Source organism: Microbacterium sp. EB106-03-03-XG65, assembly GCF_058791955.1.
This window is the reverse complement of record NZ_JBYTEB010000002.1, coordinates 781,651-839,321: the sequence shown is the minus strand read 5'-3', so window position 1 is coordinate 839,321 and position 57,671 is coordinate 781,651. Positions and strand designations below refer to the sequence as shown.

Below are 57,671 nucleotides of genomic sequence, written 5' to 3'. Positions count from 1 at the left end.
TGCGGTCGGCTTCGCCGTCCTCGCTCAACGACCGGGTGCGGTCGGCTTCGCCGTCCTCGCTCAACGACCGGGTGACTCTCGGTCGTTGAGCGAGGAGCGAAGCACCGAGACGAAACGCGGTGACGATCGTCAGACGCTGAGGTCGGCGCGAGGCTCCATCACGATGCCCTGTGCCTCGAAGACGCGGCGGCGCTCTTCGATGCGGCGGTGGAGCTCGACCTGCGCGTCGTCGACCAGCTGCGGGTCGAGGTCGACGGTCGCCGGGTGCGGGTCGCCGTGATTGGCCTCGATGTAGGCGTCGAGCTCGGGCCCAGAGGTCCACGAGGTGATCAGCGCGTAGCGCGGGGTCGTGCCGCGGTGCCACACCGCATGCCAGAAGCGCTGGGTGTCGACGATGATGCGGGACCCCTCGCGCAGCGGCAGGCGGATCTCGGTCGCGGGGTCGAAGCGGTCGGAGCGCAGGAGCAGCAGTGAGTCCGTGTCATCCGACAGGTTGTAGTAGCCGCGCACGACCCAACCGGTGCCGTCTTCGTTGAGACGGTTGTTGTCGTCCTGATGCAGGTTGTAGACGGCATCCGCGTATTCGTTGGGCTGCAGCTCGATGACGCGGCAACGGCCGACACCCGCGCCCGGTTCGAGCGCGCGGCGCTGCAGGGTCGGGGCGATCGCGACCTGCGAGGCGACCCACACGCCGTCTTTGTCGCTGCGGGGCGGGGTCTGGTTCCAGAATCCGTTGCACTCGATCTCGCCGGCGTAACTCGCCAGAGGGGCGAATCGTGTGACGCCTGACGAGCGCCAGCCGATGTAGGTGAGGTCGAGCCATTCCGCGGGGTCGGATGACTGATCGTGGTCGTCGAGGACGACGTATCCGGTCTCTGCCAGCGCCTCCGATGTGATGAAGCCCATTGCATCCCCTCCCGTGCGGTGTCCCTTAGGCCATCCTAACCAGCGCGTTCGGATGCCGCCGGGGCGGGAGCCGGGGAAAAGAGTCGGATGTCCGGATGCTGCTCGATTCGCGCCGTGGCGCGGGTTGTCGTAAGCTAGTCCGCGGTGACGTGTCCGAGCGGCCGAAGGTGCAACTCTCGAAAAGTTGTGTAGGGTAACCCCCTACCGTGGGTTCAAATCCCACCGTCACCGCCATGGAAACCCCCGAGAAATCGGGGGTTTTTCCATGTCTGGGGTGGGGCGTGGTGCGTTTTTGGTGCAGATCTGGAGGCACGCTGCTTCCGGGTTCACCTTGCCGAGGCCTCGGCTCGATTCGACCTGAAACAATCCCTACATCCATCGCTGGAGCGACGGACCTTCCCCTGGTGGCAGGGGGCCCAGGATTTCGGCACGCCCGCCGGGGCGAGTGGCAGCGCAGCAGGTGAAGTCCTCGCGCACCGTCGTGTGGTCGAGCGGCCAATCAACTTTGCTCGACCATGATGGAAGGGCGCTCCCTCCTGAATGAGCGAACGGTGGCAGCGCCGCCGTTCCAGCACCCTTGGCAGATGGGCTTTCCAACCTTGTGCTGTCTGCTCGCTCGCCCGCTCGGAGCTCACCGTCGCAGCCGATCAAAAACGATACATTCTGACGAGACGCACCCTTTTCTTTGGCCGGGCACCTGTTCAGGTTGATTGGACCTGCCGGGTCGGCGATACGCCGCGTGCGTCTGGCGAGAGGAGGCTTTTGATGAACGACGTCGCCGAGCAGCTAAAGACTGCGTTAGCCGCTGTGCGGACATCGACAGAAGTCCCACTAATCGGATGGGCGTGGGTGGAGCCGAGCTATCGTGCATCCTCCGAACGAGCGTTCTTGGGCGAGAATGCTTCTCTTACTATCGCCGACGAAGGTATGCCCGCGATGGAGAGCGCGATGAGAGCGCTTCTTAGGGATCAGAGAGTGACACGGCACTGGCGAGACGAGGACCTTTGGACCACGGTCTTGTCCCTTCTGGCGGCAGCATCAGCCGGTCGTGTGCCTGATCTCGCTGAGGCCATCGAGCGCATCGTTAAGCCTCGGCCGGTTCGCATCGCTGCCGCGCTGGCAAATGTGGCTTGGGAAACAGGACCTGTCGTGTTCGGAAGCCTCACGTTGGCACGGGTTCAGGACGAAGCCGATGCGCGCGAACTAGCGGCCTCGCTGGAGCTAGCCAAGCTCGCAGAACCGGGTTTCATTTCTCACTCACAACAGCTTCTTCGAGAGTTTGGCTCGTTTGTCTTGGCGACATCCACCACCCCTCGGCAGGGCGAACTCGCGATAGAGGACTTCGAAAGGGTCCTTGAGGATCTGATCGGGCTTACATTGATGCTCTCGAATGACCTCAAAGCGTACGGGATATTCTCGCTGCGGGGGGCGACGAACAGGCCTGGGATTCGCGGCACCACTCTGGACCGGTCCGCTATCAGCAGGCTGCTGGCGGACAACGGAGCCGGTGAACTCGGCGACAGGGTGCTCACGATCACCGGCTGGAGCTCTGGTAATTACTTTCGCTGGCACAGCGCGGATCCATTGCCTCTGGACCGCATCCTCGACGCTGACCGGCGTTCGCTTATTGGCGACCTACTGCTTGCTCCGGACGTGATCGCACAGAGGCTGCGGGTGGCTGCCCGCTGGTACGCCCGCGCGTTCTGGGCGGAGGCGCAAGATGACGCGGCTCTCGCAGTCAGCGTCGCCTTGGATTCAATGCTGACCGGCAAAGACGCAGTGCCCGGAGCAGTCAGCAAAGGCCGATTTGCGCTGCTCGAACGCGACACAGCCGCTCGAGCTGCCCGGTTTGATCGCTACGAAGAGGTCTATCGTGTGCGATCAGCGATCGCACACGGAGGTGACGCGACTCGTAGGCTCGCTCAGATAGGTGGCGCGCGCTCGATTCTCGAAGATGCCCAGTGGGTCGCGATGAGGTTGCTGGAACTACGCGAGATCTCAGCGCCGGCCGATGACAAGCAGTTCCGCGAACTATGGTCCGCCGTGCAATGGGGAACTGTGAATTGGGCACACCGGACCTAGCGCTCCCCTCCAAGCCGCAGCGGTGCCTATCTCCGTTGGCGGCGCAACGGACGCCGATAGTCGGGATAATTGGTCTTATCGTGGCCAATGGGCCAGACGTTGAAGTGAGATGGGGCTGAGTAGGTTTCTGGCGTTCGAGCAGTGCTCGAGCGGGATCGCGAGGGCGCTCGCGTCTGCAAAGTAGATGGGTCTGCGAGGATCGGAGAATGCCTCAAGCTGTCGATGTCACCAACGCTGATCACTACGTATGGGGCGAGGTCTCCGACGGGTGGCGACTATTCGACAGTCCAGGGCTGTCGGTGATCGAGGAGCGAGTACCGGCCGGAGCCGGCGAAGAGTGGCACGTGCACGGGTACCACTGATTGGTCTCGCCCCCGATGAAGCCGTAGAAGTACTCGAAGCCGTTGCCGGGACTCGGCCATCCATCGAATGGGCCGATCGCGCTCGCCTGCCACACGGGCACCTCGTGGCACTTGCCGAACTGAGCCGTGTTGTAGCCGTTGAGCCTCAGCGTCTCAGCCAGCGGAGCGCAGCTGTTGGGACGCAGCGAACTGTAGCCGGGTGCGGAGGTGGCGATCTCGGTGATCCCTCCCATGCCGACCGTGTGGTGGTTGCGTCCGCTGAGAAGTGCCGCCCTCGTGGGTGAGCAGAGCGCCGTGGTGTGGAAGCGGGTGTACTTCAGTCCTGCGGCCGCGACGCGCTCGAAGTTCGGGGTCTGCACGGGTCCGCCGAAGGAGCTGGAAGCGCCGAATCCGGTGTCGTCGATGAGCACGATCAGGACGTTCGGGGAGCCTTCAGGGGGGCGCACCGGGGTGATCGGCGGGAACGTGGTGTCGGGGTCGGTCGCGTCGTAGGTGACCGTGCCCGTGTAGGCGAGGTCCGGGATCGGAAGAACAGAACGCTGCACGTCGGACATCGCCACTCCCTGAGGTACGGCGAGCCGGTCTCGCCCTGTGCGGTCGAGCGTATGCGCCACGCGCGAGGCGGAAACGGGCGGGTCACCCTTCGAAGGTGAAGGGCGGGAACGCCCCGTCCCGCTAGGCCGCATCCTGTATCTGGCAGGCGGCGCCGGTGGCGTTGAACGGCGGCGCGCTGACGCGATGACCCGGGGCCCACTGTCTCAGGACCGTAGGTGAAGCAAGAGCACCACGTCTGATCTGGACCGTCTCGATCGACGCCGACCGCATAACCAATCTCTCTCCGGTGAGGGCTTGATAGGCAAGTGGTCACTTGCCTATACTCGCGGCATGGGCGATGTCTTCAAGGCTCTCGCCGACGAGACGCGTCGGATGATCCTCGACGACCTCGCCGAGCGCGACGAACAGACGCTGTTCGAGCTGTGCGTGCGTCTCGCCGAGCGGGGTGTGACACCGACACGGCAGGCGGTGTCGCAGCACCTGGCCGTCCTCGAAGAGGCGGGCCTCGTGCACAGCGAGCGTCGCGGCAAGTTCAAGTTCCACACCATCGACACCCGGCCGCTCGCGCAGATCGCGGAACGCTGGCCCCTTGAGTCAGGAGAATCATGAAGATCCAGACCGTCAGTGTGTTCGTCGACGATCAGCAGCGGGCACTCGAGTTCTACACCGAGAAGCTTGGATTTGCAGTCGCCGCCGACGTTCCGATGGGGGAGTTCCGCTGGTTGACGGTCGTCGACCCGGCGTCGCCCGACGGCACGCAGCTCTCGCTCGAGCCGAAGGGGCACCCCGCAGTGGCGCCGTTCACGGACGCGCTGCTCGAGGACGGCATCCCGTTCTTCGTGCTCGGCGTCGACGACGTGCAGGCCGAGTACGAGCGTCTGCAGGGGCTCGGTGTCGAGTTCACGCAGCCTCCGATCGACCATGGGCCGGTGACCACGGCCGTGTTCAATGACACGGTCGGGAATCTGCTGCAGATCGCGGCGTTCGCCTGACGCAGCACTGCATCCGCGTCGATCTTGTGGGCCGGCCCGCTGGCCCCCACCCAGTGGCGGCCGTTTGGGGTGTTCTCCTGGTACCTCCTTCGACAGGGACTCCCTCGGAGCGCGCCGAGTGTGTTCACTGGAGGTGTTCGGGACTCGGATCAGCGGAGGAGCAGAGGATGCCTGAGGACACCGCGAGCAGTGGAGAAGGAGCAGCGAGCCGCATGACATCGTGGCCCGCCGACCTCATCGAGGCGATCGCGTCGACCGATGATCTCCATATCGCCCCGCACCACGCCGACGGAGAGACCACGGGGACGCCGACGTGGATCTGGTCGGTCGTGGTCGACGGGCGCCTGTTCGTGCGCGCGTGGAACGGCACGGACGGCAAGTGGTATCGGTCCGCTGTCGCCCAGCGGACGGGACGGATCACCGCCGCAGGCGAGGAGCACGACGTGGCCTTCGCGCCGGTCGTCGATCCGGGCCTGAACACCAGGATCGACGGCGCTTACGAGGCGAAGTACGCCGGCAGCACGTACCTGCCGCCGATGATCGGGCCCGGCCCGAAAGCCGCCACCGTCGAAGTGACACCGCGCGCATCCTGAACATCCCGCACATCGCGAAGAGGAGACACCATGTCAGACGCTCGAGACTTCAGCCAGATCTTCCCACTCGGCCCGGCGAACGATGCCTACGCGCAGTACTTCTCGGGGCGGAGCTTCAACGCGCCGGTCGTCGATGGCGGCGTCCCGGTGAACAACATCTCGTTCGAACCGGGCTGCCGCAACAACTGGCACATCCACCACGGCGCGGCCGGCGGCGGCGACCAGGTGTTGCTGTGCACGGCAGGCTCCGGCTGGTACCAGGCCGAGGGGGAGGCTCCGATCAGCATGGTCCCGGGAACCGCGGTCCGCGTCCCGGCGGGCACGAAGCACTGGCACGGCGCGAAGGCCGATTCCTGGTTCTCGCACCTGGCCTTCATCACCCCCGGCGAGAACGTCAGCAACGAATGGCTCGAGCCTGTCAGCGACGAGGCCTACGACGAGCTGCCTACGAATGCGCGCGACGAGCGTCACCGCTGAAGCGCAAGCAGCCGGTGCGTCGGACGATCTGGATCTGCTGGATCGCGCGGAGCGGACGCCCGCTCATTCGACTGTTCCCTCTGGGGCCGCGGCGGGAGGCTGAGCGGCCACCAGCTTCATGAAAGTGGTGAGCAGGCCGAGGGCGTCGCGAGAAGGATCCAGCAGCGCCTGAATGCGCAGACCGTCGACCATGGCCAGAACGAGCGTCACCTTCTCGTCGGCTGTGAGCAGTTCGCTGTCGCTCGTGGGGAGAGGGCCGTCGGTGAAGCGCGACCGCATGCGTTCGCGGCGACCGAGGAAGAACTCGTGCGCGGGGTGGTCGGGGTTGGTCGCGGCCACGGCGAGGGCCAGCCAGTTGCGCTGGAACTCGGAGTTCGAGAACTCGTCGGCGAGCACCGCGCTCAGGATCTGCTCACCCGGGATGTTCGCCGTCATGATCCGCGCGGCGAGGTCCTCTTCGTGTTCCTCCCGCTGCGCGAGTGCAGCGGGGAGCAGTTCCTCCTTCCCGGCGAAGTGGCGCAGAAGTGCAGCGTGCGTCATGCCGGCGCGGGAGGCGATGTCGCGCAGCGACGCGCGCTCGTAGCCGTGCTCGGCGAAACTCGCGAGCGCCGCCTCGACGATCTGAGCGCGCCGCGCGGGGGTGGTCGCGCTCTGCCCTCGACGGCGGGGGGCGCGCGCGGCGGTCAACGGTGACGTCATGCTCTCACCCTCTCACTTTTGCCTTCTGTAACCAAAGTGGTTACTATCGCTCAGGATCGCAATCGGTTGCCAAACGGATTTCGACCATCGCACGGCCGCCCAGTGGAGGGTGCCGGGATCACTGAACGATGAAGGAGTCCAGGTGACCAAGAGTGAATTCGACCGCAGCGACACGATCGACTCGATCGCCGCGGCCCAGCCCGTCGCCGGGAACACGCCGGACGACACTCCTCTCGAGGGAGTCGCGATCGGCTCCGAGCCGACCGCGAAGGTAAGCGGCGGGTACATCTTCTGGCTGATGCTGGCCAACTTCGGCGCCTCCATCGCGATGATGGTGCCGTTGGCCTACGGCCTCGCTCTGCGCATCACCGAGCTCGCCCCGGGACATGAAGAGGTGCTGGGCTACGTCACGGGAACCGCCCAGCTGATCTTCCTCGTGCTCAGCCCCATGATCGGCATCTGGAGCGACCGCACCCGTTCTCGCTTCGGCCGTCGCACGCCGTTCCTCTTCCTGGGGGCGGCCCTGGGACTCGTCGGCGCCGTCATCATCGGCTTCGCCCCGAACCTGCTGCTCGTCGGCGCGGGCTGGGTCGTCGCGATGACCGGCTGGTCGACGGCTGGCGCAGCCATCCAGACGCTGCAGGCCGACAAGCTGCCCGAGGAACAGCGCGGCAAGGTGTCGGCCCTCACCGGTCTCATGACCCAGATCGCTCCCGTGCTCGGTATCGGCATCGCCTACGCCGTGTCGAACAGCACGTTCCTCGTGTTCTTCGTGCCCGCCGTGATCGGCGCCGTGTTCCTCGTGCTTCTGCCGACCTTCAAGAAGGAGGGCAGCTCGAAGGACTTGGTCGTCGACTCCTCGGTGACGCTCAAGAAGGTCATCTCCGGCTACGGCTTCAACGCCCGCAAGTACCCGGACTTCGCCTGGAACTGGGTCGGCCGCATGGTCTTCTTCATCGGTCTCTACTTCAACACCACTTTCGGCACGTTCTTCTACGCGCAGCGTCTCGACCTGCCCGTGCGTGAGGTCGCCGGCGTGGTCGCCACAGTCGGCATGCTCGGAGTCGTGGCCGCGGCCGGTGGCGCGCTGCTCGGCGGATTCCTCTCCGACAAGCTCAAGAGACGTCGTCTGTTCGTGCTCATCGCGGCATTCATCTTCATCGGCGGCGCGTTCGCCGAAGCCTTCGCCTGGTCGCTGCCGCAGCTCATCATCGGGGCTGTGCTCATGCAGCTCGCGATCGCGGTCTTCGCCACGGTCGACCAGGCCATCGTCTATGCGATCATCCCCGACCGTGCCGAGTCGGGTCGGTACATGGCCGTGGTCGCGTTCGCCCAGAAGATCCCGAGCGCGATCGCCCCGCTGATCGCACCGCTCATCATCACGATCGGTGCGGTCGGCGCGGAGAAGAACTACACGCTGCTGTACTTGATCGGCGCGGCGTTCGCGCTCGTCGGCGGCCTCATCATCATGTTCAAGGTCAAGGGAGTGCGTTGAGATGACCGGTGCATCGAACTCGGCATCCGTGCCCTCGGCGCCCTACGACCTGCGGATCGACAGCGGCGGAGACGCCTTCATCGTCTCCGAGGCCGCCCCTCGACTGTCGTTCACGGTTCCGGTCTCTGTCACGGAGTCGACCGGGTTCGAGGTCGAGGCGACGGTCGACGGCGAGCCGCAGGCGCGCGTGCGCCTGGCGGCCGGCTCGCATCTGTTCGTCGAGTGGCCGTGGGCCCCGCTGTCCAGCGGCCGGCGTGTGCGGTGGCGGGTTCGAGCGCTGGGCGATGACGCCTCCTCCGAGTGGTCGGAATGGGCATCGTTCGAGAGCGGCCTGCTCGATGCCGACTGGTCGGCGGAGTGGATCAGCCCGGTCGAGCACGGTGACCCCGGATACGGTGCGCGGGGCGCGCACACGTTGCAGCGCCGGTTCGACGCGGTGGATGTCGTCTCGGCCCGGCTCTACTCGACGGCCCTCGGAGTGTACGAGGCGCGTCTCAACGGGCACCGCGTCGGCACGGCGGAACTGTCGCCGGGATCGACGTCGTACGACCGCACGCTCTATGCGCAGGCCGCTGACGTCACGCACCTGCTGACCGATGGTGCGAACTCGCTCGAGATCGAGCTCTCCGACGGCTGGTATCGCGGACAGGTGGGGGCGTTCCGTCTGCCCGCCGGCTGGGGGACCACCCTCGGCGCGCGTGCCGAGCTGCACCTCGAGCTGTCGGACGGGCGTCGCGACGTCATCCGCACCGACGGCGACTGGACGAGCACCGAGTCCGCCGTGACCCGTGCCGATCTCATGGACGGTCAGACCACCGACTTCCGACTCGCCCCCCGTGCGCCGGAGCCCGTCATCGTCGGAGCAGTGGAAGGCCCCCCGATCTCGTGGTCTCCCGCGCCGCCGATCCGGGTCGTCGAGACGCGTGATGTCGAGCACGCCTCGCGCACCGCCGACGACACCTGGGTGCTCGACTTCGGTCAGAACGCCTCGGGGTGGCTGCGCCTGACCGACCTCGGTCCCGCCGGAACCCGGACCGTGATCGACTACGGCGAGTACGTGACCCCCGACGGCGATCTCAGCACCGCGCATCTCGACTCGACCAAACCGGGCGAGCCCGACGTCGTGTTCGTGCAGCATGACGAGGTGGTCTCGGCCGGGGGTGATGAGACCTTCGAGCCGCGACACACCGTGCACGGTTTCCAGTACGCGCGAGTGACCCGTGTGGGCGCGCCCTTCGACCCTGCGACCGCACAGATGCGTGTGGTGCAGACCGACCTGCGCCGCACGGCATCCTTCGAGTCGAGCGATGCCGATCTCAACCGCCTGCACGAGATCGCCGACTGGAGCTTCCGTGGCAACGCGGTCGATGTGCCGACCGACTGCCCGACGCGCGAGCGCCTGGCCTGGACGGGCGACTATCAGGTGTTCGCTCCGACCGCCGCGCGCCTCTACGACGTGCTCGGGTTCACGCGCAAATGGCTGCAGTCGGTGCGCGACGACCAGCTCGACGACGGTCGGGTCGCGAACTTCTCGCCGGACGGCCGTCGCATCAAGCACAAGCTCGACGATCAGTTCGCGATGATGACCGGCTCATCGGGATGGGGCGACGCGATCACGTTCGTGCCGTGGGAGATGTACGCCGCATACGGGGACGCCCGCGTTCTCGACGAGAACTGGGACGCGATGGTGCGCTGGGTCGAGTGGGTTCTCGGCGCCGCACGTGCGAACCGGCATCACTCCCGCGTCGAGCGTTCGGCGGACCCGCAGCCGCACGAGGAGTATCTGTGGGACGGCACGTTCCACTGGGGCGAGTGGACCGAGCCCGTTCCGAAGGCAGAGGACGGATCCCGCCTGGATCCGATCAAGACGAATCCCATGGCCTGGTTCATGGCCGACAAGGGAGAGGTGGGAACCGCCTACCTCTACCGTTCCACACGGATCCTCGCTGACGCCGCCTCCGTGCTGAATCGACCGGAGGAGGCCGCGAAGTACGCGGCGATCGCCGATCGTGTGCTCGACGCCTGGCGTACGGAGTTCGTCACGGATGAGGGCAGGACGGCTCAGGACACGCAGGCCGCCTACGTGCGCGCTCTCTCGTTCGGCCTGATGCCCGAGCCACTGCGCCCTGCGGCCGCTCGCCGGCTCGTCGAGCTCATCCGGGGTGCGGGCACACACCTCGGCACCGGATTCCTCTCGACGGGGGATCTGCTTCCGGTGCTCGCCGAGACGGGGCACACCGATGTCGCCTACGAGCTGCTCTTCCAGCGAAGTGCTCCGTCCTGGCTTCACATGATCGACAAGGGTGCGACCACGGTCTGGGAGGACTGGGAGGGGATCGACGAGGCCGGCGCGGCTCATGAGTCGCTGAATCACTACAGCAAGGGCGCGGTGATCCGCTTCCTGCATACGCACACGCTCGGACTGCGTCAGGATGCAGACTCGGTCGCCTGGAAGTCGTTCACGATCGCTCCTGTGCCCGGCGGCGGGCTCGAGTGGGCGAAGGGGCATCTCGACACCCCGCAGGGGCGGATCCGTGTCGAGTGGCGGATCGACGGTGACCGGATGCACCTCGAGGCGGATATCCCGGCGGGAAGCCGCGCCTCGGTGGTGTTCCCGGATGGGACGACGCACGACGTCGGGCCGGGATCGTTCACCGCTGTCGGCGGGCTGAGCGTCGCGAACTGAGCGATGGCGGGCGGGCGCCGGGCCTCGGCTCAGCGCTCGTCCGCAACCGCTGCCTGCAGTTCTCGGTTGATGGCGCGCAGGCCGGTCGCGAGCGCCTCGAGCTCGTCGATCGTGAGCCCGTCGAGGATGTCGGCGCCCATCTCGGGGCGTGCCGCCATGATCTTCCCGATCACATCGCGCCCGAGCGGCGTCGGCATGAGGCGTCGCACGCGCTGGTCCACGGCATCCGTGAGACGCTCGACGAGGCCCTGCTCGACGAGCCTTTCGACGAGCTTCGACATCGTCGCCAGAGACACGTCGAACGACGAGGCGAGATCGCTGGTGGTGCTCTGGTCGGACACGACGACCTGGGTGAGAACCTTGAGCTGCTGGATGGTCAGCTGCGTGCTCAGCAGAGAGCCGATCATGCGGGGGAGCGAGCGCACCGAGACCGCCAAGGTCAGCGCGTCGATGTTCTCCAGCGCCTCCGCACGTCTCCGGTCTTCGCTCACCTCAGTACCGTAACCCTCATATTGGATTCCCAGGAACAATTACTTAGCTTCAAGCTAACCTTTTTCCAAGGAACCGATCCGGGGTCGTATCGGGTGCAGGATCACGTCGTCCCCAGTTCGCGTCGATCTGCGCCCGTGCCCCCGGCGACAGGAGGACGGAACCATGACGGTCCACGCACATGACACCGAAGGGCAGCTCGAGCATCTGCAGGCGCTGAGGAAGAAGTATGCGCAGGAGCGAGAGCGGCGCGTGCGCCCCGACGGAGCGGGTCAGTACCGATCCGCTCTCGGCGAGTACGGCTACTACGCCAAAGACCCTTACACGCCGCGGGTCGATCGCGAGCCGCTGCGAGACCGGGTGGACGCGCTGGTGATCGGCGCCGGCTTCGGCGGGCTGCTCACCGGCGCGGGCCTGCGTGATGCAGGAGTCGACTCGGTGCGCCTCATGGACGAGGCGGGCGACGTGGGCGGCACCTGGTACTGGAATCGATACCCCGGCATCCACTGCGACATCGAGTCGTACGTGTACATGCCGCTCCTCGAGGAGACCGGGTACATCCCGAGCACGCGCTATGCGCCGGGCGAGGAGATCCGCCAGCACGCGGTGCGCATCGCGGAGCACTACGACCTCTATCGCGACTTCGTCGGGCACACTCGAGCGACAGGTCTCACATGGGACGAGGAGGCGACCGAGTGGGTCATCGAGACCGACCGTGGCGATGTGTTCCGGGCCCGGTACGTGATCACGTCGTCGGGTACTCTGACCCAGCCCAAGCTTCCCGGCATCCCCGGCATCGAGCGCTTCACCGGTCATACGTTCCACACCAGCCGTTGGGACTACGCCTACACCGGCGGTTCGGCCGACGGCGGCATGACGAAGCTCGCCGACAGACGTGTCGCGGTGGTCGGAACCGGGGCCACGGGGCTGCAGGTCATCCCGCACCTGGCCGAGCATGCGCAGGAGCTGCTGGTCTTCCAGCGCACGCCGTCGACCGTCGACGTGCGTGACAACCGCCCGACCGACCCGGAATGGGCGGCGAGCCTCGCGCCGGGATGGCAGCGCGAGAGGATGGACAACTTCCTCGAGGTGCTGGCGGGCGAGCCGGTCGAGTCGCTGGTGCAGGACGGCTGGACCTCGACGCACCGGCTGCAGCGCAGCATCCTGTCGGGCAGCGTCGACGCATCGGTCTCGGAAGAGGATCGGCTGCTGCAGGAGGAGCTAGACGATGCGGCCAAGATGGATGCTCTCCGCGGTCGAGTGGAGGACATCGTGGAGAACCCCGCGACGGCGGCGGCGCTGAAGCCCTGGTATCGCTACATGTGCAAGCGACCAGGGTTCAGCGACGTCTATCTGCAGTCGTTCAATCGCCCGAACGTGACCCTCGTCGACACCGCCGACGCCCACGGCATCACGGCGCTCACCGAGACGTCGATCGTGGTCGGTGACACGGAGTACGAGGTCGACTGCATCATCTTCGCCACGGGGTTCGACGTGGGGGTCTCGGGGGTGGTCTCGGGAACCCTTCCTGTCGTGGGTCGTGGCGGGCGTGCACTGCTCGAGGCGTGGGGATACGGCCCGCGCACGCTGCACGGCTTCACGACGCATGGCTTCCCGAATCTGTTCCAGCTCGGCCCGATGCAGAACGCCAACTCCGTCAACTTCGTGCACATCCTGCAGGAACAGGCGGCGCACATCACCGCCGTCATCGCGCGGGCGCAGCAGGTCGGCGCTCGCCGCATCGAGCCGACCGCCGAGGCGGAGGACGCCTGGTGCCGCACGGTCGTGGAAACGGCCAGGGATGTCTCCGACTTCCAGGCTCAGTGCACGCCGGGGTACTACAACGGCGAGGGGTCGCGGTCGATCGGAGGGCTGACGTTCTCGCCGGGGCCGGTCGTCTTCCACCGACTCCTGCGCGAGTGGCGGCAGGGTGACATGGCGGATCTGCTGGTCGTGTCCGACGCCGACGAGCGCGTGCGCGAGTCGGCCGAGATCGGAGTCTCAGCGTGAGGGCGGGTCTGGCGACCGCCGCGAGCGTCGTCGGGGTGGCGGCTCTGCTGGTCGGATGCGCGCCCGCTGCTCCCGATGCGGCGCAGACGGATGCTGGCTCGGATGCGACGTCGGATGGACCTGCTGCGGAACAGGTCTCGGAGGAGCTGCTGCAGGTGACCGAGCCGCACGAGCTCACCGGAGGGACGCTGCTCGAAGGGCCGACCTTCCACGACGAAGGATCGCTGTTCCTGGTCGATGTCATGGCGCCGGCCGGCGAGGCCAAGGTGCTGCAGGTCGATGTGGAGGCGCGCACCGTGGATCAGGTCTTCACTGACGAGACGAGCGCCTTCACGTCGGCGCAGTTCCACCCGAGCGACGGGCGGCTCTATCTCACGGACTTCCTCGGCGGTGGCATCACCAGCATCACGGCGGAGGGGGAGGATCCGCGTTCGCACTTCTCGGGCGACGTCGACGGGGTGGCGATGCTGCCGGACGACATCGCGTTCCATCCCGACGGCACGATGTTCGTGACCGACACCCGCGGGATGGACGGGCCGGGGTGGGAGACGCCGGGACGCGTGGTGAGGATCGACGCGGACGGTAATGCGAGTGTTCTCGCCGCCGACCTGCCCTCGCCGAACGGGATCGTGTTCGACGAAGAGGATGCGGGGCTGTGGGTGGCCCAGTACAACGCGAACCGCATCGACTACTTCGCACTCGATGAGGACCGTACGCGTGTCGTGTCGGCGTACCCCGCGATCCACGTGGACGGCGGGATCGGGCGCATCGACTCGACCGCGGTCGACGCCGAGGGCAACATCTACCAGGCGTTCCACGAGAAGGCGGAGATCGTGGTGTTCGCGAAGACCGGAGAGCGCATCGGCACGATCCGTGTGCCGGGCGAAGGGCTCGAGTCGGCCACGAACATCGCGATCGCTCCGGGCACCACCGACGGGTACCTGGTGGTCAGCGGTCCAGCGGGCGGATTCGTGCACACGTTCGAGGCGTACGGCGAGGGCATCCGCCAGTCGAACGGCGGGTGACGCGCGTCGTCGAGGTCGCGGCCGGGAGGGAGCCGGCCGCGACCACTCTTGAGGGCTCGGGCTCGGGTCGACTATCATCGTGAAAATACAAGTTGACTCAGAATTGGAGCACCGATGCCCACGTTCCCGAAAGACTTCCTCTGGGGTGCGGCCAGTGCGCCGCACCAGGTCGAAGGCAATAACGTCAACAGTGACTTCTGGATGCAGGAGCCGTACATGACCGGAGCGGATCGAAGCGGCGATGCGCTCGACAGCTACAACCGCTATCCCGAGGACATCGCCCTGGTCGCGGACTCGGGCCTCGACACCTACCGGTTCGGGATCGAATGGGCCCGCATCGAACCGGCGCCCGGGCAGTTCTCGACGGTGCAGCTCGCGCACTACCGGCGGATGATCGACACCGCACTGGCTGCCGGAGTGCGTCCCTTCGTCACTCTGCATCACTTCACCTCGCCGCGCTGGTTCGCCGAGGAGGGCGGATGGCGCTCGCCGCAGGCCATCGACAGGTTCCGCGCCTACGTGGAGGTCGCGGCGACGATCCTCGACGGCGTGGAATGGGTCTGCACGATCAACGAGCCCAACATGCTCGCGATCATGGTCGGTGAGGCCGAGGCCGCTCTGGACCCGGACTCCGATGTCGCGTGGCTCAGCCCGACGCTCGAGGCGGACACCCCGCGGCCGGTCAAGCCCGCGCCGTCCAAGGAGATCGGACGACGCCTCATCGAGGCGCACCATGCGGCGCGGGAGATCCTGCGCGAGCGCACCGCCGCGAAGATCGGGTGGTCGGTGGCGAGCCGGGCGTTCGAGACGCGCCCCGGCGCGGAGGAGGTGCGGCGCCGCCTCGAATACGTCTGGGAGGACCTCTACCTCGAGGCTGCGGCAGACGACGACTACATCGGAGTCCAGGCCTACTCCGCCCAGTGGGTCGGTCTCGACGGCATCGAGCCGCACCCCGTGCATCCCGACAACACGCTGGTGCGCACGGCCTACCGTCCGGATGCCCTCGGGATCGCGGTGCGCCACACTGCCGACGTGCTGCCGCGCGTGCCCGTGGTCATCACGGAGAACGGCATCGCGACGTCGGATGACGCCCGCAGGATCGCGTACACGGATGCCGCTCTGCGCTCGCTCGCCGAGGCGATGCGAGACGGGGTCGACGTTCGCGGCTACATCCACTGGAGCCTGCTCGACAACTACGAGTGGGGCCACTGGGATCCGACGTTCGGTCTCGTCGCGGTCGATCGGAAGACCTTCGAGCGGCAGCCCAAGCCCAGCCTGGCCTGGCTCGGCGACCTCGCCCGCCGAAGTCGTACAGGAGGCGACGGCGAGTGAGACCGAGGGGCCCGCTCGACGGGCGGGCCCCTCAGTCCAGGGCGTCGGCCCCGAGCACTGCGCCGATGTGCGCCTCGATCCGGGCCCTGATGTCGAACGCGGGGCCCTGCATCCACTGCAGCTGCAGCCCTTCCCAGGCTGCCAGGAGGAGGTGTGCGGCAGCGTCTGCGTCGACTGTCGTGGCGACTCGACCTGCCTCCTGCAGGCGGCGGATGTCGGTCGCCACGACCGCGGTCGAGCGTGCCCACCGGGCCTGGAAGAACTCGTTGGCCGGGTGTGCCGGATCGGCGGCGGCTCCGGCGAGCTCGTTGTAGAGCCGCGCGTAGTTCGTGCGCTGCACTCCGGCTTCGGCGCGCGCGCCCATCTCGGCGATGGCGCCGGCCTCGGAGCCTCGCGCGCGGATGTTCTCCTCGTCGTGCTGTGCGAGCGCCGCGATGAACAGCGCCTCCTTGGTGGGGAAGTGGTAGAACACCGTCGCTTCGCTGGTCTCGGCGAGTTCCGCGATGTCCGACACCGACACGTTGCGGTGGCCGTGCCGGCGCACGAGATCGAGTGCGGCCCTGCTGAGTGCCTGGCGTCGTTGGTCCGACTTCGCGTACGGACCTCTCTTCTGGGCCATCAGCGTCCTTCCGATTGCTCTTGAGCGTGGCGCTCAGGCAATGTTATGCTCATCCGGCCAAAGTAATAGTCGACTCAGAATTGAGTCGAGGGAAAGGTGAAGATGCCTGCGTCGACCGTCGATCGCCGTCGCCTCGTGCGACGGCACAATCCTGTGCTGACGGCCGCGCATCCGACCGCAGCCCTGACCGTCGGCAACGGCGACATCGCGATGACCGTCGACATCACGGGCCTGCAGACCTTCCCCGCTCTCCACGAGCTCGTGCCCGACCCGCACCGGGTCGCCGTCACGGGCGTCGACGGCCTCCCCGAGCAGCGCGTGCGCGTCTTCGACGCCGACGACTTCCAGATCCCGCTGCGCACGCAGTCCACCTGGGCGTGGTACCGCACCCGCACCGACCGCGCATTCGACCGTGACGAGGTGGTCACACGGTATGACACCGCCAGAGGATCGGTGCCGTACCTCGATCGCATGGGTCTGCAGCGCGCGGGCGACCCGATCGGCGACGAGTTCGCCGCCGGAGCCTGGTTCCACTACAACCCGCGGCGTGCACATCTCGGCCGGCTCGCGCTCACGCCTCCGGCAGGTGAGGCCGAGCTCGTCGATGTCGCCGCCGTGCAGAGCCCGCGCACCGAGCTCGATCTGTGGACGGGCCGTGTCGAGGCGCGCTTCACACTCGACGGCGAGACGGTCACCGTGACGACCGTCGCGCACCCCGACCGTGACGCCTTCGCCGTGAGGGTCGAGTCCGGCCTGCTTCTGCGCGGCTGGGGCGTCACATGGGTCTTCGACGCCCAGCCGGACGACCTCGCCGCGTTCGAGCTGCCGCTCGCCGTGTCGACCGACTGGACCCGACACAGCGTCGCCCGATGGTCGGCTCGTCGGCAGCTGGAGGGGGCCTCGTACGACGTGGAGATCGCGACGAGCGGCGTGCTCGACGCTCGCGGAGCGGATGCCGTCGCTGCCACGACGGTCGCCGACGAAGGCGCGCTCGAGGTCGTGGTGATCCCGCGTCCGAGCGGCGCTATCGATGGTGCGATGCAGCTCTCGTTCCGGGATGTCGTGGGCGCAGCGGAGGCCTGGTGGGAGGAGTTCTGGTCGCACGGAACCGCTGTCTCGTTCGAGGGCAGCGACGACGAGCGCGCGGAGGAGCTCGAGCGCCGCATCGTGCTCTCGCAGTACCTCGCTGCGGTGAACAGTGCGGGATCGACCCCGCCCGCCGAGACGGGACTCACCTACAACACCTGGACCGGCAAGTTCCACCTCGAGATGCACTGGTGGCACGCCGCGCACTTCGCGCTCTGGGGACGCGGCGATCTTCTCGAGCGCAGTCTGGGCTGGTACCACTCGGCGCTTCCCGCAGCGCGGGCGACCGCGCAGTGGCAGGGCTATCGCGGCGCACGCTGGCAGAAGCAGACCGACCCGAGCGGCGTGGAGTCGCCGAGCAACATCGGCGTGTTCCTCGTCTGGCAGCAACCCCACATCATCCACATGCTGGAGCTTCTGCGCAGGGAGGGCAGAGACGACGCGTTCCTGCGCGAGCACTATCCGCTCGTCGAGGCCACCGCGGAGTTCATGGCGGACTTCGTCGAGGAGTGCGATGGCGCGTTCGTGCTGCCGCCGCCGATCATCCCGGCGCAGGAGAGCTACCTTGCGGATCGCCGGTCGAACACGAATCCGACTTTCGAACTCGCGTACTGGTCGTGGGCGCTCGAGGTCGCGAACGACTGGCGATCGCTGCTCGGACTCGGTCAGGAGCGGCGATGGGAGCGAGTCGCCCGCAACATGGCACCGCTCCCGCGTCTCGCCGATGGGACGTATGCCGCGCTGAGCACGCCCCCCTACCTCGTGCGCAAGGACCACCCGTCGATGCTGATGGCGCTCGGATGGCTCCCGCCGACCGACGCCGTCGATCCCGACATCATGCGCTCGACGCTCGAGACCGTCTGGGCGCGATGGGATCTGCAGTCGAGCTGGGGGTGGGACTACCCGGTGATGGCCATGACTGCGGCATCCCTCGGAGACCTCGGCCTCGCGCTCGACGCCCTGCTGCTGCCGTCGCCCAAGAACCAGTTCCTCCCGAACGGCCACACGCCGCAGATCCCGGGCTTCCTGTCGCTGTACCTCCCGGCCAACGGAGGGCTGCTCGCCGCGATCGCCCACATCGTCGCGGCGATCGAAGCCGGAGCGTCCGAGCCGCACGGGTGGCGCGTGACCTATGACGCGCCCGACACGGCATCCGCCTCGAAGCCTCGCGCCGCCTCCGGCGTCGCCTGACCCGCCCTGCGATCCCCCGAGAGAGAGGATGATTCTCTGTAAGGCAACCGGTTGACAGACTGCTGATCAGCGTCTGCGCCACTACCGCACCACCCAGCTATCGAACCGCGCGGCGGTTCGTCGTTCGAAGGATTTTCAATGATGAGGACCACACGCACCACCCCGCACGCGGGCCGCACCCGGCGGCTGGCCGTCGTCGCCGGCGGATTCGTCGTCACGGCCGCGATCACCCTCTCGGGATGCTCGTCGCCCGAGCCTGCGGAGCCGTCCGAGGGTGCCGAAGACGTCACCCTGACGTTCATGAACCAGTCGCGGGGCCAGGAGGCCGCGCTCACGCAGCTCGCGGAGCAGTACGAGGACGAGACGGGCGTCACCGTGACCATCGACTCTCCCGGACCGGCCGACTACCTGCCGAAGCTGCAGGCGAAGGCTCAGTCGAACTCGATGCCCGACATCTATTCGTCGTTCCAGGCCACCGACATGGCTCCTTTCTACAAGGCCGGGTGGGCGATGGACCTCACCGACGAGCTCGAGGGGGAGTGGAGTGACGACTTCAGCCCCGCGATCATCGAGATGTCGACCTTCGAGAAGGACAACAACCTCGACGTTCCCGAGGGGATCTACACGGTCCACTGGGAGACCCAGACCTACGGCTTCCTGCTGAACCCGTCACTGACCGGCGTCACCCTCGACGATGCGCCGGAGACGACCGAGGAGTTCATCGACGCGCTCGCCGCATCCGACGGGGGCAGCTTCTCGGTCGCAGCATCGCTGACGCCGCAGTTCCTGCAGGCGATCGCCTCCAACTGGCTGACGGATGACGAGATCGCCGCGACCTTCAACGGGGAGGAGAGCTGGGAACAGGATGCCTGGCGCGAGGCCTTCCAGGTGCTGGTCGACATGAAGGATGCCGGCGTGATCGCCAATGACGCGCTCGTCGGCGGCCAGGACGACAACCCCAACGTGGAGTCGTCGTTCTTCACCCAGGCGATGGGCTCGATCTTCGATGCGTCGCCGGGGGTGTCGGTGGGTCTGCGCACGAACCCGGAGTTCGAGGACTACTTCTCGGTCGGCATTCCGGTCGTCGACGGCGGCACGGAGGATCCTCGCTCTCCGGGAGTCCCCGGTAAGGGCGCGGTCATCAACCCCAAGGGCGAGCACCCGGACGAGTCTCTCGCGTTCGTGAAGTGGCTGACCGAGCCCGAGCAGCAGGCCGTGTTCGCCGAGGTCGGACGCATCCTGCCCACCAACCCCGAGCTGCTCTCCAGCGGAGACGTGCCGGAGCAGCTCGCGGGCTTCGCCTCGGGAGTCGAGACCGTTCAGGTCATGTCCGCGACGTTCGCGACCGACGTGCGTACCGCGATCGTCGCCGAAGCGCAGCGCGTCGTGCTCGGAGAGGCGACGATCGACGAGGCACTGGCCAACATCCAGGCCGCTCAAGACCGAGTGTCATGACGTCGACCACTCTGCCGCTTCCTGCGCGGCGCCCCGAGCGGGCGCCGCGCAGGAAGCACTCGCTGCGGGCCAACCTGCTGGGGTGGCTCTTCCTCGCGCCTGCCATCGCGCTGATCGGCATCTTCACGATCGTGCCGTTCGGACAGGCGATCCTGCTCAGCTTCCAGACCTGGGACGGCGTGAGCCCGGACACTCCGTGGGTGGGGCTTGCCAACTACGAGTTCATCGCGAGCGATCCGGTCTTCTGGGCCTCCATGAGGAACGTGCTCTTCTTCGGAGTCGTCGGGTTCTTCGTCGGCAACGGCGTCGCGCTCGGCATGGCGCTGGCCGTCAATCGCGTCACCCGGGGCAAGACGTTCTTCCGCACCGTGTTCTACCTGCCGGGAGTCCTCTCGGTCGTGGTCGTCGGCCTGCTGTTCTCGTTCATCCTCGCCCCCGGATCGGGCGTGCTGAACCGCGTGCTCGACCTGGTCGGTCTCGGGGCCCTGCAGCAGAACTGGCTCGGCGATCCGTCCGTCGCGCTTCCCGCGGTGGCCGCGGTCTTCGTCTGGTTCCACTGGGGGTTCGGCTTCCTGCTCTTCCTCGCGGGGCTGCAGGACGTGCCCAAAGAGCTGTACGAGGCTGCGGAGCTCGACGGCGCGAGTCCGTGGACGCAGTTCCGCTACATCACCTGGCCCCATCTCGCACCGGTCACCTCGATCGTGAGCCTGCTCACACTGCTGGCCGCGCTGCAGATCTTCGGCACCGTGCAGGTGCTCACGAACGGCGGGCCCGGCTATCACACGATGGTGCCCACGCTCGCGATCTTCAACGAGGCGTTCGTCAACTGGCGCTACGGAAGCGCCGCCGCCATGTCCGTCGTGTTCGGAGGCGCTCTCGTGCTGCTCTCGGTTCTCCAGCTCGCCATCACCGGGCGGAGGTCCCGCGCATGACACTCATCACCCAGCCGCCGGTCGAGGAGGCGGAGACCACGATCGACCAGCCCCGGCCGCGACCGCGTCGTCGCATCCGCGCCGACAGAGTGGGGCTCTACGGGCTCCTCATCATCGCGGCGCTGACAGCGCTGCTGCCTCTGCTCTGGATGCTCTCGGGGTCATTGCAGAGCCTCACCGAGCTGCTGTCGAACGACAGCTTCCTGCCGGCGAGCCCGCAGTGGCAGAACTACGTCACCGCGTGGGTGCAGGGCGATCTCGGCACCTACCTGCGCAACAGCGTGATCTACACGGGGTGCGCGGTCGCCGGCATCCTGCTCGTGTCGAGCCTCGCGGGCTATGCACTCGCTCGGCTGGACTTCGCGGGCAAGGGGGTGTTCACCGTCATCATCCTGGCCGTGATGATCATCCCGGCGCCGGCGATGTTCCTAGCGCAGTACAAGCTGCTGATCTCGCTCGGGCTGACCAACAATCCGGTCGGCTACATCCTGATCCTGATCACCTCGGGCATCCCGATGTCGACCCTCATCATGCGCAGTTTCTTCGTGAGCCAGCCTCGAGACCTGGAAGAGGCCGCGGCGTTGGACGGGGCAGGGCCCCTCCGCATCTTCTGGAGCGTGATCCTGCCGCTCGCGAAGCCAGGGCTCGCAGCCGTGGCGGTCATCCAGGGTCTCGGAGCGTGGAACGAGTACCTGATGGCGCTCGTGCTGTTCGACGACAACGCGCTGATGCCCATCCAGCGAGGTCTCACCGCGTTCACGTCCGCAGAGACGCCGCAGCAGCAGATCCTGCTCGCCGCGACCACGATCTCGATCGTGCCCGTGGTGATCTTCTATCTGATGGCCCAGCGCCACATCGTGAAGGGCATCGGCGCCGGAGCGATCAAGTAGCGTCTTCGCATCATCGGTACTGCCGGGTGCAGCGAGGCCCCGCACTGCGCTGCAGTGCGGGGCCTCGCGTGTGGAGCTGCCGGTCAGATGCCCACTCCGGCGCGGAAGCGGTCGACCCCGATCTGGCCCTCGACCACGGCTGCGGTCAGCTCTTCGACACTGGTGTCCTCGCGCCGCACATCGAGGATCTTCCTGCCGTGATTCATCACGATGTGCCGATCGCAGACCTTGTAGGCGTGGTGCAGGTTGTGGGTGACGAGAACCGAGCTCACGCCCTCGGTCTTGAGCTGTCGGAGGTAGTCCAGAAGAGCCTCGGTCGCACGCACGGCCAGGGCCGATGTCGGCTCGTCGAGGATGAGCAGGCTGCGCTTGAAGTGCACTGCGCGCGCGATCGCGACCGCCTGCGCCTGTCCTCCCGACAGCGACGAGACGAGCTGCTTCGAACTCTTGATGCCCTCGATCGTGACGACGGTGTCGAGGATGTTGGTCGCGATGGCATCCATCTGCTTCAGCTTCATGAAGCCGAGGGGGTTCGTGATCTCCCGACCCATGAAGATGTTGCGGGTGATCGACATCTGATCGACGAGGGCGGAGTCCTGGAAGATCGTCTCGACGCCCAGCGACTCGGTGGTCGGTCGGTTGACGGTCGGCACGGCGGTGCCGTCCCAGTAGTAGGCCCCCGAGGTCATCGGCACGACACCGGACATGATCTTCACGAGGGTCGACTTGCCTGCGCCATTGTCGCCGAGCAGGCCGACGACCTCGCCGCGGCCGATGTCGAACGAGACGTCCTTCAGCACGGTGTTCGCACCGTACTTCTTGGTCACGCCCTCGAGACGCAGCAGGTAGTCGGAGGTCATGATGCCTTGCCTTCCATGAGCTTGTTGAAGACGGCGGCGATCACGATGATGAGGCCGACGAAGAGCTGGATGTAGAAGCCCGGTGCCTTGGCGAGGATCAGGCCGTTCTCGATGAGTCGGATCAGGGCGGCGCCGATGATCATGCCGATGACCGATCCGCGACCGCCGTTCAGAGAGGTGCCGCCGACGACGGCCGCAGCGATCGCCATGAGCGTGTAATCATCGGTGCTGCCCGGCTGCATGGAGCCGGTGCGGACGGAGATCAGGATCGACGCGAAACCGACGAGCAGGCCGAAGACTCCGAAGGCCAGGAGACGCACGGAGTTGGGCTTGATCGAGATCGCCTTGGCCGCAGACGCGTTGCCGCCCACTGCGAAGATGTGGTTGCCGAGCTTGTGGCGATGCAGGAACGCCCACGCGGCGAGGCCGATCAGGACCAGCCAGACCAACTGCGACCGGAAGAAGCCGAAGTCGCCGGCGAACACCGTGACGAGAACGTCGTCCTTGCCGTCGACGAGGATGGCGGGAGAGGTGCCGTTGACGAAGATGCTCGCGCCCACCCAGAAGAACCCCATGCCGAGTGTGGCGATGAAGGACGGGATGCGGGTGAGCACCACGATGAGTCCGTTGATCAGAGCGATGGAGGTGGAGGTGGCGAGTCCGGCGACGATGCCCCAGCCCCAACCGACGCTCTCGGAGACGTTGATGAAGACGATCGCGGTGAAGCCGACGTTCGCACCGAGCGAGAGGTCGAACTCGCCGGCCACCATCAGGATGCCGGCTCCGAGGCCGAGCAGCGCGAGCACGGGGATGCTCTGCGAGATGACTCCGGACAGATTGCTCGCAGAGAGGAAGGGGAAGGCGGCGGGGGCCACCGAGCCGGCGATGATGAAGCCGATGAGCACCAGGGCGACGATCACGCCGATCTCGAGTGCGCCGCGGCCTCGGCTGTAGCGGATGCTCTCGCGGAGGGAATCGCCGAACGTCCGCGGGGTGCTGTCGCCGAGCATCCGCCCGGTGACGACGGTCTCGGTCGGTGCGGGAGCAGTCAGGATGTGCTCGCGCGGTCTTTCTGTGGGCTGAGACATCTCATGCCTTTCGGGGAAGTGAGGAAGAAGGAGGCGGGGGCCGCGCCCCAGGCTGCGGCCCCCGCGAGTCGAGCTCTCAGAAACGGACGCCCTTGAGCTTGTCGTTCTCGAGCAGATCGACGTTCGACTCGTCGATCAGGCCGCGCCCGCCGGAGTTGATGTTGGCGGGGGAGAGGCCGAAGTCGATGTAGAGGATTCCCTGCGTGACGGACTGGAATCCCTGCACATACCCCTGCTGGTCGGCGGTCGCGATGATGTCGCCGCTCTTGATGCCCGCGACGACCTGAGGCGAGGTGTCGAAGCCGACGACCGGCACCTTCACTCCGGCCGCCTCCATCGCGGCGACGATGTTCCGGTGCGGGGTGCCGCCGAGAGGAGCGATCGCGGCGACATCCGGGTTGGCCGTGAGCCAGGCGGTCAGGGAGTTGAGCGCTTCCTCGTCGTTGCCCGAGGTGCGAAGGAATTCGCCCTTCGCACCGACCTCGTCGAGCGAGGACTGCACGCCGCCGCCCCGGTTGATCGCGTAGGCCTGCTCGGGCTCTTCGGCGGGGAGCAGGACCTTGTCTCCGCTTCCGAGACCTGCTTCTTCGACGAGCCGTTCGCCGACGATCTCCCCGACTTCGAAGAAGTCCTGCCCCACGAAGCCCGACACGCAATCGGCGGCCGACTCGGGCGCCGGCACGTTGTAGGCGACGACGGTGATGCCCGCCTCGGCGGCGTCGCAGGCGACGCCCACCCACTTCTCGCCCTCGTTGAAGGGCATGAAGATCAGGGCGGGGTCGGTGGCGATCGCCGTCTGCACGAGGTCGACCATCTTGTCGGGATCGCCCTCGGCGGTCTGGTGTGTGAGCGTCAGATCTCCGAGTTCGGCGGCATCCTCGCCGCCCTGCAGGATCTGGGCCCAGAAGGGATCGCCCGCCGGGTTGTAGTAGGTGAAGAAGTAGGCGTTGCGGTTCTCGGCGAGAGAGCCGTAGCCGCTCTCGAGACCACTGGACGCGTCGGTCGAGCCGTCGGAGGCGGCGGCGGAGCAGCCCGCCAGGGCGAGGGCCGACACGGTGACGGCGACGAGTGCCATCCCGGTGCGGGAGCTGTGTGTGAGTGTCACGACGTCGTGATCCTTTCTTGCGCCGGCGGGTTCCGGCTACCGTCATTGGTGCGCTGAGCGTATCCAGCACCTGGCAAGAAGTCAATAGAATGTTCTGACATTCGGACCTATAGGGTGGGCAAGTGAAGATCTCGATGAATTCCACCGCTTCTTTCCACGGCACCACCCTGCGAGACATCGCCGTCGCGAAGTCGGCCGGATTCGATGCGGTGGAGTTGCAGACGCCGAAGCTGTTCCGGTTCCTCGACGCCGGCTACACGGCGCGCGACCTCGTGGGTCCGCTCGACGGGTTCGCCGTCTCGGGAGTGGGAGCGATCCAGGAGGCACCTCACGACCGGTTCGTCCGCGATGCCACTCGGCTGGCCGAGGTGGCCGAAGTGATCGGCGCTCCCTTCGTGCAGATGTGCACGGGGCCGGTCGACGTGCAGGTCGTCAAGGACTTTCGCGCAGGGACGCTGACGCCCGGCGACCTGCGCTATCGCGGCTCGCTCGGCCTGACGGACGCCGAGTCGCTGGCCGAGACGGCTCACCGGGTCGCGCTCGCCGCGGACATCGCAGCCGATCACGGGGTGGGTCTGTATCTGGAGCCGTTGGCGTGGTCGCCGATCAACCGCGTGTCGCAGGCACTCGAGATCTTCGAGCGGATCGACCGGGCGAACGTGAGGCTGTGTGTGGACTTCTGGCACTTCTGGGCATCGGGCGACGTGCCGGAGGACGTCGCGGCGCTGCCCGCCGATCTGATCGCGGCCGTGCACGTCTGCGACGGCCTGCATGTGCCCGCGGGGGAGATCCCCGATCAGGGAGTCTCTCGCAACGTATGGACCGGTGCGGGCGACATCCCGCTGCAGGAATGGGTGGACGCTGTCCGCTCCACCGGGTACGACAGCTGGTACTGCTCGGAGATCTTCTGTGACAAGGTCGCGGAGCTCGACGATGAGCTCGTCGCCTCGACGCTCCGCAACACCATCAGCATGCTGCTGCGGTGAGGGCGAGCCGGTCGCGCTACTTGGCGACCAGCGTGGTCTCGAAGCTGTACAGATCGGGTCGGTAGATGTGCACTCCGAACTCGATCGCTCGGCCGGCGCCGTCGAACGAGGTGCGCTCCATCTGCAGCACGGGCCCGTCACGGTCGATGTCGAGCAGCTTGCCCTCATCGTCGTGAGCCCGTCGAGCGCCGATCCGCTGCTTCGCTACACGGATCGTCACGCCTCGACTGCGCAGAATCTGGTATAGGCCCTGATCCTCCAGCTGCTCCCGGGTGATCTCGGCGATATCGGCGGGGAACCAGTTCTCGAGGATCGCCACGGGGCTGCCGTCGGAGGTGCGGCGGCGGCGGATGTGCAGCACCTCGGCGCCCGCTGGGACGCTGAGGTGCTCGGCGACGTTCTCGGGGGCGGGAGAGAGCTCGTGCAGCAGCACGGTCGTGCCGGGGCTGTGCTTCGAGGTCTGCAGATCATCGAAGAGGCTGGTCAGCTCGACCTGGCGGGTCACCTGCCCCTGCACCACCTGCGTGCCGATTCCGCGGCGACGTACGAGGAGGCCCCGATCCACGAGCTCCTGGATCGCCCGCCGAACGGTCGGGCGAGAGAGTCCCAGGCGCTCACCGATCGCGATCTCGTTCTCGAGGCGCGCACCCGGCGGGATCTCGCCTGATCGGATCGCCGCCTCGAGCCTGCTCGACACCTGGAAGTACAGGGGAATCGGCCCTGTGCGATCCAGATCGTGGAACAGGTGGTCCGGCCATACGCCGTCCGTCGTCGCCATCTCGTGGTCTCCCTCGTTTGTCGCGACAATATTACCTCCCGCGGACTTTGTCACCTCAGAGCGTGAGAGCCGCGGGTGCGGACCCCTTGCAAGAATCGCCCCTTGTGTTATTGTTAAGACATATCCCGTCCATTGCGATCAGGAAAGTTGTACACAGGAGTATGACCGGAGAAAAGACCTTCGACGTCGTCGCCCTCGGGCGCCTCGGCGTCGACATCTACCCCCTCGAAAGTGGCGTCGGTCTCGAGGACGTATCGACGTTCGGCAAGTACCTCGGCGGAAGCGCGGCGAACGTCGCCGTGGCTGCCGCTCGTTACGGTCGAGCCGTGCAGCTCGTCTCCCGGACGGGCGACGACCCCTTCGGCCGCTACCTGCATCGGGAGCTCACGAGGCTCGGCGTGGACGACTCTGCCGTCGCCGTCGATCCGGATCTGAAGACGCCCATCACCTTCTGCGAGATCTTCCCTCCCGATGATTTCCCGCTGTACTTCTACCGCGAGCCGAAGGCACCGGACCTCAACATCACGTCCGACCAGCTCGATGCGGGCGCCATCCGTGCAGCCGGCGTCCTCTGGGCGACGGTGACCGGTCTTTCGCAGGAGCCCAGCCGCCAGACGCACTTCGATGCCTGGGCGATGCGCGGTCGCGCAGATCACACAGTCCTCGATCTCGATTACCGGCCCATGTTCTGGGCCGACCCGAGTGAGGCGACCGCTCAGGTGGTTCGCGCTCTCGAGCACGTGACCGTGGCCGTCGGCAATCGCGAGGAGTGCGAGGTCGCCGTCGGCGAGACAGAGCCTCTCCGAGCCGCGGATGCTCTTCTGGAGCGCGGGGTGCGCCTGGCCATCGTCAAGCAGGGACCGAAGGGCGTGCTCGCCAAGACGGCCGACGAGACGGTCGAGGTGCCGCCCCACTTCGTCGACGTCGTCAACGGCCTCGGCGCCGGCGACGCGTTCGGCGGGGCCTTGTGTCATGGGCTCCTCTCGGGCTGGGGTCTCGAGGAGATCCTCCGGTTCGCCAACGTCGCCGGCGCGATCGTCGCCTCGCGACTGGAATGCTCGACCGCCATGCCCACCGTGTCCGAGGTGCAGCAACTACTCGAAGGAGCCCGAGGATGACCGGCATCACCCTCTCGGCAGACGACTTCTCCCGTCTCCGTGACCTGCGCGCCTCAGCGCCGCACGAGATCGCGACGCGACTGCGCAACCGCCGCCGCCGCGACCTGCTCGGGGTCGACGGAAAGCTGTTCATCGTCGCAGCCGACCACCCCGCCCGCGGCGCTCTCGCCGTGGGCTCCGACCCCATGGCCATGGCCGATCGGTACGACCTGCTCGATCGGCTCGCGACGGCGTTGAAGCGCCCGGGCGTCGACGGCGTGCTCGGCACACCCGACATCATCGACGACCTGGCCGCCCTCGGGCTGCTCGACGACAAGATCGTCGTCGGGTCGATGAACCGAGGCGGCCTGCGGGGCGCGACCTTCGAGATGGACGACCGGTACGGTGCCTACACGGTCGACGAGCTCGCAGCGATCGGCGCAGATTTCGCGAAGACCCTGATCCGGATCAATCTCGACGATGCAGGAACCGCGCCCACGCTGCAGGCGACGGCCGACGCCGTCACCGCGGCCGCGAGAGCTCGGCTGCCGATCATGCTCGAGCCGTTCCTCAGCCGCTGGAAAGACGGCCACATCGTCAACGATCTCTCGACGGATGCCGTCATCGCCTCGATCGCCATCGCGGCCGGCCTCGGCGCGTCGTCTGCGTACACGTGGATGAAGCTCCCGGTCGTCGAGGACATGGAGCGGGTGATGGCGGCGACCACCATGCCGACGCTGCTTCTCGGCGGCGACTCCGGTGCCGATCCCGATCAGACGTTCGCCGCGTGGGAGGACGCTCTGACCCTTCCCGGCGTGCGCGGGCTCACCGTCGGCCGCACGCTCCTCTATCCCCCTGATGGTGACGTCGCCTCTGCGGTCGATGCCGCAGCAGGGCTCGTCCGCGGCGCCGCCGCCTCCATCCGCTGAACTGCCCTCCACGAAGGATCACCCATGAGCACCACTGAACCTCGCGTCATCTCCCACTGGATCGACGGCGCCGACAGTCCGTCGAGCAGCGGACGCACCGCGCCCGTCTACAACCCCGCCACCGGAGCGGTGCAGGCGCAGGTCGCGCTGGCCGACCAGGCCGAGATCGACGCGGCCATCGAGTCCGCACAGCGCGGATACCAGGTCTGGAAGACCTATTCGATCGCGAAGCGTCAGACCGTCATCTTCGCGTTCCGCGAGCTGCTGAACGCCCGCAAGCGCGAGCTCGCCGAGATCATCACGGCTGAGCACGGCAAGGTCGTCTCCGACGCCATGGGCGAGATCCTTCGCGGCCAGGAGGTCGTCGAACTCGCCACAGGATTCCCGCACCTCATCAAGGGGGCCTTCAGCGAGAACGCCTCGACCGGAGTCGATGTCTACTCGCTCAAGCAGCCCCTCGGCGTGGTCGGCATCATCAGCCCGTTCAACTTCCCCGCCATGGTGCCGATGTGGTTCTTCCCGGTCGCGATCGCCGCAGGCAACGCGGTCGTGCTCAAGCCCAGCGAGAAGGACCCTTCGGCTGCCCTCTGGCTCGCTCAGCTCTGGAAGGAAGCCGGTCTTCCCGACGGCGTGTTCACGGTGCTGCAGGGCGACAAGCTCGCCGTCGACGGTCTGCTCCACAGCCCGGTCGTGCAGTCGATCTCGTTCGTGGGCTCGACCCCGATCGCGCAGTACATCTACGAGACGGCGTCGAAGAACGGCAAGCGGGTGCAGGCCCTCGGCGGTGCGAAGAACCACATGCTGGTGCTGCCGGACGCCGACCTCGACCTGGTCGCCGATCAGGCCGTCAACGCCGGATACGGCGCCGCCGGTGAGCGGTGCATGGCGATCTCGGTCGTGCTGGCCGTCGAGCCCGTCGCCGACGAACTGATCGCCAAGGTCTCGGAGCGCATCGCGAACCTGCGCATCGGAAACGGCGCGGGTGTCGACGGCGTCGAGCCCGACATGGGCCCCCTGATCACCGATGTGCACCGCGACAAGGTCGCCTCGTACGTCGACATCGCAGAAGCCGACGGCGCGAAGATCGTCGTCGACGGCCGTGGCCTGAAGATCGACGGCCACGAAGACGGCTTCTTCTTCGGGCCCACCCTGATCGACGACATCCCGATCACGTCGCGCGCCTACACCGAGGAGATCTTCGGCCCGGTGCTCTCGGTCGTGAGGGTGCAGACCTTCCAGGAGGGGCTCGATCTGATCAACTCGGGCGAGTTCGGCAACGGCACCGCCATCTTCACCAACGACGGAGGCGCCGCCCGGCGCTTCCAGAGCGAGGTGGAGGTCGGGATGATCGGCATCAACGTGCCGATCCCCGTGCCGGTCGCGTACCACTCGTTCGGAGGCTGGAAGGCCTCGCTCTTCGGCGACGCGAAGGCGTACGGTGTGCACGGGTTCGACTTCTTCACGCGGGAGAAGGCGATCACCAGCCGCTGGCTCGACCCGGCCACGCACGGCGGAATCAACCTCGGATTCCCGCAGAACAACTGACCCGATCCGGATGCCGCCCGCGGGGGAGCGGGCGGCATCCATTCCTCTGAGAGCACGAAGATGAGCACCACAGAAGATCGCTGGTTCCACCGACGGGGCACACTCGCGCGCGACGGATGGCAGAGCGTGGTCGACGCCTCGCTCGCCGGGTGGCAGCACACCGGCATCCGCATCGCCGAGCTGACGGATGGCGACGAGCTCGAGCTCACGGCCCTCGACGTCGAGCGGATCATCGTGCCGCTGGCCGGATCGTTCCGCATCGCGCACCACCATCACCCCGGCGAGTGGCACACACGACTGCACGGTCGTGCGTCGGTGTTCGACGGGCCGACCGACGTGCTCTATCTGTCGATCGGCACGACGGCGACCATCAGCGGCGAAGGCCGCGTCGCGGTCACCGAAGCGCCGACCGCCGAGCGTCGCGACTGGCAGTACATCGCCGCCGAGGAGACGCCCGTGGAGCTCCGCGGGGCGGGGCGCTCCAGCCGTCAGGTGCACAACTTCGGCACTCCGCAGGCGCTGGACGCCGCTCGGCTGATCGTCTGCGAGGTCATCACCCCGGCCGAGAACTGGTCGTCGTACCCTCCGCACAAGCACGACGAGCACAAGCCGGGGCACGAGTCGCGCCTCGAGGAGATCTATTACTTCGAGAGCGCCCCGTCGCGCTCGGGCGGCAACCCGGACGCGGCCGACGGCGCCTTCGGGATGTTCAGCACCTACTCCTCGCCCGCAGGTGAGATCGACATCAATGCGATGGTCGGCACCGGTGACATCGCACTCGTGCCCTATGGCTATCACGGCCCGGCCGTCGCCGCCCCGGGGTACGACCTCTACTACCTCAACGTCATGGCGGGTCCCGACCCGGAACGCACGTGGCTGATCAGCGACGATCCCGCTCATGCGTGGGTTCGCGACACCTGGGACGGTCAGGAGTTCGACTCCCGGCTGCCGTACGAGAACGAGAACGAGAACGACAAGGAAGGCCAGCCCTGATGGCGAACACGAAGACGATGACCGTCAGCCAGGCGCTGGTCGAGTTCCTCGGACACCAGTGGACCGTCGACGGCGACATCCGCGAGCGAACGGTCGCGGGCATGTTCGGCATCTTCGGACACGGCAACGTCGCCGGCATCGGCCAGGCGCTCAAGCAGTTCAACGTCGAGCAGCCCGACCTGATGCCCTACTACCAAGCGCGCAACGAGCAGGCGATGGTCCACCAGTCCGTCGGCTACGCCCGGATGCACCGGCGCAGAGGCACTCTCGCCTCCGCGGCCTCGGTCGGACCGGGTGCGGCGAACATGCTGACCGCGGCGGCCCTGGCGACCTCGAACCGGCTTCCCGCGCTGCTGCTGCCGAGCGACACCTTCGCCACCCGCGTGGCCGATCCTGTTCTGCAGCAGCTCGAGCACCCGCACGACCCCGGGATCCAGGTGACCGATGCCTTCCGGCCGCTGTCGGTGTTCTTCGACCGGGTTCAGCGCCCTGAGCAGCTGTACTCGATCGCGCTCGGAGCGATGCGCGCTCTCACCGACCCGGTGCAGACCGGAGCGGTCACGATCGCGCTGCCGGAGGACGTCCAGGCCGAGCGGATCGAGGTGCCTCTCGAGTTCCTGCAGGATCGCGAGTGGCACGTGCGCCGGCCGTTGCCCGAGCGTGCGGCGCTCGCTCGTGCAGTCGCCGCCATCCGCTCGGCGAAGCGTCCGTTCATCGTCGCCGGTGGCGGCGTGCTCTACGCCGGTGCCGAAGATCACCTGCGAACACTCGTCGAGGCGACCGGCATCCCGGTCGGCACCTCGCAGGCGGGTGGCGGCTCGCTCGTCTGGGATCACCCGCAGTACCTCGGCGGCGTCGGCGCGACCGGCACTCTGGCGGCGAACCGCATCGCGGCGGAGGCCGACGTCGTGATCGGCATCGGCACGCGCTACAGCGACTTCACCACCGCATCCCGCACCGCTTTCCAGAACCCCGACGTCGTGTTCGTCAACATCAACATCGCATCCTTCGACGCCTACAAGCACGGCTCGCAGCTGCCGGTCATCGCCGATGCCCGCGAGGCGCTGAGTGAACTCGCCATCGAGCTCGAGGGCTGGGAGATCACCTCCGAGTACACCGAGCGCATCGCCCGCGAGAAGGCAGCGTGGGATGCGAGCGTCGATGCGGCCTTCGCGCCGTCAGGACTCGCGCTTCCCGGGCAGTCCGAGATCATCGGCGCCGTGCAGTCGGCTTCCGCCCCGGAAGACGTCATCGTTCAGGCCGCAGGCTCGCTGCCCGGAGACCTGCACAAGCTGTGGCGGGTGCGCGATCCCCTCGGATATCACGTCGAGTACGCGTTCTCGTGCATGGGGTACGAGATCGCGGGCGGCATCGGTGCGAAGCGCGGGCTGGTCGCCGACGGCGACGACCGAGACGTCATCGTCATGGTGGGCGACGGCTCGTACCTGATGCTCAACACCGAACTCGTGACGGCCGTCGCCGAGGGCATCAAGGTGATCTTCGTCCTCATCCAGAACCACGGCTACGCGTCGATCGGGCACCTCTCCGAGACGGTCGGCTCCGACCGTTTCGGCACCTGGTATCGCGAGTACGACCCTCAGGCGCGCAACTTCCAGGGCGAGCAGACCCTGCCGATCGATCTCGCCGCGAACGCCCGCAGCTACGGACTCGACGTGATCGAGATCGAGCCGGGAGCCGGGGCCATCGACGCGCTGTCGGCAGCTGTCGCCGAGGCGAAGGCGTCGGCGACATCGACCTTCATCCACATCAACAGCGACCCACTCCTCTATGCGCCCGACGGCGACGGATGGTGGGACGTACCCGTTCCCGAGGTCTCCACGCTCGCCAGCACGCAACAGGCGCGCACCGAGTACCTCGCACAGCAGGCGCACCAGCGTCCGCTCCTCGGCTGACTTCAACGGAGAACTGACATGACTGACACCACCACCACTCCCGCCGCCGCGGCAGCAGGCGCCAACCCGGGTCTGCGCATCGGCACCGCCCCCGATTCCTGGGGCGTCTGGTTCCCGGACGACCCGAAGCAGGTGCCCTGGCAGCGCTTCCTCGACGAGGTCGTCGCCGCCGGGTACTCGTGGATCGAGCTGGGCCCGTATGGGTACCTGCCGACCGACCCGCATCAGCTCGAGGACGAACTCGGCTCGCGGGGGCTCAAGCTGTCTGCGGGCACCGTCTTCACCGGATTCCACAAGGGCGACGACCAGTGGCAGCGCGCGTGGGACCAGGCGCTCGCCGTCGCCGGACTCGCATCGAAACTCGGCGCCGAGCATCTCGTCGTCATCCCCGACCTGTGGCGCAGCGATGCGACCAGTGAGGTGCTCGAGGCGCGCACCCTCACCGACGAGCAGTGGAAGAAGCTCGCCGCAGGGCACGACCGCCTGGGCAAGGCTCTGCTCGAGGAATTCGGAGTGAAGCAGCAGTTCCACTCGCACGCCGACAGCCACGTGGGCACCACTCGTGAGGTCGTGCGCTTCCTCGACGAGACCGACGAGCGATACACCAACCTGTGCCTCGACACCGGCCACTTCGCCTACTACGGCGGCGACAACGTCAAACTCATCCAGGAGCGCCCCGATCGCATCGGATACCTGCACCTCAAGCAGGTCGACACGTCGCTGCTCTTCGACGTGCTCAAGAACGACGTGCCGTTCGCGGATGCCGTCACGCAGGGCATCATGATCGAGCCGCCGCACGGCGTGCCCGATCTCGGGCCGATCATCGACGCGGTCGCCGCGATCGATTCCGAGATCTTCGCGATCGTCGAGCAGGACATGTACGGCTGCGACGTCGACTACCCCTTCCCCATCGCCCAGCGCACACGCGAGCACATCTTCGGATGCACCCATCTCGCCCGCATCCACTGATCCCTTCTCTTCTGGAGCACTGAACTCATGACCTCTGACCTCCGTATCGGCGTCGTCGGCGCCGGACTCATGGGCGCCGATCACATCGCGCGCATCACCCATCGCATCTCGGGCGCCGTCGTCTCGGCGATCGTCGAGCCCGATCCCGGGCGCGCGGCGGCGGCCGCGGAGAAGGCTCCGGGAGCCGTGACCTTCAGCCGTGTCGAAGACGCGATCGCCGCAGGGGCACTCGACGCCGTGCTGATCGCGACCCCGGGTCAGTTCCACGAGCCGGTTCTGGTGCCGGCACTCGGGGCCGGTCTTCCGATCCTGTGCGAGAAGCCGCTCACACCCGACTCCGCCACGTCGTGGGACATCATCCAGCGCGAGCAGAAGCTCGACAGGCCGCACATCCAGATCGGCTTCATGCGCCGCTTCGACCCCGAGTACGCGGCCCTGCGCGAACTGATCGCCTCGGGCGACGCCGGCGATCTGGTCATGGTGCGCGGCGTGCACCGCAACCCCTCCGTGCCCGACAGCTACACGCAGACGATGCTCATCACCGACTCGGTCGTGCATGAGTTCGACGTCATCCCGTGGTTGGCCGGATCCGCTGTGAAGTCGGTCGAGATCAAGTTCCCGCGGCGCAACACCCTCACTCCCGAGCACCTGCGCGAGCCCATCCTCGTGATCATGGAGCTCGAGAACGGTGTGCTCGTCGACGTCGAGATGAACGTGAGCGTGCAGTTCGGCTACCAGGTCGGCACCGAGGCGGTGTTCGAGAAGGGCATCGCCCGCATCGGGCAGCCGTCGGGCCTGCAGCAGTGGCGCGACGGGCAGTTCTCGATCAAGGACCACACGAGCTTCACGACGCGCTTCGCGGAGGCGTACGACCGCCAGATCCAGCGGTGGGTGAACGCCGTCAAGGACGGCCGCCTCGTCGACGGTCCTAATGCCTGGGACGGATACCTGGTCGCGCTCGCGTGCGAGGCGGGGGTCACGGCGCTCGACGGCGGTATCGTTCCCGTCGAGGCTGCTGAGCGTCCTGCGTTCTACGCCTGAGCCGGAGAGGAACCGACATGGTCCGCATCGCACTCGACCCCACGCCGTACCACCACGATCACGCGCTCCTCGACTTCCCGGACGTCGCCGCGCGTCTCGGGTACGAGCATCTGCATCTCACGCCGCACGCCGATTTCGCTCCGTTCTTCCGGCATCCGAAGGCCGACGACGCGCTCGCCGCCGCGCTCAAGAAGCGCGCGGCGGACGCCGGTGTGACGATCCCCGCGCTGCTCCCGGTGCAGCGCATCTCGTCTCCTGTCGAGGCGGAGCGCACAGCGGCCGTGCGCAACATGCGGCGCATCATCGAGCTGGCCGTCGCTCTGGAGGCCCCGGTGCTGAATACGGAGTTCTCGGGTCGACCGGAGCTCCAGGAGGAGAGTGAGGACGCGTTCTACCGCTCGATGGAAGAGCTGCTGCCCCTGCTCGAGCGTGAGGGGGTGCGGCTGAACATCGATCCCCATCCCGACGACTTCGTCGAGGACGGGCTCGAGGCCTGGCGGGTCATCCGCGGGCTGAACTCGTCGGCCGTCGGATTCGTGTACGTCGCCTCGCACACGTTCCACTACGGCGACCGTGCGGCGACCCTGCTTCCCGAGATCGGTGAGCGACTGGGCGCGGTCTACGCGGCCGACACCTTCGACCACCATCGCTCTCATGGCCTGCGCTACATCTCGAACCCGCCCGGCAACGCGGCCCGCGTGCACCAGCACCTGCAGATCGGTGACGGCGACGTGAACTGGATCGAGCTGTTCGACACGCTGCGGACGACCGGCTATCTCGATCGCCCGGATGCGCTGCTGGTCTCGAACGTCTTCGCCGAGGATGAGCGGGCGGACGAGGTCTCGCGCTTCCAGCTGCAGAGGCTGCGCGAGCTGATCGGCTGAGTCCCGCGCACGAGCCGCGCGTCGCGCAGACAACCCCCCTCCTCGATCTCGAGGAGGGGGCTTTTCCATGGCCGGGGCGCGCGAAGAGAGGGGGTGGGGAGCCGGTCAGGCTCCCCACCCCCTCTCTGAGGCGATGCATCAACGACCCGCGAGGCGCTCCCGACGAGGGATCGTGCGGATCGCCTGGGTGCGGAAGTCGGTCTCGAGCGTCTCGAGCGAGCGGCCCTTGGTCTCGGGGACCTGCGTGAGCACGAACCAGAGCGACACAGCATTGATCGCCGCGAACAGCGCGAAGGTCCAGGTGGATCCGATGCCCTCGACGATCTGCGGGAAGACGAAGGAGATGAACGCGTTGACCGTCCACAGCACGAACACGGCGAGTCCCATGGCGAGGCCTCGGATCGCGAGCGGGAAGATCTCGCTCAGCAGCAGCCAGACGACGGTGCCGATGAAGCCCTGCACGAACGCGACGAAGAGCATCATCGCGGCGAGGATCAGGTAGCTCACGGCATCGGAGTGGGGGAGGAGGAACACGAGGGCGAGCACGATCTGCGAGCCGACCACCCCGCTGAAGCCGATGGCCAGCATCCTGCGTCGCCCGATGAACCCGATCAACCAGATGCCCACGATGGTCATGATGACGCTCGTGAGTCCGACGCCGATCGTCGCGATGAGGGCGGCCTGGTCTCCGAGACCCGTCTGGGTGAGGATGCTGGGCGCGTAGTAGTTGACTGTGTTGATGCCTGTGGCCTGTTGCACCGCGGCCAGACCGAATCCGACATAGAGGAGCCGTCGCATCCAGCGGTTGTCTCGCAGCGCGCGCCAGGCGTGGCGACGCTGATCGCCCTCGATGCTCGCGTTCTGCGCGATCTCGGCGAGCTCTGTCTCGACCTCCTCGGGCGTGCGGCTCTTGCTGAGCACCAGTCGCGCTTCATCGAGACGACCTCGGGCGCCGAACCAGCGGGGTGATTCGGGCAGGAGCAGCATGCCGACGAGCAGGATGATCGCGGGCACGGATGCGACTGCCAGCATGATGCGCCAGACGTGCGTGTCACTGATCAGCACGGCGAGCAGTGCGTTGATCGCGAAGGCGAGCAGCTGACCCGTGACGATCATCAGCTCGTTGATCGTGACCATACGTCCGCGCTTGTCGGCCGGCGCCATCTCTGCGAGGTAGAGCGGGCACGCCACGGCAGCGGCGCCGACTCCGAACCCGAGGAAGATGCGCGCGACGACCATGATCGTGACGTTCGGGGCGATCGCGCAGGCGATGGCTCCGATCAGGAAGATCACGGCGCAGACGAGAAGGCTGCGCTTGCGCCCGAGCGCATCGGCGATGCGCCCACCCAGGAGCGCGCCGAAGGCGGCGCCGGGGAAGAGGAGTGCGCTGACGACCCAGGCTTCCTCTCCTGTCGACATCGCGAGGTCATCGCGCATGTACAGCAGTGCACCGGAGATGACTCCGGTGTCGTAGCCGAAGAGCAGACCGCCGAGGGTGGAGATCACCGTGAGGCGAGCGAGGAACCCCCGCCCTGCGGTGCCGCCGGTCACAACCGACGACGGTCTGGTGATGCGGGAATTCGACACGAGGACGCTCCTTTGCGTGCAGTCGCCGCACGGTGGATGCCGCGGCGACGGAAGGGGTGATGCGGAACGTGACAAAGCGTTCCATGTAAAGACATTCTCGCATGGAGGAGTGTTTGGGCGCAAGGGTTTGACGGACTGATTCTAATAATGTGAGAATGTCAGGACAAATACTCAGGAGGAACCATGCCACTCGTACGGATCGACCACAGCGACGCCCGCTCGAACTCCCAGGAGATCTCGGAAGCGATCCACGACGCGATCGTCGAGGTCTACGGCATCCCCGTCCGCGACCGATTCCAAGTGATCACCTCTCGATCGGCGACCACGATCATCGCGGAGGATGCCGGTCTCGGGTTCGATCGGACCGACCCCGTGATCATCCAGATCTTCACCCAGCGTGGGCGCAGCGATCAGATGAAGCAGAGCCTGTACGCCGAGATCGCAGCCCGACTCGCTGCGGTGGGCGTCGTGGGCGAGGACGTCTTCATCGGGTACGTCGAGAACGGCCCTCAGGACTGGTCGTTCGGATTCGGTCGGGCGCAGTACTTGACTGGCGAACTCGCCGTACCCTCTGCCGCTCCCTCGGTCTGACCGCGAGACCTACGTGTTGGGCGCTCAGCTCACGGGGCGCGCCGTCGATTCGCGCACGACGAGATCGAGCGGTAGGACGACCTTCGACGGGACGCGATTCCGCTCGGGCTCGATGAGTGTCTCCATGGCCCGCGTGCCGATCTCGCGCAGCGGCGAGTGGAGCGTCGTCAGCGCCGGCACGGCGAGCTCGGCGCTGAAGATGTCGTCGAACCCGATCACGCTGAACGCCTCGGGCAGCGTGAGGCCGGCGCCTCGAGCCGCTCGGAGCAGTCCATGAGCGACCAGGTCGTTGTAGGCCAGAACGGCGGTCACGCCGCTGGCGCGCACGCGCCGGAGCGCATCCGCACCTGCGTCTACGGTGGGGGAGTCCACGGCGATCTCCACCAGGGAGATGTCACTCGACAGCGCGAGGTCGAGGGTGAGATCCCAGCGGGCGCGATTGATCTGCAGGCCGCTCAGGCCGAGATAGGCGACGGACCGGTGTCCGAGATCGCGGAGATGGTCGATGGCTGCGGTCAGCCCCATCGCCAGGTCGGGGATCACGCTCGGCAGCGAGGGTGCCGAGTGGTTGGCCGCCACGATCGGCTTCACGGCGGCGAGGGTGGCGAGGTCGGAGTCGCCGAGACGAGACGCCACGACGAGGAGCCCGTCCACGGATGCCTGCAGCGTCTCGATGGTCTCGTGCTCGATCTCCGCCGATCCCTCCGTCTCCGAGACGATCAGCGTGAAGCCGCCGCCGCGGGCGACCTGCTCAGCGCCCCGGATCAGTTCGAAGTGCACCGGGTTCGTGATGTCAGGGAGCACGATCGCGAAGGTGCCCGACCGGCCGGTGGGAAGAGCTCTCGCCATCGGGTTGGCGCGGTAGCCGAGCTCGGCGGCCGCCGCGCGGATCTTCTCTTCGGTCGCTGCGTTCGTGCGACCCGGCTTGTTCAGAGCGCGGGAGACCGTCGAGGGATTGAGGCCGACCCGCTGCGCGATGTCGTAGATGGTCGCTCGGCGGGCAGAGGTGCCAGCACTGCCAGGCACCTCATCGGGTGCGGTCAGATCGTCCATCGACATCGCGTGCTGTTCCCTTCGCTGCGACCGGCATCCGGTTCCCCGATCGTACGGCAGCAGGTCCGCCGGGATATGTCGCCGTGCGAACAACACGCTTGGCAACCGATTGACAAAACTGGCGGAAACCGATCTGATAGGGGAATGCTCCAGCCGCAACGCCGCGACCGCGACCGCCTGCTTCCTGCCGACCCGGCGACGCGCTCCGTCGCGCGATCCCTGTACGAGAGCGTCTCAGCTGCGCCCATCGTCTCGCCGCACGGCCACGTGCCGGTGGAGTGGCTCGTCGACGATCAGCCTTTCGCCGACCCGGCGTCGTTGCTGATCACGCACGATCACTACGTGACCCGGCTGCTGCATGCCTCGGGCGTCGGACTCGATGCGCTCGGCGTCGGCGGGTCGCCGGCGGACCCGCGCGAGGTGTGGCGGCTGTTCGCCGAGCATTGGCGCCTGTTCGCGGGGACCGCGTCGGGGTACTGGCTGAGCGAGTCGCTCGAGAACGTGCTCGATCTGCGGGCGCCGCTCACGGCCGCGACCGCAGACGATGCCTACGATCACATCGCCGCGAAGCTCGGTGATCCGAGCATGCGCCCGCGCGCGCTCTACGAGAGCTTCAACATCGAGGTGCTCGCGACGACCGACGATCCGCTCGATGATCTCGAGGGGCACGCGGCGCTCGCCGCCGAGGGCACGGTCGGCAGAGTCGTTCCGACCTTCCGGCCCGACCGCTACCTCGACCCGGATGCTGCGGGCTTCGCCGCCAGCGTGCAGCGCCTGCTCGAGACTACGGGGCAGCCGAGCACATTCGCCGGATATCTCGCTGCTCTGGAGGCGCGGAGGCGGTACTTCATCGAGCATGGCGCCGTATCGGCCGACCATGGCGTCGAGGTGCCGGAGACTCTCTATCTCGACGCCGCGGAGGCTCAGGCGCTGTTCGCCCGTGTCGTCTCGGGTGAGGCGGATGCCGCCGAGCGTCAGGCATTCCGTGCGCACATGCTGCTGCAGATGGCGCGGATGAGCGTCGACGACGGACTCGTCATGACCGTGCACGCCGGCGTCGTGCGCAACCACAGCACGCGGACCCTGCGGCGGTTCGGCCCGGACTCGGGGCACGACATCCCGCGGCGCACCGACTTCGTGGGCGGGCTGCGTCCGCTGCTCGAGCGGTTCGGCCTCGAACGCGACCTGCATCTCGTGCTGTTCGCGGTCGACGAGACCGTCTACTCGCGGGAGATCGCTCCACTCGCGGGCTTCTACCCGAGCGTCTACATCGGCGCTCCCTGGTGGTTCCTCGATGCCCCCGACGCCATGGCGCGATTCCGCTCGGCGGTGACCGAGACCGCAGGCTTCTCGCGCGGATCGGGGTTCATCGACGACACCCGGGCGTTCCTGTCGATCCCCGCGCGGCACGACACCGCGCGGCGCGCGGACGCCGCATTCCTCGCGCGGCTCGTGATCGAGGGGCGCATCGACGACGAGACCGCGGCCGCGATCATCGACGACATCGTCGGTCCGCAGCCGAAGCGGGTGTTCAAGCTGTGACCGCCTCCTCTTCGGTCCTCGGCGTGCGCACGAGCGAGGCGCCTCCCGTGCGGATCGTGCATCTCGGACTCGGCGCCTTCCATCGTTCGCATCAGGCCTGGTACACCGCGCGCGCAGCGGATGCCGCGCAGTGGGGCATCGCCGCATACAGCGGACGCAGCGCCGCGCTCGCCGAGGCGCTGAACGACCAGGACGGTCTGTACACACTCGTGGTGCGATCGCGCGACGACGATCGAGCCGAGCGCATCGACAGCATCGTGCGCGCGCACGGCGGGTCGGAGCTGCGCCGGTTCCTCGCCGACGTCGCGGCGCCCACCACCGCGATCGTGTCGCTCACGATCACGGAGGCCGCCTATTCGCGCGACGAGACGGATGCCGATGCGGCCGCGCTGCGCGGTCTCACCGAGGGCGTGGAGCCGACGACGATCGAGCCGCGGACCGCGCTCGGACGCGTGGTCGTCGCGCTCGACGCTCGTCGACGTGCCGGGGGCGGGCCACTCGCCCTGATCTCGTGCGACAACCTTCCCGACAACGGGGGAGTGCTGCGCGACGCCGTCGGCGCCCTGTCGGCTGCGCTGCCCGAACTGCGGGCCTGGATCGATGACAACGTGTCGTTCGTGTCGGGCTCCGTCGACAGGATCACTCCCCGGCTCTCCGACGAGGAGGCGGCGGACCTGTCGGAGCTCTACGGGGATCGCGCGCCGGTCGTCGCCGAGCCGTTCTCCGACTGGGTGATCTCCGGAGCGTTCCCCGCAGGGCGCCCGCAGTGGGAGACCGCCGGTGCCCGTTTCACCGATGACCTCGAACCGTGGGAAGCGCGGAAGCTCTGGCTGCTGAACGGTGCGCACACCCTGCTGGCCTCTCTCGGTCGTCTTCGAGGGCATCGAACGGTCGCCGAAGCCATCGCGGACGCGGAGTGCCTTCGTGCTGTCGACGCCTACTGGGACGAGGCCGAGCAGCACCTTCCCGCTGACCTCGGTGTGCACGAGTATCGCGCGGCGCTGCTCGACCGATTCCGGAACCCCCGCATCCGACATCTGCTCGCGCAGATCGGTCTCGATGCCGACACCAAGATGCGCGTGCGGATCGCGCCGGTGGCGGAGCGCGAGCGCCGCGCGGGGCGAACCGCCGCCGCCTGTGCTGCCGTGATCGCCGCATGGATCGCTCTCGACACCCCGGACGCGGATCGCGCCGACGTGCAACGGGCGGTGGCGCAGCTCAGCGCCGCGCTCGGCGGCGACGAGACCTTCGTGGAGGGCGTGCTCGACAGCCTGTCTGCCGTGGCCGAGCTCACGCTTGGGTAACAACTTGGCAATCGGTTGTCAAAACCAAGAATCCCTGCTTTACTGACACAAGTCGTCGCACTTCTCATCAGCCTCACCCGTGCTGACAAGCGGTTGCGCGTCCAGTCGTTTCATCCAAAGGAGTATGAAAAATGTGGAATACCCGTAAGCATCGTCGCGGTGTGGCTCTGCCCGCCGCGCTGCTCATCACCGCGCTCGTCGCGACCGGCTGCGCGGCCGGCAGCGAGCCGGCACCGGACGAATCGTCGGCGGCGGCCGTCGTCGAGAAGGACCTCGCAGTCGCCGCGGTGTCTGCCCCCAACTCGCTCGATCCCGCTCAGATCGTCGACGGTCAGCAGATGTTCGTCTGGTCGTCGATCCTCGACACCTTGCTGCGCAAGGACCCTGAGACAGGGGAGCTGCTTCCCGGCGCCGCGGAGAAGTGGGAGTACAACGAAGACGGCACCCAGCTGACCCTCACGCTGCGCGACGGCATGACGTTCAGCTCGGGAGACCCGGTGGATGCTGCCGCGGTCGCTGCGACTCTGCTGCGTTCCAAGGCCACGCCGGGAGCCGTACAGAGCCGCCTCGCCGCGGTCGCGGACGTCGTGGCAGAGGACGACAAGACCGTCGTCATCAGCTTCTCGGCATTCGACCCCCAGTTCCTCGACAACCTCGCCCAGGGCCCTGGTGCCATCGGCGATCCCGCGACCATGGACGAAGAGCGCACGGCCACCGACCCGATCGGATCCGGCCCGTTCACTCTCGACGTCGACAAGACCGTCCCGGGCAGCAGCTACGTCCTCGTCAAGCGCGATGACTACTGGGACGCGGACAATGTGCCGTTCAAGACACTCACCGTCAAGGTGCTGCAGGACCCGACGGCATCGCTCAACGCACTGCAGGCGGGCGAGCTCAACGCGGCGACCGTGCAGTCGCAGGTCGTCTCGCAGCTCGACGCGAACAAGTTCACCATCACGGTGAACGACGCGGTGGCCGTGGGGTACCTCAACATCCTCGATCGCGCCGGCGAGAAGTTCCCGGCGCTCGGTGATGTCAAGGTGCGTCAGGCGATCAACATGGCGATCGACCGCGAGGGCGTGCTCAAGGGCATCTTCAGCGGAGTGGGCATCGCCACGACGCAGCTGGTCAGCCCGTTCGGCGAGGTCTACGACGAGAAGCTGAACGACGAGTACGAGTACGACCCCGAGAAGGGCAAGGAGCTCGTCGAAGAGGCGGGCTACGCCGGCGAGACCTTCCAGATCCCGAGCACCTTCCTCAGCACCACGATCGAGCCCGTGCTCACGCAGGCGTTCGCCGACATCGGTCTGACCCTCGAGTGGGTGACCGTGCCGCCGCAGCAGGCGCAGGCAGCTGCCCGTTCCGGTGACTACGGGCTCTACTACCAGATCCTCGGGTTCAACTCCGATTCCGCTGATCTCGCGACCACGATCGGTGCCGCCGGCTTCGGCAACCCGACCGGGTACACCGATCCGACGCTCGACGGCTACTTCGACGAGATCAACAACACCGTCGACTTCGCGGATGCTCTCCCCGTCTACAAGGAGCTGAACCAGTACGTCGTGGATCAGGCGCTCGTCGCCCCGATCGCCTACATCGGCGCGACCTGGGCGACCGCTGACGGGATCACCTACGTCGGCAAGGCGAACACCCTCGCAACCATCCGACAGTTCGACGTCACCGAGTGAGTGACGGGTGGGGGTGCGGTCCGCCGCATCCCCACCGCACACCAGGAGTCTCTTGATGCTCAGCTATATCCTCCGCCGACTCGGCGCCGGCGTCGTGCTCGCGATACTGGTCACCCTCATCACCTTCCTCCTCCTCAGCACCTCGTTCCGCGACGTGGCTCAGGCGATCCTCGGTACGTCGGCGACGCCCGAGGTGGTCGACGATCTGATCGCTGCCAAGGGGTGGGATCGACCCGTCCTCGTGCAGTACTTCGACTGGCTGATCCACGCGGTGCAGGGCGACTTCGGTGTCTCGGTGTACACCTCGCTGCCGGTCGGTCCGTCGGTGCTGCAGCGGCTCGCGGTCACGCTCTCGATCATCGTCCCGGCGCTGATCCTGACGGTCATCCTCTCTGTCTTCCTCGGAGTCTGGGCGGCATCGCGCGGCGGGATCGTCGACCGCATCGCCCAGGGGATATCCCTCATCGGGTACATCGTCCCCGGCCTGCTTCTGGCGATCGTCCTCGTGGTGGTCTTCGCGGTGCAGCTCAAGTGGCTTCCCGCCACAGGCTTCACCCCCTTCGCAGAAGACCCTGCGGCGTGGGTGCGCAGCATCACGATCCCGGTGATCGTGCTGACCATCGGCGGCGTCGCGAACATGGCGGCGCAGGTGCGAGGTCGCATGATCGACGAGCTCCGCCGCGACTACATCCGCACGCTCCGCACCCGCGGCGCATCCTCCACGTCGATCGTCATCAAGCATGCGCTGCGCAACGCGGCGAGCCCGGCGCTCACCGTGATGTCGCTCGAGTTCATCCAGATGTTCGGCGGGGCGCTCATCATCGAGAACGTCTTCGCACTGCCGGGCTACGGCAGCTTCGCGTTCAACGCATCCCTCCAGGGCGACATCCCCGTGATCATGGGCATCACCGCATTCGGCGTGCTGCTCGTCACCGTCGTCAACCTCCTCACCGACCTGGCCAACGGCTGGTTGAACCCGAAAGCGAGAGTCCATTGAGCGACGAACGCCCGCCCCAGACCACCACCGGTACCGTGACGCCTCCCAGCACCGAGCTGCTCGTCACCCTCGAGAATGCGGCGAAGACCCGCACGTCGACCTGGCGCCGTATTCTGCGCGACCCGCAGGCGGTCGTGACGCTCGGGCTTCTCGCGGTGATCTTCCTGCTCGGGCTGCTCACACCATGGCTCGCGCCGCACGGCCCGAACGATGCCGAGCTCTCGATGATCAACGCGCCGGTCGGCACCCCCGGGTACCTGCTCGGTGCCGACGAGGCCGGTCGCGACATCCTCTCGCGCCTGCTCCACTCCATCAACACGGCGGCCATCTCGGCTCTGATCGGAGCCGGTGTGGCTCTGGTCGTCGGAGTCGTAGCCGGTCTCATCGGCGGCTACTTCGGAACCGTGACACGAGCGACCACCGAGTGGCTGTTCAACCTCATCATGACGTTCCCCGGCATCCTGCTGCTGATCATCCTGATGCCGGTCACCGGGGGCGACTACCGCTTCACGATGCTGATCTTCGGCGTGCTGCTGTCGCCCGGCATCTACCGCATCGTCCGCAACCTCGTGCTGGGGGTGAAAAACGAGCTCTATGTCGATGCCGCCCGGGTGTCGGGGCTCGGCAACCTGCGCATCCTCGGTCGCCACGTGCTCTTCGTCGTGAGAGGGCCGATCATCATCGCCGCGGCCTTCATGGCAGGCTCAGCGATCGCGGTGCAGTCGGGGCTCGCCTTCCTCGGCGTCGGATCGCTGCAGATCCCCAGCTTCGGATCGATGATCTCGTCGGGGTTCCGCAACCTCTACATCGCACCGACGCAGTTCCTCTGGCCGAGCCTGCTGCTCGGAATCATCACGGCGTCGCTCGTGCTGCTCGGCAACGCGCTGCGCGACGTGCTCGAAGGGTCGATGCCGAAGCCCGCGAAGGTCGGTGTCGGTCAGCGCGTGCTCGACACCGCCGGCGAGGCGACGGCCGCGCGGACGGGGCTGCTCGAGATCAACGACCTCGCCATCGCCTATCCGAGACCGAGCGGCGGCCTGAACGAGGTCGTGCGCGGCGTCGACCTGTCGATCGCCCGTGGGCAGATCGTCGGGCTGGTCGGCGAATCCGGATCGGGAAAGTCGCAGACCGCGTTCGCCTCGCTGGGGGTGCTGCCCAACGAGGCGGTGATCACCCGCGGGTCGATCCGCTTCGACGGGCGCGAGCTCGTCGGACTCACGGACGCCCAGATGCGTCCGCTGCGGGGCAAGGAGATCGCCTACATCCCGCAGGAACCCATGTCGAACCTCGATCCGTCCTACAAGGTCGGCGCACAGCTCGTCGAGGGCGTGCGGTCGGCGCTCGGCGTGACCCGCGCGGAGGCATCCGCCCGGGTGCTCGCGCTGCTCGAGAGGGTGGGCATCGCCGACCCGCAGCGCACCTTCGACTCGTACCCCCATCAGATCTCGGGTGGCATGGCGCAGCGTGTGCTGATCGCCGGCGCCGTCGCGAGCCGGCCGAAGCTGCTGATCGCCGACGAGCCGACGACAGCACTGGATGTCACGGTGCAGGCTGAGATCCTCGACCTGCTGCGAGACCTGCAGTCCGAGCTCGACATGGCGATCCTCCTGGTCACTCACAACTTCGGCGTCGTCGCCGACCTCTGCGATCGCATCGCGGTCATGCAGCACGGCGTGATCGTCGAGTCCGGCACCGCTGCGGAGGTGTTCTCGCACCCGTCGCACGAGTACACGAAGATGCTGCTCGGTGCGATCCTCGACGAGAGCACGGTTCGCACCGATCCGCCCGTCGCGGTCTCCGATGAAAGGACTGACCGATGAGCCTCCTCGAGGTCGATGAGCTTCGCGTCGCCTTCCCCGGACGGGGATGGCGGGCCAAACCGGTGGAGGTGCTGCACGGCGTCTCGCTCGACGTCGCGCCGGGGGAGACCCTGGGGCTGGTCGGCGAGTCCGGATCGGGCAAGACCACGATCGGACGCGCGGTGCTCGGCCTGGTGAAGCCGTCCGGCGGAGACATCCGGTTCGACGGGACGTCGATCGCCGGCATCCCACCTCGGGATCGCCGTCGCCTGTCTCGTGACATCCAGGTGGTGTTCCAAGACCCGTACACGTCGCTCAACCCGTCGATGACGATCGGAGACATCCTCGCCGAGCCGTTGGTCATCCAGGGTGCGACGGCGAAGGATGCCCGCTCGCGGGTCAGGACCCTGCTCGACCAGGTCGGGTTGCCCTCGGATGCCGTCGAGCGACTGCCCCGGGAGTTCTCGGGCGGACAGCGTCAGCGTGTCGCCATCGCGCGCGCACTGGCTCCTGAGCCGCGCCTGATCGTGTGCGACGAACCGGTGTCCGCTCTGGATCTCTCGACCCAGGCGCGCGTGCTCGATCTGTTCGTCGAGATCCAGCGGGCGACCGGGGTCGCCTATCTCTTCGTGTCGCACGATCTCTCGGTCGTCCGCCACATCAGTCACCGGGTGGCAGTGCTGTACCGCGGCGACTTGGTGGAGACCGGATCGGCCGAGCATGTGACCTCGACCCCCGACCATCCCTACACGCAGAAGCTGCTGCTCGCGGCGCCGGTCGCCGACCCCTCCCGTCAGCGCGAGCGGCGACTCGAGCGCCGTCGAATCATGGAGGCATCATGACCCAGAATCCGATCATCCCCGGCTACCACCCGGATCCCTCGATCTGCCGCGTCGGCGACGACTACTACCTCGCGAACTCGAGCTTCGAGTACTCGCCGGGCGTGCCGCTGTTCCACTCCAGGGACCTGGTCTCGTGGACGCAGATCGGCAACGTCCTCGACCGACCCGAGCACCTCGACGTGCGCACCGGACTCGCGGGCGCCAGCGGAGGGATCTATGCCCCGACGCTGAGGCATCACGACGGGCGGTTCTGGATGATCACGACGAACATCCACGAGGTCGGCCGCGGACACATCCTCGTGCACGCCGAGGACCCGACCGGCCCGTGGAGCGAACCCGTCTACGTCGCCGGTCTCATCGGCATCGACCCCGACATCGCCTGGGATGACGACGGCACCTGCTTCGTGACCTGGAGCGACGTGATGCGCGGCGGCATTTCGCAGGCGGCGGTGGATCCGCTCACCGGCGAGGTCCTGTCGGAACCGGTCCCGCTGTGGGCGGGCACCGGCGGCGCGCACGCCGAAGGGCCTCACCTGATCCGCCGCGGCGACTGGTGGTACCTGCTCGTCGCCGAGGGCGGCACCGGACCCGGACACATGGTGACGATCGCGCGATCCTCGAGCATCAGCGGACCTTTCGAGTCCGCGCCGACGAACCCGATCCTCACCCACCGCAGCACGAGCGCGGCCGTGCAGTCGACGGGGCACTCCGATCTGGTCGAGCTCTCCGACGGATCCTGGGCACTGGTCTTCCTCGCGACGCGGCCCCGCGGCACGTTCCCTCGCTGGCATACCAACGGGCGGGAGACGTTCCTCGCGGGGGTGGACTGGGTCGATGATTGGCCGGTGATCGACGAGGAGCGCTACGACGTCCCGCTCGCGAAGAGATCGATCGTCGAGGACTTCAGAGGCGAGGAACTGCATCCGCGGTGGATCTCGCCGGGAATCTCGCCGTCGTCGTTCGTCCGCACGAGCACCGACGGCCTGCACCTCGAGCGGGGGCGGGATGCGCTCGCCGCCCGCGCCGAGCGGCTGCTCGCGGTGCGCGCCGAGGACGAGCTCTGGTCGGCCCGCCTGCACGCCACGGGCGACGTCGCGCTCTCGGTGCGCGTGGACGACGCGCACCAGCTGCTTGTCGAGCGAGTCGGTGCAGAGGTGCGCGCACGGATCGTCATCGGTCCGCTGAGCGACGTCGTCGCGCGGACGGACGCGACGATGGATGCGGTGCTCGAGATCAGAGCCACGGAGTTCGAAGCCGAGCGCGGTGCGCGTCGTGGACCCGACCTGCTGCGCGCCGGCCTGGCCTCGGCGGAGGGCTTCATCGAGCTGGCCACGCTCGACGGCCGCTATCTGTCGACCGAGGTCGCCGGTGGGTTCACAGGCAGGGTCATCGGTGTCGAGGCTCTCGGAGACCAGGTCGTCGTCAGTCGGTTCGAGTACGAGTCGGGTGCCGCTGCGGAGTGATCAGTCCTGCGCGTCGGGCTTCAGCTCAGGCACGAAGGTCGACATCAGCGACGTGACGCACGCATCGACGTCGATCGCTGACCGGTCGAAGAGCCACTGCGTGTGCAGCCCGTCCATCGCGCCGATGGTGATTGCTGCGAGGTGTGCCGGAGGCAGGTCCGTCGACAGGCGGCCTTCATCGCCGAGTCGGGTGAACAGGCGGGTCACGAACGAGCGGATGTTGCGGTAGCGCGTCTCGAAGTAGTCGTGGGCCGGATGAGCTGGCGCCGTGGCCTCGCCGGTGAGCACGGCGCTCAGCTCGACCAGACCGACCCGCTGGTCCCGTTCGATCAACGTCGTGGCCATGCCGCGGAGCACGTCGAGCGGATCGGCTCCGGCGCTCAAGACCTCGTTGCGTGCGAGGTAGTCGGCGCTGCGCTCGTCCTGCAGCGTGAGAACGGCCATGAGCAGATCCTCTTTGCGGGGGAAGTGATGCAGCAGCCCGGTGTGGCTGATGCCCGCCCGACGAGCGATTTCGGCCATCGAGGCCCCGTGGAACCCGGACTCGCCGAAGATCGTGAGGCAGGCATCCAGGATGCCGCGGCGGACGGTTGCGGTCTTGGCGTACTGAGCCATCGGAGCCTCCTTCGATGAAAATAGTGAGGGCTTTCTATTTTATGCTACCGTGGGTCTGGCAATCGGTTGTCATGATTGCTTCCATCGAGAGGATCCCTCAATGACGAACTTCCCCACCGGCTTCCTCTGGGGAGCCGCCACCGCCGGACACCAGATCGAAGGCAACAACGTCAACAGCGACTGGTGGGAGCGGGAGCTGACCATGCCCGGCATGGAGCCCTCCGGCGACGCCGTCGACAGCTACCACCGCTACCGCGAAGACATCGACCTTCTGGCCGACGCCGGCCTCGACACCTATCGGTTCAGCCTCGAGTGGTCGCGCATCGAGCCCGTCGAGGGCCGCTTCTCGCGGGCTGAGCTCGCGCACTACCGTCGCGTGATCGACTACTGTCTCGAGCGCGGCGTCACCCCCTTCGTCACATTGCAGCACTTCACGACACCCCAGTGGTTCGCGAACGACGGGGCGTGGACGTCGCCGAAGGCCAAGGACCGCTTCCTCCGCTTCGTGACCGAGGCCACGACGATCCTCGACGGCGTCGAGTGGGTCGCCACGATGAACGAGCCCAACATGCAGGCGGCCATCATGACGGCGATGCGCCGCATGGCCGCTCAGGGCGGACAGTGGACGAGCCCCACGGTCGAGGCGGACGCGGTCGAGAGCGAGGCACCCGCGGAGCAGAAGGAAGAGAAGAAGCAGCACGGCGCCTTCCTGCAGGACGCCGATCCCGAGATCGGTCGCGCGTTCGTCGAGATCCACCACGCCGCGCGCGAGATCGTGCGCGCGCGCACGAGCGCCAAGGTCGGCTGGACCATCGCGGCGGGAGCACTCACCGCGGCACCCGGCGGCGAGGAGAAGCTGAAGCAGATCCGCTACGGCAAGGAAGACGTCTACTGGGAGGGTTCGCGGGGCGACGACTTCGTGGGCGTGCAGGCCTACTCGTCGCAGGAGGTCGACGCGGACGGACTCGTGCCGCATCCGCCCCACCCCGACAACACGCTGGTCGGCACCGCCTTCCGTCCCGACTCGCTCGCGATGGCCGTGCGCCACGCGTGGGAGGTCTCCGAGGGCGTCACCGTGATCGTGACCGAGAACGGCATCGCCACCGCCGACGACACCCAGCGGATCCGCTACACGGATGCCGCGCTGCGCGGGCTCGCCGACACGATCGACGAGGGCATCGACGTGCGCGGATATCTGCACTGGACGCTGCTCGACAACTTCGAGTGGGGTCACTGGGCGCCGACCTTCGGCCTGATCGCCGTGGACCGCGAGACGTTCGTGCGCACGCCGAAGCCGAGCCTCGGCTGGCTGGGCGAGGTCGCGAAGCGCAACGGTCTGGCCTGACCGAAGCCGCACGCAGAGGGCGAGCACATGACCGTCGACGTCGACGATCCCCGGGGCGAGGGCCCGACGGGGGCTGCGGGGCGAGTTCCCGAGGGCAACCTCGCGCTTCCGCAGCCTCCGGCCTCGGGTGCGGCGTCTGCGGCGACGGAACCGCACGACGTCGGCGCCGCGGGGCCGCCCGACGTGCCGATGTGGCATATCGTGCTGCTGGTCGCCGCGACGTTCGGGGCGGGCATGGCCATGATCGTGCCGATGGCTTATTCGCTGGCGGTTCGACTCGACCAGCTGGCGCCGGGCCGCACCGAAGCGCTGGGGATCGTGCTCGCGGTCGGGTCGGCGGCCACGCTCGTGCTCGCGCCTCTGACCGGCATCCTCAGCGATCGCCTGCGGAGTCGATGGGGGAGGCGACGGCCGTTCACGGTGATCGGTCTGCTGATCGGTGCGGCGTCGGTGCCAGTCATGGCCCTGGCTCCGAATCTCACCGTCCTCACGATCGGATGGACGTTCTCGACGGTCGGCTGGGGCACGGCGGCAGCCTCGCTCGGCAACTGGCAGGCCGATCGGCTGCCGCCGAACCAGCGCGGACGCGTGTCCGGCCTCACCGGGGTCACGATGCAGGTCGCGCCGGTCGTGGGCATCATCCTCGTCGGGCTGTTCCGGGATCAGATCCTCGTCGTGTTCGCGCTCCCCGCCGTGATCGGCGCCGTGCTGGTCATCGCGTTCCTCGCCGTGGTGCGCGAGCCCGACAGCCGCGGGATGCTGCTCGAACGGCGCCTCACCGTCGGCGGACTGCTGCGCAGTTACGGCTTCGATCCGCGCAGCGCCCCGGACTTCGCCTGGAACTGGCTCGGGCGCTTCATCTTCTTCTCCGGGCTCACCCTCACCACCAGTTTCACCGTCTTCTTCGTCGCCCAGCGCCTCGAGCTGCGGGTGCCCGATGTGGCGGGCGTGCTCGCGATCGTCTCGGCATCGAGCATCGTCACGGCCACGGTCGGTTCGCTGGGCGGCGGATGGCTCAGCGACCGGGTGCGAAGGCGCAAGCCCTTCATCCTCGCGGGGGCCACGCTCTTCGCCGCAGGATGCGGTGTGTCGGCCTTCGCTCACGATCTGCCCATGCTGATGATCGGCACTCTGCTGAACTCCCTCGGCATCGCCACCTTCTCCGCCGTCGCCCAGGCGCTGCTGCTCGACGTGCTGCCGAACCGCGAACGCGAGGCCGGCCGGTACATGGCCATCGCCCTCTTCGCGCAGAAGATCCCGGGTGTCTTCGCGCCGGTGCTCGGCGGTGCAGTGCTGGCGATCGGGGCCGGTGCCGGTGCCGAGAACTTCACCGCTCTCTACCTTCTCGCCGCGGCCCTCGCCTTCGCAGGCGGCCTTCTCATCACCCTCACGGTGCGCAGCGTCCGCTGAGCCCACCACCCCTCGAAATGGAGCAATGATGTCCTTTCCCTTCCCCGACGTCTCGTCGCACCCCCTCTCGTCGCTGACCGATCTGACGGGCCGCACCGCGCTTGTCACGGGCGGCGCACAGGGGCTCGGCAGGGCCATCGCCGACCGACTCGCCGAGGCCGGAGCGAACATCGTGATCGCGGATCTCGACGAGCAGCGGTCCCGCGCCACGGCATCCGAGATCGCCGAGCGCTTCTCGGTGCGTGCGGTGGGGGTGCGCATGGACGTGACCGATTCGGCATCCGTCTCTGCGGCGACCGAGGCGGCGAAGGCCGAGGTCGGCGATCCGCAGATCTGGGTGAACAATGCCGGGATCTTCCCGAGTCAGTCGCTGCTCGAGATGAGCGATGAGACCTGGGAGCAGGTGTTCGCCGTGAACACGCGGGGTGTGCGCAACGGGGCGCGAGAGGCGGCCCGCCGGATGCCGCAGGGCGGCGTGATCGTGAACATCGTCTCGACCGCGGGCTTCCGCGGCACGGCGCCCGGGCTCTCGGCCTACGTCTCGTCGAAGCACGCAGTGCGCGGTCTCACGAAGCAGTTGGCGCTCGAACTCGCACCCCAGGGCATCCGCGTGCTCGGCGTGGCGCCCAGCTACGTGCCCACCGAGGGGAACATGGCGATGGCGGCCGCGGCGATGGAGCAGATGGCCGCTGCCGGCATCGATCCGTCGACGATGCCCGCAGCGATGTCGCAGAGCCTGATCGGCCGGCAGGGGACGCCCGACGACATTGCGCGCGTGGTGCTGTTCTGTGCCAGCGACCTCTCGACGGTGATGACGGGGAGCACGCTGCTCGCCGACGCGGGCGAGACCATCTGACTGGCAATCGGTTGCCATTCCTCTCGAACTCTGCTGTACTGAAGACAAGAACGCAAAGAAGCGCACGAAAGGCCATTGATGCTCAAGCCCATCGCCACTGCGACACGTGACCTCGTCAAGCTCGACGGGGTCTGGAGGTTCGGGATCGACTCCCGACTGCCCGAGGAGCCGTGGCTCGCCGCCCTCGACACGCCGCTCGAAGCGGCGGTTCCCGCGAGCTACAACGATCTCTTCACCGACCCTGCGATCCGCGACCACGTCGGTTGGGTCTACTACCAGCGCTCGGTGCAGGTGCCCCGGGGGTGGGCCGGAGAGCGGATCCTGTTGCGGTTCGATGCGGCGACGCACTCGGCCAAGGTCTACGTCGACGACCGGCTCGTCGGCGAGCATGTGGGCGGATACACCCCATTCGACATCGATGTCACGGATGCCGTGCAGCCGGGAACCGCCTTCCGTCTCACGGTCGCGGTGAGCCCCGACCTCACGAACACGACGATCCCGCCGGGCAAGATCGAGGTCGGCATGACCGGCGCCAAGACCCAGACGTACTTCCATGACTTCTACAACTACGCCGGCCTCGCTCGCTCGGTGTCGCTGTACTCGCTGCCCTCGGTGCATGTCGACGACGTCACGGTGGTGACCACGTTCGACGGTTCGACCGGATTCGTCGACTATCGCGTCGAGACGGCGGGCGGTGCAGAGGTCCGCGTCAGTCTGGCTGATGCCGCAGGCAGCGTCGTGGCGACCTCGACCGGTGCAGAGGGGCGTCTCGAGATCGCCGACGTCGTGCTCTGGAAGCCCGGTGCCGCGTACCTCTATGAGCTCACGGTCGACGCCGTCGACGGTGACGACGTGCTCGACACCTACTCGCTCGCGGTCGGCGTGCGCACGGTCGAGGTGCGGGGTGAGGAGTTCCTCGTCAACGGCGAACCCTTCTACTTCACCGGGTTCGGCAAGCACGAAGACACCTTCGTGCGCGGCAAGGGGCACGACGATGCCTACATGGTCCATGACTTCCAGCTCATGGAGTGGACGGGCGCGAACTCGTTCCGCACCTCGCACTATCCCTATGCCGAAGAGGTGCTCGACTTCGCCGACCGCCACGGCATCCTGGTGATCGACGAGACCGCCGCGGTCGGGCTCAACATGGGCGTGGTGGGCGGCCTGAGCGGCACCCCGCCGTTCCCGACCTTCTCTGAGCAGTACGCGGGGGCCGAGACCCACGCGGCCCACGCACAGCACCTGCGCGAGCTCATCGGGCGCGACAAGAACCACCCGTCGGTCGTGCTGTGGTGCATCGCGAACGAGCCCGCGTCGAACGAAGACGGCGCGCGCGAGTACTTCGAGCCGCTCGTGAAGCTGGTGCGCGAGCTCGACCCGACGCGCCCGATCACCTACTCGATGGTCATGTTCGCGACCTTCAAGAATGACCAGATCATCGACCTCTTCGATGTCGTGAGCCTGAACCGCTACTACGGGTGGTACATCAACGCGGGCGATCTCGCGACGGCGGAGCTCTACCTGCAGGGCGACATCCAGGGGTGGATCGACCGCACCGGCAAGCCGATCATGATGCTCGAGTACGGCGCCGACACGATGCCCGGACTGCACTCGGTGTGGGATCAGGTCTGGACCGAGGAGTACCAGACCGACCTGCTCGCGATGTACCACCGCGTCTTCGATCGCTTCCCGCAGTTCGTGGGCGAGCAGATCTGGAACTTCGCGGACTTCGCGACGACCAACGGCCTGCACCGCGTCGGCGGCAACAAGAAGGGCATCTTCACCCGCGAGCGCCGACCCAAGTCCGCGGCGTTCGCACTGCGCCAGCGCTGGCGCGGACTCGACGGACGCAAGCCCGGCACCACCGGCGACGCAGACGCCTGACCGACCGTCTTTACCCAGAGGAGAAACGCATGACCATCGACAGGGCCGACGTCATCGTCACGAGTCCGGACCGCAATTTCGTGACGCTCAAGATCACGACCGCCGACGGTGTGACCGGGTTGGGGGATGCGACCTTGAACGGGCGTGAGCTCGCGGTCGTGGCGTATCTGACGGAGCATGTGGTGCCGTTGCTGATCGGTACGGATGAGTCGCGCATCGAAGACACGTGGCAGTTCCTGTACCGCAGCGCGTACTGGCGGCGGGGTCCGGTGACCATGGCGGCGATCGCCGCGGTCGACATGGCGTTGTGGGACATCAAGGGAAAGGTCGCCGGTCTTCCGGTGTACCAGTTGCTGGGTGGGGCGTCGCGGAAGGGTCTGATGGCGTACGGGCATGCGTCGGGGAAGGAGCTTCCCGAGCTGTTCGATTCGATCCGCGCGCATCAGGCGCAGGGGTACAAGGCGATCCGGGTGCAGACCGGGGTGCCGACGCTGAAGGCGATCTACGGCATCGCCGCTCAGGGCGCCGATGTCGGCGATGCGAGCGTGCGCTACGACCACGAGCCCGCGCGCCGGGGTGCGAAGCCCGTCGAGGAGGACTGGGACACCCGGGCCTATTTGAACCACCTCCCCGGGGTGTTCGAGGCGGTGCGCAACGAGTTCGGTCCCGACATCCCGCTGCTGCACGACGGTCACCACCGGATGACCCCGATCCAGGCGGCGCGCCTGGGCAAGGACCTCGAGCCCTACGACCTGTTCTGGCTCGAGGACTGCACTCCGGCCGAGAACCAGGAGGCGCTGCGCCTGGTGCGTCAGCACACCACGACACCGCTCGCGATCGGGGAGATCTTCAACACGGTCTGGGACTTCAAGGACATCATCCGCGATCAGCTCATCGACTACGTGCGTGGTGCGGTCACCCACATGGGTGGCATCAGTGCGCTGAAGAAGACGCTCGACTACGCGGCGATGTATCAGATCAAGTCGGGCATGCACGGGCCGACCGACATCTCCCCGGTCGGCATGGCCGCCGCGATGCACCTCGGGTTGTCGATCCACAACTTCGGCATCCAGGAGTACATGCGCCACGGTGCGAAGACCGATCAGGTGTTCGAGCAGTCGTTCACCTGGAACGACGGATACCTGCACCCGGGCGACAAGCCCGGTCTCGGCGTCGAGCTGAACGTGGACGAGGCGGGCAGATACCCGTACGAGCAGGCCTACCTGCCCTACAACCGTCTGCTCGACGGCACCGTGCACGACTGGTGAACACGCAGACGCCGCCCCCGGTCGTGGTGATGGGCGTCTCGGCCGCGGGCAAGTCGACGACGGGGCGCCTGCTCGCCGCCGAGCTCGCCGTCGACTTCCTCGACGCCGACGACCTGCATCCCGTGTCGAACAGGGCGAAGATGAGCGCGGGCACCCCGCTGACGGATGAAGACCGGATGCCGTGGCTCGACCGCGTGAGCGACGAGCTCGCCGCGCGGTCGACGGCAGGGTCGGTGATCGCCTGTTCCGCTCTGCGACGTACCTACCGGGACCGGATTCGTGAGCGGGTGCCCTCCGTCGTGTTCGTGCATCTGCACGGCAGCGACGCTCTGCTCGCGGAACGCGCGGCCGGACGCACCGATCACTTCATGCCGCCCTCCCTGCTCCGGTCACAGCTCGACACGCTCGAGCTGCTCGACCCGGATGAGGCGGGAATGGTCGTCGAGGTGAGTGCGCCTCCGGCGGATCTCGCGCGCGCCGCCGTCGAATGGCTCGAATCGTCGCGGTCATGACACCCTGGGAGCTGGGAGGCATGATGGACGACGAACTGCCCGGCGATCTCGCGGAGCGCATCCGCCGACGAAACGGCGCGGCGACGATCTACGACATCGCCGAACTCGCGGGCGTGAACCCGTCGACGGTGTCGCGAGCGCTGGGCAAGCCCGGCCGCATCAGCAAGAAGACCGAAGAGAAGATCCGAGCCGCCGCCGATCGTCTCGACTTCCAGTTCAATCCCATGGCACGAGCGCTGCCGACGGGGCGAAGCCACACGATCGGGCTGATGGTGGCCGACATCACCAACCCGGTCATCTTCGGCATCGTGCGAGGTGCCGAGCACACGGCCGCCGCCGCCGGATACACGCTGGTGATCGCGGAGTCGCAGGAATCCGGCGAGGCCGAGGCCGAGGCGGTGTCGCGACTGCTGCCGAGCGTCGACGGACTGATCCTCGCCACCACCCGTCTTTCCGACGAGCGGATCGTGAAGCTGTCTGAGCGCAAGCCCGTCATCCTCATCAACCGGCGGGTCGACGAGGTGGCGAGCGTCCTGCCCCAGGTCGAGGAGGGCGTCGCCGAGCTCGTGGCGCACCTCGACGATCTCGGACACCGATCGATCGCGTACCTCTCCGGGCCCGAGACCTCGTGGATCAGCCGTCGGCGCTGGGAGGCACTGCTCGACGCCGCAGAGCAGCGGGGCATCGCCGTCGTCGAGATCGGACCGCTGAGTCCGACCATCGACGGAGGGCGCGACGCGCTGCGTCGCGTGCAGGCCGCGCGTGCCGGTGCCGTGATCGCCTTCAACGACCTGATGGCGATCGGTCTGATCCAGGCGGCGACAGCTGCCGGCATCCACGTTCCGAGCGAT

General features: G+C 67.3%; 49 protein-coding genes, 1 tRNA gene and 1 pseudogene (1 of these 51 running past the window's edge). 39 read left to right on the top strand and 12 right to left on the bottom strand.

Translation table 11 applies throughout. The annotated features are described in order from the left end of the window. Positions 1-129 precede the first annotated feature (129 nt). Positions 130-906, bottom strand: a complete 777-nt coding sequence (locus AC3WS6_RS17425) for a hypothetical protein (protein WP_492502270.1) — start codon at positions 904-906, stop codon at positions 130-132. Positions 907-1,049: 143 nt separating this feature from the next. Between AC3WS6_RS17425 and AC3WS6_RS17420 the strand changes: the two genes are divergently transcribed. Together AC3WS6_RS17420 and AC3WS6_RS17415 are read left to right on the top strand one after the other, a co-directional pair. Continuing rightward, positions 1,050-1,140 (top strand) — tRNA-Ser (locus AC3WS6_RS17420). 531 nt (positions 1,141-1,671) lie between these two features. Next, on the top strand, positions 1,672-2,988 hold the full coding sequence (locus AC3WS6_RS17415) for a hypothetical protein (protein WP_492502269.1): 1,317 nt from the start codon (positions 1,672-1,674) through the stop codon (positions 2,986-2,988). A 349-nt stretch (positions 2,989-3,337) separates the two neighbouring features. Here the strand turns inward: AC3WS6_RS17415 and AC3WS6_RS17410 are convergent. Further along, positions 3,338-3,904: pseudogene (locus AC3WS6_RS17410) on the bottom strand (sulfatase-like hydrolase/transferase); the annotation flags it as partial. 331 nt (positions 3,905-4,235) lie between these two features. On the opposite strand from AC3WS6_RS17410, the gene AC3WS6_RS17405 reads away from it, so the two are divergent. The 4 genes from AC3WS6_RS17405 (at position 4,236) to AC3WS6_RS17390 (ending at position 5,967) form a co-directional block, all read left to right on the top strand. Continuing rightward, positions 4,236-4,514, top strand: coding sequence for an ArsR/SmtB family transcription factor (locus AC3WS6_RS17405; protein WP_492502268.1), 279 nt, complete (start codon positions 4,236-4,238; stop codon positions 4,512-4,514). Continuing rightward, positions 4,511-4,897: a VOC family protein gene (locus AC3WS6_RS17400; protein ID WP_492502267.1), complete on the top strand. Its 387-nt coding sequence runs from the start codon at positions 4,511-4,513 to the stop codon at positions 4,895-4,897. Before AC3WS6_RS17405 ends, AC3WS6_RS17400 begins: the two co-directional genes overlap by 4 nt. 167 nt (positions 4,898-5,064) lie before the next feature. Then, entirely contained in the window at positions 5,065-5,490 is a 426-nt protein-coding gene (locus AC3WS6_RS17395) for a DUF2255 family protein (protein ID WP_492502266.1), read from the top strand. Positions 5,491-5,520: 30 nt separating this feature from the next. Continuing rightward, positions 5,521-5,967, top strand: coding sequence for a cupin domain-containing protein (locus AC3WS6_RS17390; RefSeq protein ID WP_492502265.1), 447 nt, complete (start codon positions 5,521-5,523; stop codon positions 5,965-5,967). 63 nt (positions 5,968-6,030) lie between these two features. Here the strand turns inward: AC3WS6_RS17390 and AC3WS6_RS17385 are convergent, their stop codons facing one another. Continuing rightward, complete coding sequence (locus AC3WS6_RS17385) at positions 6,031-6,666, bottom strand: TetR/AcrR family transcriptional regulator (RefSeq protein WP_492502264.1); 636 nt, start codon at positions 6,664-6,666, stop codon at positions 6,031-6,033. A gap of 142 nt (positions 6,667-6,808) precedes the next feature. On the opposite strand from AC3WS6_RS17385, the gene AC3WS6_RS17380 reads away from it, so the two are divergent. Both AC3WS6_RS17380 and AC3WS6_RS17375 read left to right on the top strand, forming a co-directional pair. Beyond that, complete coding sequence (locus AC3WS6_RS17380) at positions 6,809-8,161, top strand: MFS transporter (RefSeq protein ID WP_492502263.1); 1,353 nt, start codon at positions 6,809-6,811, stop codon at positions 8,159-8,161. A 1-nt stretch (position 8,162) separates the two neighbouring features. Further along, entirely contained in the window at positions 8,163-10,847 is a 2,685-nt protein-coding gene (locus AC3WS6_RS17375) for a family 78 glycoside hydrolase catalytic domain (RefSeq protein WP_492502262.1), read from the top strand. 29 nt (positions 10,848-10,876) lie between these two features. On the opposite strand, the gene AC3WS6_RS17370 is transcribed toward AC3WS6_RS17375, so the two are convergent. Continuing rightward, entirely contained in the window at positions 10,877-11,338 is a 462-nt protein-coding gene (locus AC3WS6_RS17370; protein ID WP_492502261.1) for a MarR family winged helix-turn-helix transcriptional regulator, read from the bottom strand. A gap of 163 nt (positions 11,339-11,501) precedes the next feature. Here AC3WS6_RS17370 and AC3WS6_RS17365 point away from each other — a divergent pair, with 163 nt between their 5' ends. The 3 genes from AC3WS6_RS17365 to AC3WS6_RS17355 all read left to right on the top strand — a co-directional run bounded on the left by AC3WS6_RS17365 (position 11,502) and on the right by AC3WS6_RS17355 (position 15,703). Further along, positions 11,502-13,346: a flavin-containing monooxygenase gene (locus AC3WS6_RS17365; RefSeq protein ID WP_492502260.1), complete on the top strand. Its 1,845-nt coding sequence runs from the start codon at positions 11,502-11,504 to the stop codon at positions 13,344-13,346. Next, on the top strand, positions 13,343-14,371 hold the full coding sequence (locus AC3WS6_RS17360) for an SMP-30/gluconolactonase/LRE family protein (RefSeq protein WP_492502259.1): 1,029 nt from the start codon (positions 13,343-13,345) through the stop codon (positions 14,369-14,371). The genes AC3WS6_RS17365 and AC3WS6_RS17360 overlap by 4 nt, the downstream gene beginning before the upstream one ends. 114 nt (positions 14,372-14,485) lie before the next feature. Beyond that, the gene (locus AC3WS6_RS17355; protein ID WP_492502258.1) at positions 14,486-15,703 is read left to right on the top strand and encodes a glycoside hydrolase family 1 protein; all 1,218 of its coding nucleotides are present in this window, start codon (positions 14,486-14,488) and stop codon (positions 15,701-15,703) included. Positions 15,704-15,734: 31 nt separating this feature from the next. Here the strand turns inward: AC3WS6_RS17355 and AC3WS6_RS17350 are convergent, their stop codons facing one another. After that, positions 15,735-16,322, bottom strand: a complete 588-nt coding sequence (locus AC3WS6_RS17350; protein WP_492502257.1) for a TetR/AcrR family transcriptional regulator — start codon at positions 16,320-16,322, stop codon at positions 15,735-15,737. A gap of 102 nt (positions 16,323-16,424) precedes the next feature. On the opposite strand from AC3WS6_RS17350, the gene AC3WS6_RS17345 reads away from it, so the two are divergent. From AC3WS6_RS17345 to AC3WS6_RS17330, 4 genes are all read left to right on the top strand, one after another. After that, entirely contained in the window at positions 16,425-18,599 is a 2,175-nt protein-coding gene (locus AC3WS6_RS17345) for a hypothetical protein (protein ID WP_492502256.1), read from the top strand. Between the two features lie 138 nt (positions 18,600-18,737). After that, the gene (locus AC3WS6_RS17340; protein ID WP_492502255.1) at positions 18,738-20,054 is read left to right on the top strand and encodes an ABC transporter substrate-binding protein; all 1,317 of its coding nucleotides are present in this window, start codon (positions 18,738-18,740) and stop codon (positions 20,052-20,054) included. Then, on the top strand, positions 20,051-20,986 hold the full coding sequence (locus tag AC3WS6_RS17335) for a carbohydrate ABC transporter permease (RefSeq protein ID WP_492502254.1): 936 nt from the start codon (positions 20,051-20,053) through the stop codon (positions 20,984-20,986). Before AC3WS6_RS17340 ends, AC3WS6_RS17335 begins: the two co-directional genes overlap by 4 nt. Continuing rightward, positions 20,983-21,876, top strand: coding sequence for a carbohydrate ABC transporter permease (locus AC3WS6_RS17330; protein ID WP_492502253.1), 894 nt, complete (start codon positions 20,983-20,985; stop codon positions 21,874-21,876). The genes AC3WS6_RS17335 and AC3WS6_RS17330 overlap by 4 nt, the downstream gene beginning before the upstream one ends. An 83-nt stretch (positions 21,877-21,959) precedes the next feature. Here AC3WS6_RS17330 and AC3WS6_RS17325 read toward each other — a convergent pair whose 3' ends face one another. The 3 genes from AC3WS6_RS17325 to AC3WS6_RS17315 all read right to left on the bottom strand — a co-directional run bounded on the left by AC3WS6_RS17325 (position 21,960) and on the right by AC3WS6_RS17315 (position 24,929). Further along, positions 21,960-22,736, bottom strand: coding sequence for an ATP-binding cassette domain-containing protein (locus AC3WS6_RS17325; RefSeq protein ID WP_056514757.1), 777 nt, complete (start codon positions 22,734-22,736; stop codon positions 21,960-21,962). Further along, positions 22,733-23,824 carry an ABC transporter permease gene (locus AC3WS6_RS17320; RefSeq protein ID WP_492502252.1) on the bottom strand — a complete coding sequence of 364 codons (1,092 nt, stop codon included), beginning with the start codon at positions 23,822-23,824 and terminating at the stop codon, positions 22,733-22,735. The genes AC3WS6_RS17325 and AC3WS6_RS17320 overlap by 4 nt, the downstream gene beginning before the upstream one ends. Positions 23,825-23,900: 76 nt before the next feature. Next, complete coding sequence (locus tag AC3WS6_RS17315; RefSeq protein WP_492502251.1) at positions 23,901-24,929, bottom strand: substrate-binding domain-containing protein; 1,029 nt, start codon at positions 24,927-24,929, stop codon at positions 23,901-23,903. A 134-nt stretch (positions 24,930-25,063) separates the two neighbouring features. On the opposite strand from AC3WS6_RS17315, the gene AC3WS6_RS17310 reads away from it, so the two are divergent. Then, positions 25,064-25,915, top strand: coding sequence for a sugar phosphate isomerase/epimerase family protein (locus AC3WS6_RS17310; RefSeq protein ID WP_492502250.1), 852 nt, complete (start codon positions 25,064-25,066; stop codon positions 25,913-25,915). Between the two features lie 16 nt (positions 25,916-25,931). On the opposite strand, the gene AC3WS6_RS17305 is transcribed toward AC3WS6_RS17310, so the two are convergent. Further along, a complete protein-coding gene (locus AC3WS6_RS17305) occupies positions 25,932-26,693 on the bottom strand; it encodes a GntR family transcriptional regulator (RefSeq protein ID WP_492502249.1) in 762 nt (253 codons plus the stop codon). Between the two features lie 161 nt (positions 26,694-26,854). On the opposite strand from AC3WS6_RS17305, the gene iolC reads away from it, so the two are divergent. From iolC to AC3WS6_RS17265, 8 genes are read left to right on the top strand one after another with little or no spacing between them, the layout of a single operon-like run. Next, positions 26,855-27,811, top strand: coding sequence for a 5-dehydro-2-deoxygluconokinase (gene iolC / locus AC3WS6_RS17300; RefSeq protein WP_492502248.1), 957 nt, complete (start codon positions 26,855-26,857; stop codon positions 27,809-27,811). Further along, positions 27,808-28,719 carry a Cgl0159 family (beta/alpha)8-fold protein gene (locus AC3WS6_RS17295; protein ID WP_447913601.1) on the top strand — a complete coding sequence of 304 codons (912 nt, stop codon included), beginning with the start codon at positions 27,808-27,810 and terminating at the stop codon, positions 28,717-28,719. Before iolC ends, AC3WS6_RS17295 begins: the two co-directional genes overlap by 4 nt. 24 nt (positions 28,720-28,743) lie before the next feature. Further along, complete coding sequence (locus tag AC3WS6_RS17290) at positions 28,744-30,264, top strand: CoA-acylating methylmalonate-semialdehyde dehydrogenase (protein ID WP_259160483.1); 1,521 nt, start codon at positions 28,744-28,746, stop codon at positions 30,262-30,264. 60 nt (positions 30,265-30,324) lie between these two features. Further along, positions 30,325-31,257, top strand: a complete 933-nt coding sequence (iolB, locus tag AC3WS6_RS17285) for a 5-deoxy-glucuronate isomerase (RefSeq protein WP_492502247.1) — start codon at positions 30,325-30,327, stop codon at positions 31,255-31,257. Further along, a complete protein-coding gene (gene iolD, locus AC3WS6_RS17280; protein ID WP_492502246.1) occupies positions 31,257-33,170 on the top strand; it encodes a 3D-(3,5/4)-trihydroxycyclohexane-1,2-dione acylhydrolase (decyclizing) in 1,914 nt (637 codons plus the stop codon). Before iolB ends, iolD begins: the two co-directional genes overlap by 1 nt. Positions 33,171-33,188: 18 nt before the next feature. Continuing rightward, a complete protein-coding gene (locus AC3WS6_RS17275; protein WP_492502245.1) occupies positions 33,189-34,139 on the top strand; it encodes a sugar phosphate isomerase/epimerase family protein in 951 nt (316 codons plus the stop codon). A gap of 27 nt (positions 34,140-34,166) precedes the next feature. After that, positions 34,167-35,180 (top strand): Gfo/Idh/MocA family oxidoreductase, encoded by a 1,014-nt coding sequence (locus AC3WS6_RS17270; protein WP_492502244.1) that lies wholly within the window; start codon positions 34,167-34,169, stop codon positions 35,178-35,180. A gap of 17 nt (positions 35,181-35,197) precedes the next feature. Further along, complete coding sequence (locus tag AC3WS6_RS17265) at positions 35,198-36,064, top strand: sugar phosphate isomerase/epimerase family protein (RefSeq protein WP_492502243.1); 867 nt, start codon at positions 35,198-35,200, stop codon at positions 36,062-36,064. A gap of 138 nt (positions 36,065-36,202) precedes the next feature. On the opposite strand, the gene AC3WS6_RS17260 is transcribed toward AC3WS6_RS17265, so the two are convergent. Beyond that, on the bottom strand, positions 36,203-37,651 hold the full coding sequence (locus AC3WS6_RS17260) for a sugar porter family MFS transporter (protein WP_492502242.1): 1,449 nt from the start codon (positions 37,649-37,651) through the stop codon (positions 36,203-36,205). A 183-nt stretch (positions 37,652-37,834) separates the two neighbouring features. Here AC3WS6_RS17260 and AC3WS6_RS17255 point away from each other — a divergent pair, with 183 nt between their 5' ends. Further along, positions 37,835-38,242, top strand: coding sequence for a tautomerase family protein (locus AC3WS6_RS17255; protein WP_492502241.1), 408 nt, complete (start codon positions 37,835-37,837; stop codon positions 38,240-38,242). 24 nt (positions 38,243-38,266) lie between these two features. On the opposite strand, the gene AC3WS6_RS17250 is transcribed toward AC3WS6_RS17255, so the two are convergent. Further along, positions 38,267-39,295 carry a LacI family DNA-binding transcriptional regulator gene (locus tag AC3WS6_RS17250; protein ID WP_492502240.1) on the bottom strand — a complete coding sequence of 343 codons (1,029 nt, stop codon included), beginning with the start codon at positions 39,293-39,295 and terminating at the stop codon, positions 38,267-38,269. Between the two features lie 144 nt (positions 39,296-39,439). Here AC3WS6_RS17250 and uxaC point away from each other — a divergent pair, with 144 nt between their 5' ends. The 7 genes from uxaC to AC3WS6_RS17215 all read left to right on the top strand — a co-directional run bounded on the left by uxaC (position 39,440) and on the right by AC3WS6_RS17215 (position 48,930). Continuing rightward, complete coding sequence (gene uxaC / locus AC3WS6_RS17245) at positions 39,440-40,837, top strand: glucuronate isomerase (RefSeq protein ID WP_492502239.1); 1,398 nt, start codon at positions 39,440-39,442, stop codon at positions 40,835-40,837. After that, the gene (locus AC3WS6_RS17240; protein ID WP_492502238.1) at positions 40,834-42,141 is read left to right on the top strand and encodes a mannitol dehydrogenase family protein; all 1,308 of its coding nucleotides are present in this window, start codon (positions 40,834-40,836) and stop codon (positions 42,139-42,141) included. The genes uxaC and AC3WS6_RS17240 overlap by 4 nt, the downstream gene beginning before the upstream one ends. Positions 42,142-42,302: 161 nt before the next feature. Next, the gene (locus AC3WS6_RS17235; protein WP_492502237.1) at positions 42,303-43,829 is read left to right on the top strand and encodes an ABC transporter substrate-binding protein; all 1,527 of its coding nucleotides are present in this window, start codon (positions 42,303-42,305) and stop codon (positions 43,827-43,829) included. Positions 43,830-43,884: 55 nt separating this feature from the next. After that, positions 43,885-44,826: an ABC transporter permease gene (locus AC3WS6_RS17230; RefSeq protein WP_492502236.1), complete on the top strand. Its 942-nt coding sequence runs from the start codon at positions 43,885-43,887 to the stop codon at positions 44,824-44,826. Next, positions 44,823-46,646 (top strand): dipeptide/oligopeptide/nickel ABC transporter permease/ATP-binding protein, encoded by a 1,824-nt coding sequence (locus tag AC3WS6_RS17225; RefSeq protein ID WP_492502235.1) that lies wholly within the window; start codon positions 44,823-44,825, stop codon positions 46,644-46,646. The genes AC3WS6_RS17230 and AC3WS6_RS17225 overlap by 4 nt, the downstream gene beginning before the upstream one ends. Then, positions 46,643-47,467 (top strand): ATP-binding cassette domain-containing protein, encoded by an 825-nt coding sequence (locus tag AC3WS6_RS17220; protein WP_492502234.1) that lies wholly within the window; start codon positions 46,643-46,645, stop codon positions 47,465-47,467. The genes AC3WS6_RS17225 and AC3WS6_RS17220 overlap by 4 nt, the downstream gene beginning before the upstream one ends. Further along, positions 47,464-48,930: a glycoside hydrolase family 43 protein gene (locus AC3WS6_RS17215; RefSeq protein ID WP_492502233.1), complete on the top strand. Its 1,467-nt coding sequence runs from the start codon at positions 47,464-47,466 to the stop codon at positions 48,928-48,930. The genes AC3WS6_RS17220 and AC3WS6_RS17215 overlap by 4 nt, the downstream gene beginning before the upstream one ends. On the opposite strand, the gene AC3WS6_RS17210 is transcribed toward AC3WS6_RS17215, so the two are convergent. Next, positions 48,931-49,545, bottom strand: coding sequence for a TetR/AcrR family transcriptional regulator (locus tag AC3WS6_RS17210; RefSeq protein ID WP_492502232.1), 615 nt, complete (start codon positions 49,543-49,545; stop codon positions 48,931-48,933). It abuts the gene before it with no gap. Between the two features lie 100 nt (positions 49,546-49,645). Here AC3WS6_RS17210 and AC3WS6_RS17205 point away from each other — a divergent pair, with 100 nt between their 5' ends. The 7 genes from AC3WS6_RS17205 to AC3WS6_RS17175 form a co-directional block, all read left to right on the top strand. Next, positions 49,646-50,890: a glycoside hydrolase family 1 protein gene (locus AC3WS6_RS17205; protein ID WP_492502231.1), complete on the top strand. Its 1,245-nt coding sequence runs from the start codon at positions 49,646-49,648 to the stop codon at positions 50,888-50,890. Between the two features lie 27 nt (positions 50,891-50,917). Continuing rightward, a complete protein-coding gene (locus AC3WS6_RS17200; RefSeq protein ID WP_492502230.1) occupies positions 50,918-52,300 on the top strand; it encodes an MFS transporter in 1,383 nt (460 codons plus the stop codon). A 25-nt stretch (positions 52,301-52,325) separates the two neighbouring features. Then, on the top strand, positions 52,326-53,156 hold the full coding sequence (locus tag AC3WS6_RS17195) for an SDR family NAD(P)-dependent oxidoreductase (RefSeq protein WP_492502229.1): 831 nt from the start codon (positions 52,326-52,328) through the stop codon (positions 53,154-53,156). 78 nt (positions 53,157-53,234) lie between these two features. Further along, the gene (uidA, locus tag AC3WS6_RS17190; protein WP_492502228.1) at positions 53,235-55,040 is read left to right on the top strand and encodes a beta-glucuronidase; all 1,806 of its coding nucleotides are present in this window, start codon (positions 53,235-53,237) and stop codon (positions 55,038-55,040) included. A gap of 29 nt (positions 55,041-55,069) precedes the next feature. Beyond that, on the top strand, positions 55,070-56,308 hold the full coding sequence (manD, locus tag AC3WS6_RS17185; RefSeq protein WP_492502227.1) for a D-mannonate dehydratase ManD: 1,239 nt from the start codon (positions 55,070-55,072) through the stop codon (positions 56,306-56,308). Continuing rightward, a complete protein-coding gene (locus AC3WS6_RS17180) occupies positions 56,305-56,820 on the top strand; it encodes a gluconokinase (protein ID WP_492502226.1) in 516 nt (171 codons plus the stop codon). The genes manD and AC3WS6_RS17180 overlap by 4 nt, the downstream gene beginning before the upstream one ends. Continuing rightward, positions 56,817-57,671: the 5' portion of a LacI family DNA-binding transcriptional regulator gene (locus AC3WS6_RS17175; protein ID WP_492502225.1), read on the top strand. It continues 210 nt past the right edge of the window; only the first 855 of its 1,065 coding nucleotides appear in the window; its start codon is at positions 56,817-56,819; its stop codon lies off the right edge, out of view. The genes AC3WS6_RS17180 and AC3WS6_RS17175 overlap by 4 nt, the downstream gene beginning before the upstream one ends.

Coding starts and splice junctions, on each gene's coding strand:
- AC3WS6_RS17425 (WP_492502270.1), bottom strand. CDS start 906: ATGGGCTTCATCACATCGGAGGCGCTGGCAGAGACCGGATACGTCGTC.
- AC3WS6_RS17415 (WP_492502269.1), top strand. CDS start 1,672: ATGAACGACGTCGCCGAGCAGCTAAAGACTGCGTTAGCCGCTGTGCGG.
- AC3WS6_RS17405 (WP_492502268.1), top strand. CDS start 4,236: ATGGGCGATGTCTTCAAGGCTCTCGCCGACGAGACGCGTCGGATGATC.
- AC3WS6_RS17400 (WP_492502267.1), top strand. CDS start 4,511: ATGAAGATCCAGACCGTCAGTGTGTTCGTCGACGATCAGCAGCGGGCA.
- AC3WS6_RS17395 (WP_492502266.1), top strand. CDS start 5,065: ATGCCTGAGGACACCGCGAGCAGTGGAGAAGGAGCAGCGAGCCGCATG.
- AC3WS6_RS17390 (WP_492502265.1), top strand. CDS start 5,521: ATGTCAGACGCTCGAGACTTCAGCCAGATCTTCCCACTCGGCCCGGCG.
- AC3WS6_RS17385 (WP_492502264.1), bottom strand. CDS start 6,666: ATGACGTCACCGTTGACCGCCGCGCGCGCCCCCCGCCGTCGAGGGCAG.
- AC3WS6_RS17375 (WP_492502262.1), top strand. CDS start 8,163: ATGACCGGTGCATCGAACTCGGCATCCGTGCCCTCGGCGCCCTACGAC.
- AC3WS6_RS17365 (WP_492502260.1), top strand. CDS start 11,502: ATGACGGTCCACGCACATGACACCGAAGGGCAGCTCGAGCATCTGCAG.
- AC3WS6_RS17355 (WP_492502258.1), top strand. CDS start 14,486: ATGCCCACGTTCCCGAAAGACTTCCTCTGGGGTGCGGCCAGTGCGCCG.
- AC3WS6_RS17350 (WP_492502257.1), bottom strand. CDS start 16,322: ATGGCCCAGAAGAGAGGTCCGTACGCGAAGTCGGACCAACGACGCCAG.
- AC3WS6_RS17345 (WP_492502256.1), top strand. CDS start 16,425: ATGCCTGCGTCGACCGTCGATCGCCGTCGCCTCGTGCGACGGCACAAT.
- AC3WS6_RS17340 (WP_492502255.1), top strand. CDS start 18,738: ATGATGAGGACCACACGCACCACCCCGCACGCGGGCCGCACCCGGCGG.
- AC3WS6_RS17335 (WP_492502254.1), top strand. CDS start 20,051: ATGACGTCGACCACTCTGCCGCTTCCTGCGCGGCGCCCCGAGCGGGCG.
- AC3WS6_RS17330 (WP_492502253.1), top strand. CDS start 20,983: ATGACACTCATCACCCAGCCGCCGGTCGAGGAGGCGGAGACCACGATC.
- AC3WS6_RS17325 (WP_056514757.1), bottom strand. CDS start 22,736: ATGACCTCCGACTACCTGCTGCGTCTCGAGGGCGTGACCAAGAAGTAC.
- AC3WS6_RS17320 (WP_492502252.1), bottom strand. CDS start 23,824: ATGTCTCAGCCCACAGAAAGACCGCGCGAGCACATCCTGACTGCTCCC.
- AC3WS6_RS17310 (WP_492502250.1), top strand. CDS start 25,064: ATGAATTCCACCGCTTCTTTCCACGGCACCACCCTGCGAGACATCGCC.
- AC3WS6_RS17305 (WP_492502249.1), bottom strand. CDS start 26,693: ATGGCGACGACGGACGGCGTATGGCCGGACCACCTGTTCCACGATCTG.
- iolC (WP_492502248.1), top strand. CDS start 26,855: ATGACCGGAGAAAAGACCTTCGACGTCGTCGCCCTCGGGCGCCTCGGC.
- AC3WS6_RS17295 (WP_447913601.1), top strand. CDS start 27,808: ATGACCGGCATCACCCTCTCGGCAGACGACTTCTCCCGTCTCCGTGAC.
- AC3WS6_RS17290 (WP_259160483.1), top strand. CDS start 28,744: ATGAGCACCACTGAACCTCGCGTCATCTCCCACTGGATCGACGGCGCC.
- iolB (WP_492502247.1), top strand. CDS start 30,325: ATGAGCACCACAGAAGATCGCTGGTTCCACCGACGGGGCACACTCGCG.
- iolD (WP_492502246.1), top strand. CDS start 31,257: ATGGCGAACACGAAGACGATGACCGTCAGCCAGGCGCTGGTCGAGTTC.
- AC3WS6_RS17275 (WP_492502245.1), top strand. CDS start 33,189: ATGACTGACACCACCACCACTCCCGCCGCCGCGGCAGCAGGCGCCAAC.
- AC3WS6_RS17270 (WP_492502244.1), top strand. CDS start 34,167: ATGACCTCTGACCTCCGTATCGGCGTCGTCGGCGCCGGACTCATGGGC.
- AC3WS6_RS17265 (WP_492502243.1), top strand. CDS start 35,198: ATGGTCCGCATCGCACTCGACCCCACGCCGTACCACCACGATCACGCG.
- AC3WS6_RS17255 (WP_492502241.1), top strand. CDS start 37,835: ATGCCACTCGTACGGATCGACCACAGCGACGCCCGCTCGAACTCCCAG.
- AC3WS6_RS17250 (WP_492502240.1), bottom strand. CDS start 39,295: ATGGACGATCTGACCGCACCCGATGAGGTGCCTGGCAGTGCTGGCACC.
- uxaC (WP_492502239.1), top strand. CDS start 39,440: ATGCTCCAGCCGCAACGCCGCGACCGCGACCGCCTGCTTCCTGCCGAC.
- AC3WS6_RS17230 (WP_492502236.1), top strand. CDS start 43,885: ATGCTCAGCTATATCCTCCGCCGACTCGGCGCCGGCGTCGTGCTCGCG.
- AC3WS6_RS17220 (WP_492502234.1), top strand. CDS start 46,643: ATGAGCCTCCTCGAGGTCGATGAGCTTCGCGTCGCCTTCCCCGGACGG.
- AC3WS6_RS17215 (WP_492502233.1), top strand. CDS start 47,464: ATGACCCAGAATCCGATCATCCCCGGCTACCACCCGGATCCCTCGATC.
- AC3WS6_RS17210 (WP_492502232.1), bottom strand. CDS start 49,545: ATGGCTCAGTACGCCAAGACCGCAACCGTCCGCCGCGGCATCCTGGAT.
- AC3WS6_RS17205 (WP_492502231.1), top strand. CDS start 49,646: ATGACGAACTTCCCCACCGGCTTCCTCTGGGGAGCCGCCACCGCCGGA.
- AC3WS6_RS17200 (WP_492502230.1), top strand. CDS start 50,918: ATGACCGTCGACGTCGACGATCCCCGGGGCGAGGGCCCGACGGGGGCT.
- AC3WS6_RS17195 (WP_492502229.1), top strand. CDS start 52,326: ATGATGTCCTTTCCCTTCCCCGACGTCTCGTCGCACCCCCTCTCGTCG.
- uidA (WP_492502228.1), top strand. CDS start 53,235: ATGCTCAAGCCCATCGCCACTGCGACACGTGACCTCGTCAAGCTCGAC.
- manD (WP_492502227.1), top strand. CDS start 55,070: ATGACCATCGACAGGGCCGACGTCATCGTCACGAGTCCGGACCGCAAT.